The organism is Halomonas sp. PA16-9, assembly GCF_009728585.1.
GTDB lineage: Bacteria > Pseudomonadota > Gammaproteobacteria > Pseudomonadales > Halomonadaceae > Vreelandella > Vreelandella titanicae.
The window spans coordinates 115,344-173,014 of the sequence record NZ_CP040452.1 but is presented as its reverse complement, the minus strand read 5'-3'; the positions used below and the strand labels follow the sequence as shown (position 1 = coordinate 173,014).

The following is a 57,671-nucleotide window of genomic DNA, read 5'->3' as shown; positions in this document are numbered from 1 at the left end:
GCTACGCGAGAAGCCACCCGCGCAAACGTCGTATCGTGCATGCGTACGCCGTAGCTCAGCACAACGGCCAAGCCCACGGCGATTAGCGCAGCCACTGTTGCCAACCCCAGACTGTTCCAGGCGTAGCCAATAAAGCGCGAGCCCCAGAGCGAATCGCCCCCTTGCAGGGCTAGATTGAGCAGAATGCCGCTGGGCAGTAAAAAACCCACCAGCACCGGCACCAAGCAGGCTAGTGTCGCCGCAGCAGCGCGCCAGCCGTGCAGCGCGTACTCGGGCAACTGCTGATAGCGATTGGTGGTGTGGAAGTAGCGGCGCTTACCCCGTGACCAGCGCTCCAGCAGCACTAGCACATCACGAAGGTGAGCAGGCACGCCGCCAGCTGTGCTGCCGCTACCTGTTCACCCATGCCAAACCAGGTGCGGTAGATGCCGGTGGTAAAGGTATCCACGCCGAAAGAACTGAACCGCCCCAAACTCGTTAAGTGTTTCCATCAGCACCAGCGATACCCCACCCACCAGTGCCGGGCGTGCCAACGGTACGGCGATACTGGCAAACAGTTTCCAGGGGCCGCGGCCAAGAGTGCGGCCCACATCCAGCACGCAGACCGACTGCTCTAAAAACGAGGCGCGGGCCAGCAGGTAGACATAGGGGTAAAGCACCAGGGTAATCACCGTCGCGGCGCCACCAAGGGAGCGAATATTGGGAAAGTAGTAGTCGCCATACTCCCAGCCAAATGTCTCGCGTAGCAGGCTTTGTAACGGCCCGGCAAATTGGAGAAAGTCGGTGTAAGCGTAGGCGATAACGTAGGTGGGTACTGCTAACGGCAGCAGTAGCGCCCACTCGAATAGTCGCTTGCCGGGAAAGCGGCACATGACCACCAGCCAGGCCGTCCCGGTACCGATGATAAGCGTGCCGAGTCCTACGGTCACAACGAGCCAGAAGGTGTTGTTCAAATAGCGGCCAAGTACGGTGCTGGCCAAGTGTTGCCAAACGCCATCGGTGGGCATTGCGATATGGGCAAACACCACCAGCACAGGCAGCGCCACGACGAATGCCACTGCTATCAGGGCAATCGACCAGGGGCTAGCGCGACGGCTAAGTGAAGAGGAGAAGGCGAATAGCCCGCGATAGCCGGATCTGAACAAACGAACACTCCTTGCAGCAGCGTAAAGTGGCGCAGCGCACTTAATGCGAAATAGTGACGGGCGTGAATAGTAGCACTGGCGCTGCGCTGCTGCAGCTTTGCAGGCGGGTAGGTGGTGCAAAAAAGCCCGCCGAAGCGGGCCATAATGGTTGGACGTTAAGCTTTAAGTTCAGAGGGCCTAGTAACCGCCCAACAGCATTCTAGGCAGGCCGGTAATCAACCATGGGAAGAACGCCATTAGCGTACAAGCCAGCAGAATCAAGGCGACGAAAGGCACGACCGCTTTGTACAGATCGACGATTTCGACCCCAGGTGGTGCCACGCCTTTTAAGTAGAACAGCGCATAGCCAAAGGGCGGGGTCAGGAACGATGTCTGCAGTACTACCGCCACCATCACCACGAACCAGAGCATATCCACGCCCATGGTTTCGACGATGGGCAGCATGATCGGGAAGCTCAGTAGTACGATGCCGGTCCAATCCAGGAACATGCCCAGGATAAATACCAGGAACAGCATCAGGATCAGTGCCCCAATGGTGCCGCCAGGCATTGCCAGCACAAGGTCGCTAATCACGGTCATGCCGCCACCACGCGAGAACACACCGGTAAAGGCCGTGGCACCGACGAGTACCAGCATGACCATGGTGGTGGTCTTGCCCGCCTCTATCATCGTCCAGAAGCAGGTGCTGATTTTGCGGTCGCCGAAGATCATAAACAGGATAAAGGCGATAAAGACGCCGATAGCGGATGCTTCAGTGGCGGTGGCGACGCCGGTAAATAACGCGCCCAGCACGCCCAGGATCAACGACATGGGGGGAAGCACATACTTCGCCAGCATGATCAGCAGTTGTTTAGTGCTGACTTCGGCGCGTTTTCGGCTGGTACCTTAGGGCCATAGTGCGGTTTGATGTAGCAGATGATCAGTACGTAGAGTGCATACATGACCCCAAGTAGCAGGCCGGGAATCAGCGCGCCTGCAAACAGTGCGCCCACGGAAACCGGTGAGTAGCTGGCCATCAGAATGAGCATGATGCTGGGCGGAATCAAGATGCCTAAGCAACCGCTGGCCATAATAACGCCTGCGCTCAGCTCTTTGTTGTAGCCATACTTGAGCATCGGCACCAGGGCAATCATGCCCATTACCGCAATTGAAGCGCCAACAATACCGGTGGTAGCCGCTAGCAGCACCGACACAATGACCACGGTAAGCGCCAAGCCACCGCGCAGGTTGGCCAGCAATAGGCGCATGGCGTCAAACATCTTCTCAGTAACACCGGAATCGTTTAAGAACCTCGCCATCAATATGAATAGCGGTATCGCGACCAGGACATAGTTATCCATGGCGTTACCGAAAATATTGTTGATCAGGGTGCCGAGAATGCGCTCGCCGGGGCCAAGAAAGGCACCGATAACGGCTACACCGCCTAGCACAAACGCCAACGGGTGGCCCATAAACAGCCCCACCATCAGGCCGCCAAACATCACCAGCGTGAGTACTTCAGGACTTAGGTTCATGCTGATGCCTCCTCACGAAGCTGCATGATGGCACGCAGCACAATGGCAATTGCCTGCAGCAGAATCAGGATAGCGGCCACCACAATCACCCCTTTGATCGGGTAGACCGGGATTGAGACCATGCCATAGGTGGTTTCACCGCGGCTCCAGGCGCGTTCAAAGAAGCTCCAGCCCAGGGTGATCAGCATCCAGATAAAGGGGACAAAGAAAATCAGGTAACCAAGCAATTCCAGCACCGCTTGCTTTTTGCGCGACAGCAGACGTTTTAATATATCGACTTCCACGTGGGCATGATGTTTGAGCCCATAGGCCGCCATTAGCATAAAGTGGGCGCCAAACAGCATTTTGGTCACGTCAAATGCCCAGTCGCTAGGGCGCCCAAACAGAAAGCGTGACGCAATATCGTAAAGAACAATCAGGGTAATGATGGCAATCAATGGAGCGATGACACGCCCAAAAGCTTCATTGATGGCATCGATCGCCTTGGCAATCGCATTCATGGAAGATCTCCGCGGTCAGCACAAAAAAACCGCCCTGGCAAACACCAAGGCGGCACAGAAGCGCCTTACAGGCAGGCTTCGATCTCTTCCAGTGAGGGCAGGTTATCCATCACGCGACTCATGTTGAAAGGAGCGGAAACATCGCGCCAGGTTGCGTAGTGCTCAAGGTAGGCAATCATCGACTGGTAGACCTTGGCGTGGTCAGCAGATTCGCAAGCACCGCGCAGAATCACTTCGTTGGTGACTTCCTGAATGCGCGCCAAATCTTCTTCAGAGAACTGATTGATCGTGACGCCTGCGTCGAAACTTCTGTGTGGCTTCGGTCGACTGGCGCTCAGACCAGGCCAGTGACCATGCCATGGTGGCATCCGCCGCAATACGCAGAGTCTCTTGGGTCTCTTCTGAGAGGGCGTCCCAGGCGTCTTTATTGATCATTACGCCAAATACGCTGGCAGACTGGTGCCAACCGGGGTTGCCCAGTAGTCCGCCACTTCGGCAAAACCGGCATTGAAATCAACGCCAGGGGTGGAGAATTCACCCGCATCGATAACGCCGCGTTCAATGGCTTGGTAGACTTCACCACCCGCCAGAGTGACTTGCGAGCCGCCCAGCTCTTCGAGTACGCGGCCCTGGTCGCGGCCCGAAAGGCGCAGACGCTTGCCTTCCAGGTCGGCAATGCTTTCAATCGGGTGCGGCCCATAAAGCCCGACTCATTGTTGGTAATGCCGTAAGGCAGATAAACCATGTTGAACTGGCCGTAGATCTCTTCGTACAGCTCGCGGCCGCCCCACTGCTGAATCCAGTTAAGGTAATCAACGCCATTAAACAGGCTGGTGGTCGTGGCCAGTGGTGAAAAAGCGGGGTTCAAGCCGGCCCAATAGCCCGGCCAGTCGCCTGCGGCTTCAATGCTGCCCGTTTCGGTGGCGTCAAATACTTCTGTGCCGGGCATCAGCGTACCGCCGGCACGGAAATTGATCTGTAGCTCTTCTCCCGCCAATTGATTGACCAGTTCCACCCAGTGCTGGTCAATCTTGATCAGGTCAAGGTTTTCCGGCCAGGTGCTGGTCATTGTCCACTCTTCTTGTGCTTGGGCGGTGTCGTTAAGGCAGCGAAGGCAATACCAGCGGCAAGGCCGGTGAGGGCAAATTTGTTCATTGTTTTCATGATGTATTTCCTGGTTTGGCGCGTGGCGTTATTAGTGTTGGGTACCTGGATGCAGGAAAGTGCAGCGCTGCTGGGTTACGTTTACGTAAACATGGGTTTTAGCGCTGCAGAGCTAAATTAGCACAACAACCCCGCTGCAGTGCAATATCAATAATGTAAGAGATTTCAGCCGTTGGTTTTTATGGGAAAACCCTATTGGTTTAATTAAAACAAATAGTTATGTTGTTTTTTAAGCGTCGAGATGAGTAGTTGCGTCTCTCAAGAACGTTGAAAGGAGTTAAATTGTTCAACCAAAGTTGTAGCATAAGCGCTCCATAAGAGGCTCAGCGGCACACTTACACACTTAATAGGGTAACGTGATGGGAAGCAGTCGCGCTGGAGCAGGAAATCATTTGTTAAATATCCATGTGCTAGAGAATAAACCGCAAGCGCGGATGGTGGCGGCGTTGGTTCATCATGCGCAGCGTTTGGCCCGCCGCCGCTGGCGCCAGCTTGTGTGGCTAAGCGGCGATGCCGAGCAGTGCCAATCCCTTGCGCAGGCTTTATGGCAAGCCCACCCCTGGAGTGCGCCGTTATGGGTGGGGGGCGAACACCTGTCGCCACGCAAGGCGCGCACGCGCCTGGGCGCAGAACACCAGTTGGTAGTGCTCGACACCCACCGCACCGGGTTTGATCCCGAAGCCTTGGGGGCGCTGGCGGGAACGCTCACCGCCGGTGGTTTGCTGGTATTGCTCACCCCGCAGCCGTGGGGAGAGTCACCGGATCCAGATTACGCACGTTTTGCTGATCATCCCTGGCGCTGGTTAGAGCTGAGCTGCCACTACCTGGCGCGCTTAGCGCGCCAGTTGCAGGCCTCGTCTCAGGTAGTGCGCTGGCGCGCTGACCAGACGCTGTATCTACCTCGACTGCCTGTGCGCAAAGCAGATGAAGCCGCAAGTGGCGATAGCGACTGCCTGACTTCAGACCAAGCCTACGCAGTGACACAGCTGGTTGGCTTAAAGCGCCGCCGCCCGTTGGTAATAACCGCTGATCGTGGGCGCGGCAAAAGCGCCGCGCTGGGCATTGCCTGTGCTCGGCTGCTGACCCACAAAGCCCAACGAGTAGTGCTCACTGCGCCGCGGCTGAGTGCGGTGGAGAGCGTGTTCGAGCGGGTAGCGGAACTCTGCCCGGATGGCCGTCGTGTCGCTACCGGCCACTTTGTATTGGCCGAGGGCAGCGAGCTGATGTTTTTACCCCCGGATGTGCTCACCGAGCAGGTTAAAGCTCAGCAGCAGGGCGGTGATGGCAGTTATCTAATGGTCGATGAGGCGGCGGCGATTCCCGCTGCACTGTTGGGCCAGTGGCTCGCGGTCTTTCCGCGTATTGCTTTTGCCACCACGGTGCACGGCTATGAGGGGTCGGGAAGAGGCTTCGCCTTGCGCTTTCGCGCGACCCTTGATCGCCTGACGCCCCAGTGGAAAGCGCTAACGCTTAACGCACCGATCCGCTGGCGCAGCGGCGACCCGTTGGAAGCTCTGGTCAATCAACTGCTGTTGTTAAAAGCACCGCTGCCCAGCGCTCAGACGGATGGCAGCGCAGTGGCAACCAAGGTGATTGATCGAGCTCGCCTCGCCCATCAAGACGCTATGTTGGAGAAGCTGTTTGGGCTGCTGGTACAGTCGCACTACCGCACCTCTCCCAATGACCTGCGCCAACTGCTTGACAGCCCGGTTGCTCAGCTACGCATGATTGAGCAGGCAGGTGAACCTCAAGCGGTGTTGGTCACCCGTGAAGAGGGCGGCTTTGAGGCCACTCTTGCCGACCGGGTCGCCCGCGGTGAACGACGTCCCCAGGGGCATTTGTTGGCGCAATCGTTGGCAACCCATGCCGGTAGCCGTGAGGCATTGACTGCCCGCTGGCGTCGAGTGGTACGTATCGCTACCCACCCCGAGCGGCGACGCCAAGGCTTGGGGCAAGCGTTACTAGGCGAGGATATGGACGCTGCCAAGCAGCAAGGTGCTGCACTTTATGGCGCGACCTTCGGCGCTGAAGCGTCACTGCTGCGCTTTTGGCTGGCGCTGGGTTTTACGCCGGTACGCTTAGGGATTACTCGGGAGACATCCACCGGGGAGTTCGCTGTTATGGTGGCCAAAGCGTTGAATTCAGAGGGCGAGGCGGTGCTTGCTGATCTTAGTGAGCGCTTCCAGACGGCGCTCCCAGCTCTGCTGGCTTTTGAACTCAAGGCGCTACCCGCAGCAGTGCTCGTAGTGCTGCTCGCTCAAATGCCAAGCATGCCACTGAGTGACCGCGAGTGGCAGGATATCGAGGACGTAGCGACCGCCCATCGCGACCCCGCTCTTGCCCGCTCGGCTCTGCAAGCCTTGGCCCGCGTAGCCAGCCACCGCGCTTTAACTGAGACACAACAGCAGGCACATCAACAATTATCTGCCTGGGCGTTCCAAAATATCGCTCTGGCGGATGCTCATAACGACGCAGTGAAATCCCTGCGCCTCGCTGTCAACAGCCTCATTGAGGTAAAGTAGATCGGTTACCGATAACGAAGAGTCTTTATGAACGCACATCTTGACGCGCTTGAGCCCTCCTTGGTTTGGCGCCACTTTCGAACGCTTTGTAATACGCCGCGCCCCTCTGGGCATGAGGCGGCACTCGTCGCTACCCTCGAAAGCTGGGCCGATGCCCAAGGCCTCGCCCACGACCGGATACCTTCGGTAATTTACGCCTGCTTAAGCCAGCCTCTCCCGGCTGCGAACAGGCGCCCGGCGTGGTACTCCAGGGCCACCTGGACATGGTGGCCCAGGCCAACAGCGATCATGCTCACGACTTTACCCGCGACCCGATCAGTACCTATGTGGCCGACGGCTGGCTGCACGCCGATGGCACCACTTTGGGCGCAGACAACGGATTGTGGCGTGGCGGCGATTCTCGCCGTGCTGGAAGACCCTGATTTACGCCACGGGCCGTTGGAAGCGCTATTCACCTTGGAAGAAGAGACCTCCATGGGCGGCGCTCTGAACCTGGCTGAAAATTGGCTCGAAGGTTCGCTGCTACTCAACCTGGATAGCGAAGATCGGGGGCAGGTCTATATTGGCTGTGCGGGCGGGGCCGACGTTGAAGTCGATGCCCAACTGCCCAGTGCCGCCGCTGGCGACCACGAACGGGTGATCGAAATCGTCTTGACCGGCCTGAAGGGTGGCCACTCCGGCGCGGATATCCATAAGCCGCTGGGTAACGCCAACCGGTTGTTGGTTAGAGTGCTGCGCTCCCTTGAGGCGTTTGATGCGCGCTTGATTAGCTACCAAGGCGGCACCTTGCGCAATGCGATTCCCCGGGAAGCCTTTGCCCAGGTGGCACTGCCCGCCGATGAAGTGGATGCGGCCATGGTGTCTATCGCCGGGCTGGAAACGATTCTGTTAAGAGAGTTAGGCAGTGGCGACAGCGGCCTTAAAATTAGCGCCCAACGTCTGACTGAGATACCCGACGCGGAGCCGCTAACCTTGGACGCCAGCGTTATGCTGCTGGCCGCACTTCACGCGGCCCCCTGCGGTGTCGAGCGAATGAGTGCGGACGTACCAGGCGTAGTGGAAACCTCTAATAACCTGGGCGTGCTAAGCCTGGAGAATGGGCGGTTACATCTCTGCTCACTGGTACGCTCACTGCACGACAGTGCTGTGGTGGCCATGGCGGATCGCTTTCAAGCGCTGTTTGGATTGATTGGCGCACGGGTAAAAGTTGAGAACAGCTACCCAGGCTGGGCGCCTAATCCGAATGGCGAGCTATTGGCGACTTTTAAAGCCCGCCATGCGGCGCTGCTGGGCCGCGAGCCGGAGGTGAAGGTCATTCACGCGGGGCTCGAGTGCGGCATTCTTGGCGGCAAATACCCGCATTTGGATATGATCTCTTTTGGCCCGCTGATTCGCGGCGCCCATTCGCCGGATGAGCGGGTAGAGATCGCCTCTGTGGAGGAGTTTTGGTCAATGCTGCGGGCGCTGATTGAAGATCTTGCCGATCAGCGCTAGTTCTCCTACGCGAATACAAAAACGGCACCTAGATGAACTGACCCCATAAACTTGGACAGTGAAAAACTAAGCAGCCAAGGCCTGATTTCGGTACTGCACCGGACTCAGGCCTTTTAATTTGGTCTTAATCCGCTCGTGATTGTAGTAATGGATATAGTGCCGAATGCCCGCCTGTAATTGCTCAATGGTGTCAAAGCGGTTCAGGTAAAAATATTCTGACTTCAGCGTACCAAAGAAGCTCTCCATTGCGGCATTATCCAGGCAATTGCCTTTACGTGACATGCTCTGAATCACGCCATGCTCGCTGAGCTTACGCCGGTAAGCTGACATCTGATATTGCCAGCCTTGATCAGAATGCAGTAAAGGCGCGTCTTGGTCGGCCAACTTAGCCAAGGCTTTCTTGAGCATCCCCCTACCAGCGAGTACTGCGGCTGTTTCTGCATTGAGTAGGACACGATTTCCCCGTTGTAGAGATCCATCACAGGCGACAAGTACAGCTTTTCGCCTCGGATATTAAACTCCGTGACGTCGGTTACCCACTTTTGGTTGGGTCGTTCAGCATGAAACTGGCGGGCAAGAAGATTGGGAACACTGGCCTGTTGTCCACGATAGGAGCGGTATTTCTTCGGGCGTACCAGCGACTTCAAGCCTAGATGCTGCATTAGGCGCTGGACTGTCTTATGGTTGACCTGCTCGCCCGACTGACGCAACGCTGCTGTGATTCGGCGATAACCGTAGCGGCCTTTGTGATGCTCGTAGAGGACGTGAATGCGTCGCTTCAGACCAGCATGCCGATCTTCCAACTGCTGAGCCCTTGCCTGATAATAGAACGTACTACGCGACAATTCTGCTACTTTTAGCAGCACCGCCAAAGGGTGGCCTTGCTTCAGCTCAAGGACTATCTGCGCTTTTTCTGCGCGGCTTGTTCTTTTGCCTGACGCAAGGCCCTCAACTTTTTTAGGTAGGCCACCTCAGCACGCAAGTACTCATTCTCTTGGAGCAGCTGCTCCAGCGAGCTCTTATCCGTCAGTGGAAGTGGGGGCTTTGGGGGCTCTGTTGTAGGCATCTTCGTCGGACGTCCTCGGGCTTTAGGCTCCAACGCTTGGAAGCCTCCTTCATGATACTGGCTTTCCCACTGCCGTACGACGCTCGTACCACCTCGAATATCGAACAGAGTCGTCGCTTGTAAGGCTGATAGCTCCTCTTGCCTCATCTGTTGCAACACCGCTAATTTGAACTCAGCGCTGTAGTGGGTGAACTTTTTCTGCAAGCCACTTAGACCATGCTGTTCAAAGTGTTTAACCCAACGCCTGACGGTTGTAGGGCCAAGACCGTACTGTCTGGCCAGACTCTTGTAACCCTGCTGTCCTTCTGCGTAGCGTTGCACTACTAGTAACTTGAACGCTTCATTATGTTTCGTCATGAAAAACACCCCAATCGTTGGATGAGCGTCCAACTTTTGGGGTGCAGTTCACGACGGTGCCGTTCTTACATCAAAAGATGACGCTTACTTGCTTAAATAGGCGTTGAGCATCCAGATGGTTTTTTCCTGCTCGCGAATGTAGTCACCGGCTTGCGCCGCGGTACCTTCATCGTCGGCGTCAGAGGCAAGCGCCAGCAGCTCACGCTGCAGCTCAATGATCGTTTGGTACCCTTTGAGCACGCCTTTGACGCAGGTGGTGCCATCGTGAACGTCTTTATCTTCCTGAATGCGCGACAGCGTTACGTAGTCGCTGTAGGCGTGTACCGGCTTGTGACCCAGGGTCAGGATGCGCTCGGCAACCTCGTCCACTTTGGTCAGCAGGTCGGTGTAGAACTCTTCAAACTTGGCGTGCAGCTCGAAAAAGTCGCTACCGCGAACATTCCAGTGGTAGCCGCGTACGTTCATATAGAAAATTTGGTAGTTGGCCAGCAGGTGGTTGAGCTTTTCGGCGAGTTGACTAGCGCTACCTTCGTGTAGGCCAATGCTGTTGGTGTCAGTCATATCCTGCTTCCTCTTTATGCCGCAGTGTTTATGCCACAGTAGGCGGCGGTTGATGCGTGCTTTCAGAATAGGGTGTAACTGTAGCGATGCAAAACAAGTTTTTTGCATCGCTGCCATAGAACTTTGGCATTAGATCTTTGAAATTAGCGCTTTGCCATTGGTGCTTCGACATTAAGCCACTTTCGTTACCCTTTGCTGATTTAATAGATGCTGGCGGCGAGAGCTTTTTTCAAGGTCTACATACATTTCAAGGTCTGTGTACCCACAGCCGAAGCAGGCTTTCACAGCGCACTTCCAGTAGCTCAGCGGTGCGCGCTAGTGCGTCAGCTAACGCCATGGGGCCATCGGCTAACGCGAAAGCGGCGGTGACGCCTTCATCAAAACAGGCTTGCCAACCATCGCCTAGGCTGCCCGCCAGCACGATGACGGGTTTGTGGAGACGTTTGGCGGCACGGGAAACGCCAATGGGCGTTTTTCCCGCCAGGCTCTGCCCATCCAAACGGCCTTCGCCGGTAATCACCAGGTCGGCACGGGCCAACAGCGAAGCCATGTCGGCCTGCTGCATAATCATCTCAATGCCGGGCTTTAGTGTGGCATTTAAAAAAGCCTTGGCCGCAAACCCCATGCCGCCCGCGGCCCCTGCACCCGGTAGCGTTCGATAATCATCGCCTAATGCATGAGCGCTGATATCGGCGAAGTGACCAAGCGCACGATCCAACTGCTCGACCTCTTCAGGTGATGCACCTTTTTGCGGGCCAAATACCGCGCTGGCACCACGTTCGCCTAGCAGCGGGTTGTCCACATCAACGGCGGCTTCCAGGCTAAACTTGGCTAACCGCGGGTCTAGTCCATCGAGTTCTAAGCTAGCCAATTGGTTAAGCGCGCGCCGCCGGGGGGAAGCGGTTCGCCGCTCTGATCTAAAAAGCGCGCGCCCAGTGCCTGCAGCATACCGGCGCCGCCGTCATTGGTGGCGCTGCCGCCAAGCAGCAACAGCGCTTTTTCTGCGCCTTGATCCAGTGCCGCCAGCAGTAGTTCACCCACCCCAAAGGTAGAGGTGTGTAGCGCATTACGCTCGTCGGCCGCTAAGTGCTGTAATCCGCTGGCTTCAGCCAGCTCAATAAACGCGGTACGCTGGTCGCTCAGCCATCCCCAGGCTGCTTGACGAGGGCGACCCAGGGCATCTTGAACGTTTAGTTGGCGCCGCTCGGCACCAGTAGCAGCGATGAGTGCGTCTAGACTGCCTTCGCCGCCGTCCGCTAAAGGGCAGACTTGAACATGCGCCTCAGGTGCAGCGCGCTGCACGCCCCGCGCCATGGCAGTTGCGGCGTCTTGGGCGCTTAGTGCATCTTTGAAGCTGTCGGGGCAAAGCAAAACATTCATTAGCACGATCTCCGCAAAACGGTGTCTTCAATACGGTGTCTTCATTACCCTACAATGTCAGTTAAGTATGACCACCTTTGGCGAGCTTAGCGCGCTAGCCTGCGCCAAACCAGCGGCCTCGCCCATTTAGAGGGACTAATATGAAGTCGATACCCATAAGCTTAACCTGTCTGCTGGTACTTGCTGGCTGCCAAGTGGTTCCTGACCGTCTGCCCAAGCGGAACCAGCGCCAGCGGCTTCGTGCTATTTCCCCGCCATCCATGAGCAGGCGCTGGAAACCAGCGTTGAGGTGCTCACCGAGTGGGGGTTTACCCTGAACTCTACCGATACTTCCCTGGGCTTGATCAGCGCCAGCCGCGAACGGCCACTGCACGGCTATTATGATCCTTACGATGATGCCTACAGCTATGGGCGTGGAATGCGCCTGTTTGGTGGTGTGGGCATAGGGCACGGTGGTTCCGGTGTCGGTTTTGGCATCGGGGGGATTGGTTATGGCGGTGGCGTGGGCCAGCAGCCGGTGGAGGTGGAGCGTGTGTCGCTACTGGTGGATGACGCGCATATACGTATATCCCGAGATATTCGCCGCTTCGATCACTGGGGTGATCTGCGTGAATCCTACAGTGCCAGCAACGACGATTTCTGTCAGCGCTTTCAAACCAGTTTTACGCAAACCGCCCCTGCGACCGGGAGGCCGTTATGAAAATGCGCCACTGGTTGTTAATCGGGCTACTGGGGGGATTGGTTGGCTGCGCGACGACAACGCCTTTGGAACCCCGTGAACTGGTTTACGCTACCTCTTCAGAGGAAACCTTCCGCGAAGCCGTGGAATTGATGGTGGAGCAGGGCTATGTGGTACGCCATGCGGATCTGTCGTTGGGGCGTGCCGAGGCATCCCTTGCCGCTGGCCGGAGTATCGCCTGCAACTGCAGGTAAGCGAAGAGGGCAGGGGCAGCCGCGTACGTGTTTCGGCGCTGAAGGGAAGTCAGCCCTTGCCGCCCTATTTGCTCGACCCTTGGCTTGTCGCCTTGCAACATAAAATTAGGTGTCGCGCCATGAAGTGGGCGGGTACCGCAGTAGCCGTTTGCTTGGGTATGAGTAGCTTTGTGGTCAGCCCCGATGCCCGTGCCCACCCTCACGGCTGGATCGACCTGAGTGTGCGGGTCATCACCGATGATCAAGGCATGGTGAGTGGCCTGCATCAAACCTGGCGGATGGATCCCTTCTACAGCCTGGTCGTTTTTGAAGAACTACAGCAGGTGGAAAAACGCCAGTCTAGAGGAGGGGCTGGATCAGCTTGGCAAAGAGATTCGCGATAATCTCGCCGCGCAGCACTATTTAACCGAAGTGAGTATTAATGGTGAACGCCAGGCGTTGGGTGAGGTAAGCGAATATACCGCCATGGAGCGGGATGGGCGGCTTACCTTTATGTTTATCCTGCCGCTGGAAGCGCCCCAACCGCTGACAGATGCCATGCTTAGCTACCAAGTGTTTGACCCCACCTACTACATCGAAGTGGTGCACGAGGAGGAGGGTGGCCAGCCACGGGATGATGCACTGATACTTCACGGTGAGCCTGTCTGTGAGTTGTCTATTCTCCCCGCTGATCCCGACCCTGAGTTGGTGATGCAAGCGGCGCTGCTCGATAAAGATGAGAGTGGTGAGCCCGGCTTGGGGCGCTATTTTGCCGAAACCGGCCAAGTTGATTGTCGCTAGGCGCTGTTCGAAAAACAGGCAGAGCCGTGCTATTTTATGGTCTTGTTACTTTATAACAACTTTTTCGGTGGAGCGGTTAAATGTTTTTAACACGGCCCTTTACACGTCAATTAGGGTTAATGCTGGGTCTTCTGCTAGCCGCAGCAGTGCTCATCGTTTGGCAAGGCGGGTTTCAGAGCGTGAGCTATCAGCTACTTGGTTGGCAGCGTGATCTGCACCGTTCGCTAACGCTGGCGATTACCGAACTGTCGCGCACCCCCACCATGGCGACCTGGGTGAGCCTGCTAGGCATTAGCTTCGCTTATGGCGTCTTTCATGCCGCCGGGCCGGGGCACGGTAAAGCCGTCTTGGCGACCTACTTAGCCTCCCACGGCGGTGCGGTAAAGCGCGCCTTGGGGCTCTCTTTTGCTGCCTCCTTACTGCAAGGCGTGACCGCCATTGCGCTGGTCGTTGTGCTGGTTTACGGCCTAGGCTGGATAACCCGGCAGGCCATGGGTAGCGTTGCCTGGGTAGAGCAGGCTAGTTTTCTGCTGGTGGCGGCGTTAGGGGCGTGGCTATGCTGGCGGGCCGTCAAGCAGTTGCGGCGAGCCTATCAGCCGGAGCGAGCGGCTCATTCGCACAGCCCAGGCCATGAACATAATCAAGACCATGAACATAATCCAAACCACGAACATAGCCATGGTCATGACCACAGCCACTGTTGCGGTGGTGCTCACCATATTGAACCGCATCAGGCGTTAGATTGGCGTACGGCGATGATGACGGTCGGCGCCATTGGTATGCGCCCCTGTAGTGGGGCGGTATTAATGCTGGGGGCAGCCAGCTTGCTGGGTCAGTTTGAGGTGGGGGTAGCATCGGTAGTGGCCATGTCGATCGGCACTGGGATAACCGTATCAGCGCTTGCCCTGGCGAGCATTTTTGCCCGTGGCTGGGCGCAGCGGCGCTTATCCAAGCAGCAGTACAGCCAGCGCAGCGTACAAAAAGCCACCGGCTGGGTGGCCTTGGCCGGTGGTGCGCTGATAGTAGTAATAGGGATTTCGCTTAGTGTTGCGGGCGTCGCACAGCCTGCCAGTGGGCCGCTCCTCAATGAGCCACCTGCTCGTCAAGGCCACCCATTAACGGGGTAAAAGTCGTCTATATATCAAGCCCGTCGATAAGTGCCAGTAACTGATCCCGTAACTGCGCCTGGCCATCCAGGTCGTAGGGTTCGGGGCTGCCATTGCCCCATACCGGTGCCGGCCAGGTCGCATCGCTGTGCCGTCTAAGCACAACGTGTACATGCAGTTGGCTAACCACATTGCCTAGCGAGGCAATATTGATTTTGTCCCCCTCAAGCGCTGTTTTCATTGCTTCACCTAGCTGAGTGGCTTCCCGCCACAGCTGCTGCTGGTCGTCAGCAGGAAGCTCAAATACTTCGCTAATAGAGGCGTGGCGCGGTACTAGAATCACCCAGGGATAGCGTGCGTCATTCATTAATAGCACGCGGCTTAGCGGAAGGTCTGCGATGGGGAAGGTGTCGGCGGCAAGGCGTTCATCCAGCTCGAATTTGATCAAAGGATAGGCTCCGGGCAAGGGTTTAGGTAATTGCTAGTATAGTCGCCTCGAAGCGACGTAGGGAAAGCGAGCGCGATTGCCAAAACGCTGTTACCCTGAAAAAACTCCCAAGAGGCAAATGACGTTGCCAGTGGAGTTTCCCGATGTTGAATGACTCGTTAAGGAGAACGGAAAATGAAAAAATTATTGGCCATGAGCTTTATGCTGCTGATGACAGCGGGTGTTCTAACGTTGTAACACCATCTCTGGCGCTGGTCAGGATGTGCAAGAGGGCGGTAAAGCCGTCCAAGATGCCGCTGAATAATTAAGTAAGACTGTGTTTTAAAGCAAGTGGTATCCTACGGGCTAGGCTAACGCCCGGCCCGTTGGTTTTTATAACCGGTTTCCATGCCCCTATTTTTGGAGATTCAAGGATGAAACCCCGTATTACTCTGGCTAAGTTCGCTGCTGTTAGCGCTTGTGCACTGTTGTTAACGGCCTGCGTTAGTTCCCAAATGCCGATTTCCCCTGCCAACGACGACGTAGACGCAGCGCCACCGCCGCCAACGGTAGCGCCGAACGGTTCCAGTGGTGAGCAGGCTGCCAGCTGTGATCTAGACGCTATCCAATCCGCTATCGGTGAGCCCTTCGACGAGGCTAACGTTGCGCAGTTACAAAGCGATAGCGGCGCTCGGCAAGTACGCGTGCTGCGCCCTGGTAGTATGGCCACCATGGATCACCGTCCGGATCGCTTAAATATCCATCTTGATGATCAAGACGGCATTGAAGCGCTGCGCTGCGGCTAACGGTAGCCGAGCACAGCTCGTTTTCAGGCTAACCTAAAATCAGCACGACGCAGGCGGCGGTCAATGCCCCCATGGTGATATTGAACGCCCGCCACGCGGCCTCCGTTTTGATCCACTGCCCAATCGCCGTGCCAAAGGCGGCCCACAAAGCGATGCACGGTAGTCCCACTAGTTCAGCAAAGCCCGCCAGCACTAGCGCGTTGACTATCGGCTGACCGCTTTCGGGCAGAAAACCGCCATCAGCGCCAGCCCCATTACCCACGCTTTAGGATTGGCAAACTGAAACGCCGCTGCCTGCCAAAATGTAAAGGGTACGCTATGGGTCTGCGCCTTAAGATTGGGCGGCGGGGCGCTGGCAATTTTCCAAGCCAAATAGAGCAAATACGCGCTGCCTATCCAGCGCAGTGCCGTTTGAATCGCCGGGTAGCGTTCAAACAGCACGCCCAAGCCCAGTGCTATACCTGCAAACAACAAAAAGCAGCCGCCTAAAATCCCCCACATATGCGGCAGCGTACGCCTAAAGCCGAAGTTAGCGCCAGAGGCGGTAAGCATAACGTTGTTCGGCCCTGGGGTAAGCGTCATCGACATCATATAGAGCGCGGCCGGACCGAGGATTACCCATTCGCTATTCATTTATTGTATCCATACAATTTGGTGATAAGGATTGTTTTGTTGCCGCTTTTGCTAGCATAATGGGGTTTAAATTGACGTCAAAGGTTTTATTGTCACCATGACAATGTGGGTGCCTTCGCTAGCTGAATTTTCTGGTTCACGTTACCGCGCTATTGCCAGTGCCATTGAAGCCGCTATCCAGGCGGGAACACTACTGCCAGGGGAGCGATTGCCGCCCCAGCGCCGCTTGGCGGATGCGCTAGGTGTGACCATTGGCACGGTAACCCGGGGGTACGCTGAGGCTGAACGCAATGGCTGGGTGTCGGCACGGGTGGGTAGCGGCACCTATGTGAAGAGCCAAGACCAAAACAATGCTTTTAGCCTGACGTTTCCCGCTGACGAAACGGCCGGTGTGATCGATTTAAGCCTTAGCCTGCCACCGCCCCACCCGTTGCGGCAGACGCTGTTGAGCGAAGCGCTGGTCGCTTTAAGTCAATCCGGGGCAGCATTAGCACGTGGTGTTACTTACCAACAGGCCCAGGGGCGTCATGAGCATCGTGAAGTACTCGCTCGCTGGTTAAATACTTTGGGTATGCCGCTGATGGCCGATGAGCTGCTCATTACCCAGGGTGGGCAGCATGGCCTTAGTTTGGCGCTCAGCACCTTGCTAAGGCCGGGCGAGCTGTTGGCCGCTGATGCCTTGACCTATCCCGGTGCCATCAGCGCTGCGCAGCAGGGGCATCTAAAGTTGGTAGGCATTGGTCAAGACAGTGAAGGGATGCGCATGGATCTGCTTGAGGCGCAGTGTGCCCGGCAGCCACCTAGAGCGATTTATCTAACGCCGGAACAGAACAACCCCACCGGCGCGTGTTTAAGCGAATCGCGCCGCGAGCGACTGGTAACGTTGGCACGGCGCTACGATATCTGGCTGATTGAAGATGGCGTGCAGTATCTACCCGCTGAGCAGCGCGGTACACCCCTTTACAGGCTTGCGCCGGAGCGCACGCTGTTTGTGTTTAGTACCGCTAAAGTGCTGGCGGGTGGGCTACGAATTGGCGTACTGCGTGCGCCTAAAAGCTTGCACGAGCGGTTAGCGACAGGCCTTCGCGCTCAGAGTTGGATGGTGCCACCGCTAATGGTCGATGTGGTTTGCCATTGGATTAATCAGCCCGCGGCGGAAAAATTACTTACCTGGCAAACTCAGGAGCTCGCGGAGCGTCAGCAGTTGGCTGCCGAATGGCTAAAAGATTTTTCCTTAAGCGGGCGTTCGCACAGCAGCAATGTATGGCTTGCGCTGCCAGAGGGGAGCCGGGCCGTAGAGCTGTGTGAACGGCTACTGCAGCGGGGCGTTAAGGTCAGCAGCGCAGAGCCCTTTTGTGTCGGGAGCACGCCAGCGCCCCAAGCGATTCGGCTATGTGTTGGGGCCGCGGCGGATCGCAGTGAACTGATTCAGGCATTGAGTATCGTCGCCGCCTGTTTAACCGAGCGCCCATTAGCCCCTGTCACTTTGTGAATTACTCGTAGCGGTCTTTCCAGCCCTGGTGGCGCACCTGGTCTTTAAGCATTTCGAGGACGTCGTACAGCACCTGCTCGGTGACCCGATTGCTGCCTTCGTCAACCGTCAGCCAGGTGTCGAAGCCGCTGTCGGCGGTGCGCTCCACTAACTGCCTAAACTCATCCGAATGAATGCCTAGCAGCAGCTCATCGACTAGCCGTTGAGCAACGCCGCTGAGTGATGCTTCCATCGCGCTGGTGGCCTGCTGCCCCATGGGTAGGCGATTAAGGCGCTGAATCTCGGGGCTTTCCCGTAGCGTGCGGCTAACTAAATCACTGATTGCCGCCATAATGGATTGGCGGTTGTGCTGGTAGGCTTTGCCGATAGTGCTCTCCAGCCGCTGAGCGATCTCATGAATCAGCTGAGCTTTGCGGGGCATGATCACACGTTCAATCACGCGCTCGGTCAGCGAATCGCTGGCGCGTATCTGCTGCTGTACATTGCCCAATAGACGCAGGGCGATGCGGTCGGAAAGCTCCTCAAGCAGAATGTCGTAATACTTGGCCACAAATTGATAGATGTACCAGTGGGTAACATCAATAAGGCCGAGGCGATGCAGCCGATTGATTAACGATACAACGCGTAAAATACGCAGTAGTCGGAAGCCCGCGAGGGGAATGCAGCCCAGCACATCGTACCAGTGCACGAAGGGGTAGAAAAACCAGCGGTGGTAGCGCCGCTCGGCAATCGCGATTGACCAGCCCAGCAGTACGTCGGCGATAAAAAAGCTGACAAATACCAGGTCGATGGTGATAAAACGGCTATGAATCACGTCATCGTAGAAGGTGTGAAAACCGGGGGCGAGGTTGGCGATGCCCTGGTTAATAGGGTCAAGCAGAAACAGCGAATCAAACAGCAGTAGCGATAGATTAATCACCACTAGCGTCAGGATAAAAAAATCCCAACCAATATGGGCGTATTCAACCGCTTTAGGCAGGTGTGGATAGCGTTCCCTGGCGGGCATACGAACTCCTTGTCGTTGGGTCTTTAATGGGCCTGGGACTGGTAATGCTGCTGGGTCAGCAGTTCCTCTTTTTCTGCCTGTTTGCGTAATTTTTTGCGCAGTGCCGCCTTTTCAAAACGCAGTTCCTGGAGCGGTGTGGCCAACTTGAGCGGCGGTACGCTAGCGGGTTTACCATCAGCGTCCACTGCTACCATGGTGAGGTAGCAACTGTTGGTATGACGGATCAGCTTATTACGAATATCTTCAGCCACGACCTTGATGCCCACTTCCATCGACGAGCGACCAACATGATTAACGCTGGCCAGAAAGGTGACCAGCTCACCGACATGAATCGGCTGCTTAAACAACACCTGATCCACTGACAGCGTCACGACATAGTGGCCCGAATAGCGGCTGGCGCAAGCAAAAGCGACTTCATCGAGCTTTTTAAGAATTGCACCACCATGGACTTTGCCGCTGAAATTCGCCATATCGGGCGTCATCAATACGGTCATGGAGAGTTCATGCTGCCCAGGCAGGGCAGCGTTAGCGCTGATTTCGGCGTCTGTCATTCGGTGCTCCTGCTCCTACGTGAGACCAATAACGGCTGCCCGTTACTCATATGCTGGGCAAACGGAGCGACGGGCAGTCATTGGCGGTTGTTTAAAACCATACCAGACCGACGGAAATAATAATGCCGGTGATAAAAAGCTGAATCAGGCAGAAGCCCATAATATCTTTCGCCTTTAGGCCCGCAATGGCGAGCACCGGGAGTGCCCAGAAGGGCTGTAGCAGGTTAGTCCAGGCATCGCCCCAAGCCACCGCCATGGCAACCCGCGGAATATCAGCTCCTAAGGCCTGAGCAGCCGGTAGCATCACCGGTGCCTGAACTGCCCACTGGCCGCCGCCGGAAGGGACGAATAGGTTGACAATACCCGCGCTGATAAACGACCAGAACGGCAGTGTATTGGTGGTGGCAAAGGAGACCAGCCACTCGGACATGCTCTCTGCTAGCCCGGACTGCACCATAATGGCCATGATGCCAGCATAAAATGGGAATTGGATGACAATCCCTGCGCCGCCTTTAATAGCTTCGTGCAGGCTATTGAGCAGATTGCGTGGCGTGCGGTGCAACACAATGGCTAGGAACAGAAACATAAAGTTAACGACGTTAAGGTTTAAGCCGCCACCCCTTAGCAGGAAGTGATCAAGCAAGAACAGCAGCCCCGGCACACCGACCAGCAGGGCGAGGGTAAAGCTATTTTCCAGGCGTTCAGCAGGACGAGTAATGCGGCCAACCGGCTCGGGCTCTTCATTCAGAACATTTGGGTCGACATAGACGCTATCCTTCTCATCCGGCAGCATCATGCGGTTTACCAGTGGGATGGCAATAAATAGGCAGGCCACAATAGCGAGGTTGAAGAAGGCGAAAATCGTAGAGCCGGTACCAATCACTCCAATTTGATCGGCGGAAAAATGCCCTTCGGTAGCGATGGTTAGCGGTATTGAGCCTGCCAAACCGCCGTGCCACACCACAAAGCCTGAGTAAGCACTGGCCACTAATAGCCGATAGTCAACGCGGATCAATCGGGCCAGTTCTTTGGCAAATAGCGCGCCGACCACAAGGCCAAACCCCCAGTTAATCCAGCTGGCCGCCAATGAGACCTGCGTCACTAGGATGATTGCACCGCCAGGGGATTTAGCAGTACCGGCTATTTTCTGCAGAATGCGTTTTACTGGTGGTGAGCTTGCCAGCATAAAACCGGTGACCAGTACCAGCAGCATTTGCATAGAGAACGTCAGCAAGCCCCAGAAGCCATCGCCCCAGAAGCGTAGTACTGCCAGCGGTGTTTGCCGCTCAATGGCGATTGCGGCGGCCGAGGCAATTAACGTCAGCAATAGTACGAAAATATACGGGTCGGGGAGATAGCGCTCCACCAGCTTTACCGCCGGTTTTGAGATCATTTTAAGCATGGGATGCTCTCTTTATTCATTATTAGGAAGTGGCTAAGCAAGGTCTTGGAAGTGTAACGGCATAGCTAATATACGGGTGAGTACGGAAATTTTCACGTTGAAGCTGCCCGCTTAATCTTACGTTAGCGTAGTCGAGGTTAATTGCGCCTGTTTTAACGATAATGGTTTAACCGGTAGGGGCGATGGTAGTGAAAATAGTAGTAGGCGATCAGCACCGCCGAGCGCACCAGCGTGAACAGCATAAACGCCAGCCAGAGCCCATGATTGCCCAATCCCTGGGTTAACCACCAAATGGGCAGATAGGCGGCTAGGCCAATAAAGATACTGTTACGCATTTCACGTACCGCAGTGGTGCCAATAAACACCCCATCAAGGAGGTAGCTCCATACCGCAATCAGCGGCATGACGACCATCCAGGGCAAGTACTGCGCCGCAGTTGCACGCACCTCTTCAAGGCCAGTGAGCAGCGCAATAAGCGCATTGCCACCCAGCGCGAACAGCAGGGCGGCAGCGCCAGCCGTCCATAATGAAAATCGCGCGGCGGCGCGCACAGTGGCGGCAAATTCCTGCCAATCCTGACGGCCATAGGCGCGCCCAATCAGTGATTCGGCAGCGTGGGCAAAGCCGTCCAGGGCGTAGCTGGTGAGCATGATAAATTGTAGCAGCACAGCGTTGGCAGCAAGCACTGTGTCGCCTTGACGAGCACCCTGGGCGGTAAAGAACGCCATGGCAAACAGCAGGCCGAGAGTGCGCACAAATAGGTTGGCGTTGACGTTAAACAGGGCTGTGTAAGCTGCGAGTGCCAGCAGACGCTCGCGCAAAAAATGGCCATCCAGTCGGGTTAGCTGGCGTAGCACCAGGTAGCTGCCAAACGCTAGGGCACTGTAGTCAGCGATTACGCTCGCCCAGGCCACGCCGTTGCTGGTCATCCCCAGGCCTACTACAAACCATAAATCCAGCACGATATTAACGCTGTTGGTGAGCAGCAAAATCATCAGCGTGACGCGGGAGTTCTGTTGGCCCAAAAACCAGCCCAGAATGGCGTAGTTGGCGAGCACCGCCGGTGCAGACCAGAGGCGTATATGGGCGTATTCTCGCGCTAAATCAGTCGCTACCTCACTACCATCTAACAGCCATAAACCGAGCGTAATCAGCGGCGAGGCAAACACAATCAGCAGGCTACCAATCACCAGCGCCATGATCAGCGACTGCCCCAGCAGGTTGCGCACGTCTGTATCGCTCTCGCGCCCCATGGCTTGGGCGACTAGCCCCGTAGTACCCATGCGCAAAAAGCCAAACCCCCAATAGAGGAAGCTAAACAGTGTGGCGCCGAGGGTAACGCCGGCTAAGTAGCGGGAGTCGGGCAAGTGCCCGACCACAGCGGTATCCACCAACCCGAGCAGCGGGACGGTGATATTGGAGAGGATGATTGGCCAAGCAAGGGCCCAAATCCGCATTCGGCTTAGGCGGCAGTGATGATGCGGTACTTCTTCATCAACTGTTCTTGGCTTTCGTGGCGTTCAGGGTCAAGCGGAATGCAGTCCACCGGGCAGACCTGTTGGCATTGAGGTTCGTCATAGTGACCGACGCATTCGGTGCATAGGTTAGGGTCGATGACGTAGATCTCCTCACCGGGGGAGATCGCATCATTGGGGCACTCGGGTTCGCAGACGTCGCAGTTAATGCACTCGTCGGTAATCATCAGGGCCATGGGCATACCTCGCAGATGGCATTAACACCCAGGTAGCGTATAGATACCTGAGTGTTTTACTCAACAATGGCGTTGGCTAGCTAGTGTAGTGGTTACGCAGCGCTTCGGCGACCTGAGGATGCACCAGGGGGGAAATATCGCCGCCAAGCTTGGCAATTTCGCGCACGATGGTTGAAGAGATATACGAATTTTGTACCGCGGGGGTTAAAAACACGCTCTCCAGCTCCGGGTTTTGTGCGCGGTTCATATTGGCCAACTGCAGCTCGTACTCAAAGTCAGAGACCGCGCGCAGGCCGCGCAGAATGATTGTCGCACCCTGTTCGTGCATCATGGTTGTGAGCAGGGTCGAGAAGCCGATCACCTCAACGTTGGGCAGCGGCGCGCAGACCGCTTTCACTAAGCTCATGCGCGTTTCCAAGTCGAGGTGGGGGCTTTTGCCAGGGCTTGCCGCCACCGCGATGACCACTTTGTCGAACATCCGTGCGCCGCGCTCGATCAGGTCAAAATGGCCATTGGTGATAGGGTCGAAGGTGCCGGGGTAGACGGCGATATTCAGTTTGCGCGTGGTCATTCCTCGCTCTCCTCGTCCAGGCAGCCAAACGGGTTATCGCTGGTTAAGGAGACGGCGTGGTCGTAACCGGGGATATGAATCCGGTCAGCGTGAATATCCAGCTCTGGGCCCTCCAGCACCGCTTCACCAAACTGATAGCGTGGAGCGTAGTGGCCACGGTCTGCCTGGGCCAAGTAGGCCGCTGCTGCTTCGCGGGTGGTTTCGCGACGGGTTTTCCAGGCGTTCACCGCCGCCGCGCCGTGGCGCTGCGTCAGCAGGCGTTCGGTCACCGCAGGTGAAAGCACCACGCCGGTGGCGTTGTTGCCGCCGAAGCCCTTGGCGTTAATAAAAGCAGCGTCCGCGCGAAAAGTTTGTGCCGTTTGAGAAAAGCGCAGCCGCTCAGCATAGACATCGTCAGCCACCGTATCCAGCGTGGGAATGCCCGGCAGCAAGTCGTGGGCAAAACTACCCAGTGCGCTCGCCAACTGGTCGCCCGCCGCGGAGCCTTGTGAGTGGCCAATAAAGGCTTTAATCGCCACTACGGGCCAGTCGCTAATGCCGTTGGCGCGGGCAATTTCGTCGAACACATGGGATTCGGTAATGCGGTTTTTGGGTGTGCTGGTGCCGTGAGCGTGCAAAAAGCTGCGCTCTTTAAGGGATTTTTCGCCCAGCATATCGCGCACCAACGCAGTCGCTTTGCCGAGGGTGATGTAGTTGCCGATGCCCGGCGCCGAAATCGAGCGCTTGTAACCATCGGCATTAACGAACACATCAGGCACCGCACCGAGAATATCCGCGCCGACTTCCAACGCTAGGGCATCGTCCATCAGTAGCACGAACTGGCTGGCTTCCGCCATGGTAAAGCCACAGTTGCGCGCAAACGGACGGCAGGCGCGCTGATAATCGCTGTCGGTGAGCAGCTCCAGAGCATCCAGGGCTTTCAGACCAGCGTCGTCAGCTAGCGCACCCATGGCCCGGAAACCCTCGATGATTTCCGGGGTGATGGGTGCGTCTGCAGTACCCACCATCACCACACGACGGCGTCCGGCGCGAATGTCATCAATACCCAGGCGCAGGTTATAGAGAAAGCTGGCACAGGCGCCTAACGCTGCGCCTGTGCCACCTACGCTACCCAGTACATAGGCATTCAAAAAGTCGGCGGGCATCTGACCATAGCCCAGAGGCATCTGCTTGGAGGTGGCGCGTTGACCACTCACCAGGCTTTTCAGTAAGCCGCCCCAGCCTTGATCGTCTAGCTGTCCAATGGAGTTCCCGGCGTACACGGCAATATGATCCGGATTTAACTGTTGGCGCAGCGTCTCCCAAGAGAGACCGCTGGCGCCCAGGCAGTCGCTGGCACCAAATACCGCCAGCGATAGCCCGCGGGGGTGGTGCACGCTGCGGTAGAGGTTTGCGGGGTTAAAGCCGCTGGGTAGCTGGGCCGCCGCGCGTACCTTGGGTAACTGCGCGTCGGGAAGCAGTACCTCTAACACCCCTGCAGGTACGCTCACCTCTACCTCGCGGACATCAATGTCGCGCACCTGCCAATCCTCCGGCAGGTGTTCGGGTAACTGGCGGCGGCGCAGGGTAAAGCGTAGCGGCTCGGCCAACTGCATGCTGGCTTGCCGGTTTGACGGCATGCCAGGGTCGAGAAAGCGAGGGTCTTCGTTGCGTCGGATCAGGGTGTGGTTCAGCACCTGATCGCGCAGCGACTGCGCTGGGGCCTCTACGGGCTGACCTTGACTATCGTGCCACCCCTCTTCGGAGTGCTCGACTAGACGCATAAGCGCGGCCAAGCCTTCCAGTGTCTGGCGTTGCTGGTCAGCAGGAAGGGCATCAAGCACGGTGCGGCGGAAGGCCTGATGGCCAGAGGTTCTGCCAGCGGGATTGATGCCGCCCATGCCGACAATCACCGGTAAGTGTGACAAGCCGGGTTCCTCGTGGTGCGGTGGTGGTAATAACAATTATCGGCAAAAGTACTCGGTATATGATGCCTAGTACCATGCGCTTAATAAGTACGCTAAGAAGCACGTTATGCGTGATCATAGCACCGGCTGAGCAACGGCGTCATGCCGCAAGCGTTCGAGACTGATAGAATCACGCTTTTCAGCCGAGTAATGGCATGCAGCATACTTCTCGACCAGTGGTTTCTAATCAGCCAGGCCCACATCAGGATCTCGCCCGACGAGTGAGCCGAGCGTTAACGCATCCGCTACGTAAACCAATCGCCGAACACACGCAGCGCAGTTTCGCCCTGGCGGCAGAGTGGTTCGTGGGCCGTCAGGCACCGTTGATACTAGATTCGGGCTGTGGCGTGGGGATATCGACCCGCCAACTGGCGGTGCAGTTCCCTGCCCATGCGGTAATCGGCGTGGATCGCAGCGAGGATCGTTTGGGGCGCGACCACGGCCAGTTGCCTGACAATGCGCTGCTGGTAAGAGCGGATCTGGTCGACTTTTGGCGCTTGGCCTATCAGGCTGGCTGGGCGCCAGAGTATCACTTTCTCCTTTATCCGAACCCTTATCCCAAGGCGGGGCACCTAAAAATGCGCTGGCATGGCCATGCGGTTTTACCCACACTGTTGGCGCTTGGCGGGTATCTTGAGTTGCGCTCCAACTGGTCCCTCTACGTTGAAGAGTTTGCTTTGGCAGTGGCACAGGTAACCGGCAAACAGGCAGCGGTGACTGAAATTGCGCCTAAAGGGGACTATTTAACCCCTTTCGAAGCTAAGTATGCTCAGAGTGGCCAGGTTCTGTGGCGTTTATGCGTTGAGTTGGAGCGAACATGACGTTTGTCTATTTGGTGTTGGCGATTGTGGCCGAAGTGATCGCCACGAGCGCCTTAAAAGCCTCCATGGGCTTCACGCGCCCGCTACCCAGCGTGGTGGTGGTAGTGGGTTACGGGTTAGCTTTTTATTTGCTCAGCCTGGTGCTGCGCACGCTGCCGGTAGGGGTTGCCTATGCGATTTGGGCAGGCCTGGGTATTGTGCTGGTCACCTTGGTTGGCATAGTGGTATTCGGTGAAAAGCCTGATTTGCCGGCGGTGATAGGAATTAGTTTGATAGTAGCAGGCGTGGTCATGCTGCAAATGTTTTCAAAAATGAATGTGCATTGAGGAGCTGTAATGGGGTGTTTTTTTGCTGTTAAGCGCATGCAGCGCTGGTCGCTGGTGACAGGTGTAGCCACATTGGCGCTGTGTGCCAGCACCAGTCTGTTCGCCGATTTCAATCGCCTGGGCCAACTGCAGAGCAAAGGCTTTTCGATTAGCGCGGAAGCACGCCTTTTGGATGCCGATGCAGGCGCTAATGCGTTGTTGGGCAGCATCACCCCGGATCGACAGCTGTCGCCCGCTTCGGTCACTAAAGCCTACTTGTCGGCGGCGGCGCTAAACCGTTTTGGCCCCCAGCACCGCTTTACCAGCCAACTGGTCAGCTCCGCTAGCATTGAAAATGGGGTGTTACGCGGTGACTTGGTGTTTGAGGGCGGCGGGGACCCGGGCCTAACCACTGAGAACCTTTGGCGCTTGGTGCAGCGTTTGCACTTAGCCGGGGTGCGTGAGGTAGAGGGGGCGCTGGTGGTCAGCCAGTGGCGCTTTGGGTCAGTGGACTGTATTACCACGGATCGCTGTAATGCCCTGACTCGGGTTGCCAATGCCTATAGCGCGCCGCTCTCCTCAGCTGGCGTTAACTTTGGTAGCTGGTGCGTTAATGTCGCACCAGCGACGAACGCGGGTGAGCCCGCCCAAGTGGGGCTATGCGATAGCCAGACGTCGCTGATCACCATTGATAACCAAGTAATCACCCGCCCCGCCAATAGCGGTACTGAGATTAGCGCTGAACGAATTACCGATGAGCGTGGCGACGTGATGCGCTTGACGGGGCAGATCTCCACCAATGCCACTGCACGCGATGTCTACCGTGGCGCAGGGGATGCCGCCGAAACAACCGCGCAAGTCCTAATGGGCATGTTGAACCAGGCGGGTATACAGGTGCGCGAAGCGTGGCGCGTTAGCTCGTCTCAGCCGCCTAGCAGCGCCCAGCGTCTGGCGGCGGTGGACAGCCAGCCACTGCAAGAGCTATTGCTGCGCATCATGAACTACTCCAATAACTATATGGCCGATGTGCTGGCGCTGGATCTCGTCGAGACACCCCAGGCACAGCTACGCCAGGCGGGCCAGGCGATTGAAACTTACGCCCACAGCCTGCCCGGGCACGGGCCGTTAACATTGTATAGTGGTAGCGGACTGACCACTGAAAACCGCACATCGGCCCAGGGCGTTAACGTAATGCTGGAGGACATGTTTCGTCAAAGTAGCCTGTTTCCCAGCTTTGTGGCGGCCTTTCAGTCACCCGCTAACGGGGTAATGCGCTTCATTCGGCGAGGTTCCTCCACGTTTCAAAACAATGTCATGATCAAAACCGGCACGCTTAACCAACCTTTTGCAGTACGCGCCGCGGCGGGCTATTTTCGCACTGCGCAAGGGCGCTGGGGGGTGTTTAGTGTCATGGTCAATGGTAACGGCAGTACGCCTTATTTAAGCTGGACTGAAGTGCTGGATCCGTTGTCACAGGATCTAGAAGCAATGATGTTAGCGAATTGAACAAACTCTACGCTCACAAGGTGAGGCGATCTGCATGAAACCTGGGCATACCGGTTTAACACATTTGGTTCACTCCACACGCTATTCGTGGAAAGGCCTGAAAGCGGCGTTCAGAAACGAGGCGGCTTTCCGTCAAGAGGTCGGCATTACGGTAGTACTGCTGCCGCTTGCCTGGTGGATCGGTGAAGGACCTATCAGTTGGCTACTGCTAGTGGGTAGTCTGTTTTTTGTACTGATAGTGGAGCTGCTTAATAGTGCGATTGAGAACGTGGTGGATCGGATTGGTACCGAGCACCATGAGCTTTCAGGGCGGGCCAAGGATATTGGTTCGGCGGCGGTGATGCTGTCGCTGATCATGGCCGGGCTTACCTGGGGGCTATTGGGCTGGGAAAAATTCTTTAGCTAAGCAGGTAATTGAAAGCGAACGTTTTTGACGCGCTGTCAGCGAGGTAGTTATGCAAGTGAACGACGATTTCTTACCGTTGTCGACGCTGCCAGCGTCGTTACATACCGCCACCCAATCCGCCTGGAAGCGGCTACGCGAGGCGCTTGCTCAAGCTGATAATGTCGCCGAGATGACCAAGCAGGAATTGCCTTCCAGTAATTGGCAAGGGCTTTCGGAACAGCGTCGCGAGGCGCTTGCTAAAGTATTGACCATCTCGACCTTCGCGCTGGATACCTTGGTTCGCTACCCCCAGTGGTTGGCCGAGTTGGATATTGCCGGTGAGTTGGACGTAAACCCAGGTCGAGATGAGCTGGCTAGCTGGCTGAGTGAGTCACTTGAGAGTGCCGAAGACGAAGAGGCGATGCAGCGGGTAATCCGCCGTTTTCGTCGCAAGCGTATGCTGGGGATTATCTGGCGTGACCTTAACCGTGCCTCTGGCCATAGCATGTGGAGTACCGCCACGGCGGTGTCTGAGCTTGCCGAAATATGCTTGGAAGCGGCATTAACCTGGCTTGAACGTTTTTACGCGCCGCGTTGGGGCTTACCTGCCCCACGTAAAGACGGCACGCCCCAGCGTCTGGTGATTCTGGGTATGGGCAAACTAGGTGCTGGGGAGCTGAACCTCTCTTCCGATATCGATCTGATCTTTGCCTTCCCTGAAAAAGGTGAGACGCAAGGTGGGCGCAAACCGTTAGAGCACCAGGAATACTTTACCAAGCTGGGGCAAAAGCTGATTGCCGCCCTGGATGCCATGACCGCCGATGGCTTCGCCTTCCGTGTCGATATGCGCTTGCGGCCTTTGGGCGACGGCGGGCCGCTGGTGGGCTGTTTTGCCATGCTCTCTAGCTACTACCAGGATCAAGGCCGCGAATGGGAGCGTTACGCCATGCTCAAGGCGCGCCCGGTCGCGGGGGATCTGGACGCGGGCGATGAGCTGTTGGCCGGGCTGCGCCCCTTTGTGTATCGCAAATACCTGGATTTTGGCGCCATTGAGTCGCTGCGTGAACTGAAAGCGATGATCAACCGCGAAGTGAAGCGCAAAGGCATGCAGAGCAATATCAAACTTGGCTCCGGCGGCATTCGTGAGGTTGAGTTCGTCGTGCAGGCGTTCCAACTGATTCGCGGCGGCCGCGATACGGAGCTGCAGGTGACATCGCTAAAAACGGCGCTCAATCGTTTGCCCGAGCTGGGCCTGTTGCCGCAGGAAGTGGTCGATGAGCTGCTGCCTGATTATGCTTTTCTGCGCGATGTCGAACACGCTCTCCAAGCACTGGAAGACCGTCAGACACAGACCTTGCCCAGCGATGATGCTGATCGTGAACGGGTAGCCTTCGCCATGGGGCATGAAGATTGGCCGGGGTTGATAGCCCAGCTTGACGAAGTGCGCGAGCGGGTGCGCCAACACTTTGATGCCGTGATTGCCGACCCCGAAGAGGATGTCGATGAGGCCAACGATGATAGCCAGCTTGGCTTGGCTCAGTGGCGGCTTATTTGGCGCGGCGAGTTAGAAGTGCAGGAGGCCAGCGCGTACCTGGCCGAGGCGGGTTTTAACGAGCCAGAAAAAGCCTTGAAGCGGCTGCATAGCCTTTATCATTCTCGGCAAGTGCAAAGCATGCAGCGGATTGGCTTCGAGCGCTTGGATGCGTTAATGCCGCTGCTGTTGGATGCGGTGGCGGGCAATGAAGCACCGGATACCGCGCTTGAACGGGTACAGCCGCTGATTGAGGCCGTACTGCGGCGTACAGCTTACCTTGCGCTGCTGCGCGAAAACCCCCAGGCGCTCGAACACCTGATGCGCTTGTGCGCCGCGAGCCCTGGATAGCTGAACAGCTGTCGCGTTATCCCATTCTGCTCGACGAGCTGCTGACGCCAGAAACGCTGTATACCCCCGCCGATAAAGCGCGCCTTGCCGATGAGCTGCGCCAAACGCTGAATCGTTTGCCAGAGGATGATGAAGAGGCCCAGCTAGAGGCATTGCGCGTTTTTAAACACGCTCAAACCCTGCACGTAGCGGCGTCGGATATCGTGGGTACTCGGCATCTAATGAAAGTAAGCGATTACTTAACCTATATCGCCGAAGTCATTCTCGATGCCGTGTTGGCGATGGCGTGGAAGCATATTACCCGCAAGCACGGTGTTCCTGAGGGGCTGAATGCCGGGAAGCGGCTTTTCTGATCGTTGGTTACGGCAAACTGGGCGGCATTGAGCTGGGCTACAGCTCCGATTTATCTTGTTTTCCTTCACGATAGCGTGGTCAGGCACAACTGATGGTCCACGACCCATTGATACGCCAGTGTTTTTTACCCGTCTGGGACAACGTATTATTCACCTGCTCACGCGGTAACGCCCACGGTACGCTGTATGAAGTGGATATGCGCCTGCGGCCTTCGGGTAATTCAGGACTATTGGTGACATCGCTTAAAGCCTTTGCCGAGTATCAGCGTCAGAATGCCTGGACCTGGGAGCACCAGGCATTGGTGCGCGCCCGGGTGGTGGCGGGTAGCGATTCGCTGGCCGAGAAATTCAGTCAGTTACGGGGCGATATTCTAGGTGGTGAGCGAGATAAAGCTGCACTGCGCGAAGAGGTGGTCAAAATGCGTCAGAAAATGCGCGACCATCTGGGCAGTAAAACCACCAGCAATACCTTTAACGTCAAACACGATGCGGGCGGTATGGTGGATATCGAGTTTCTCTGCCAATACGCGGTGTTAGCGCTTGCTCACCAAACGCCTGCGTTACTTACCTACAGCGATAATATCCGCATTCTAGAGAGCCTGACCGAGAGTGGGCACTTACCAGCTGAAGAGGCAGAGCGTCTTCGCGAGGCTTATCTGGCTTATCGCAGCGCTACGCACCGAGCGGCGCTCACCGGTCAGAAAGCACTCAGCGATGGTGAGGAATTCCGTGCGCATCGCGATATCGTCACCGCGCTCTGGCAGCGCTTTCTTGAACCTTCCACCGCCGATAACCGCTAGTCAGACGGTAACCAGGACGCAACAGTGATAACAAGGAATAGGGCTGGGCGGCCCGTATGATTGGACATATTCTGGCCACGCTATTGCCAGTATTTTTAATCGCTGGCTGTGGCGCAGCCTATGGGCGCTACCGTACACCGGATATTCGCAGTCTCAATACCCTCAACATGGAGCTGTTCGTTCCGCTATTGGTGTTCGCCGTGCTGGCTGACCGGCAAGCGCCGTTAGCTGAGTACGCCTGGCTGGCCACGGCAGCGATAGCAGTAGTGCTGGGGTCGGGGCTTGTACTTTGGCCGCTGGCAAAGTGGCTAAAGCTGGATAGCAAGATCTTCCTTCCGCCGATGATGTTCAACAATGCGGGCAATATGGGCGTGCCGCTGCTGGTGTTGGCATTTGGTGCTGAGGCGCTTCCTGCGGCGGTGGTGGTGTTTATCGTTGAAATGCTGCTGCACTTTTCGGTGGGGCTTTACATGCTTAACCCGCGCACTTCGCTCTGGCGAATGCTGCGCATGCCAATTGTACTCGCGAGTCTGGCGGGTTTAGCGGTGAATATCAGTGGCCTGCCGCTGCCTGGCTGGCTACTGGAGGCGATGCATATGCTAGGCGGGGTATGTATTCCGCTAATGCTGTTTGCGTTAGGGGTGCGGCTCTTGGAGATCGACTTTAGCGATTGGCGTACGGGGATACTGGGGGCGGTGCTGTGTCCGCTTTCCGGGTTAGTAATTGCTTTGCCGTTGATGTGGCTACTGCCACTAAATGCGCTTCAGGCGGCGGTGCTGCTGGTATTTGCGGCACTGCCGCCTGCGGTGTTGAATTACTTGGTCGCAGAGCAGTATAAGCTGGCGCCACAAAAAGTGGCTTCGCTGGTGCTGATTGGTAACCTGGGCAGTCTGGTCGTTATGCCGCTGACCTTGGCCGCGGCATTTACCTGGGTTTACGCGCCGCTGTAACAAAGTATACGGCACTAGGTGGCGCGAAAAAGTGACTAACGGGTTAATTAACGATCATCTTTAACTTCATAGCTGCCTTCCAAGACATCCTGATGACCAGGACGGTTTTGCGCAGACGTATGCGGGGAAGCATGTCCGTGAGAATGCCCTTGAGAATATCCCCCACCTATATCCTGTGCCTGCTGGGCGCGCATCTGCTCCATACGCTTTTTCATTTTATGGCGCATAAACGGCATCATTGCCCAGCCAATCAGCAAGAAAAACAGGCCGAGTACCACGCCGACTATCATTAACGCGCCAAACGCCAGCCACGTGAGCAGCAGCTTCAAGCTGCCCGCCACTCCGGTGGGTTGAGTTTGCGCAGCACGGGCGCGCCATTGATTAGCCGCTTGCCATGCAGCGTTGCGTTGGTCGCGATTCATCTGTGGCATGAGAGCCTCCATCGGTTATTCGCACCCATTGGAACACAGTAGCTCTAGCAAGTTCACTGCTTGGCCACAGTGCGATTAGATTTTTCAACTGTTACCATTAAGCTGTACAAGGCAGGTTTAGTTGTACAAGCATGCGCTTAATACGCAGTGCTTACCTAAACAGAGCTCATTTAACAGGACGGTTATATGGCTAATCATGGAGGCAAGTCGGTATTCATCGCATCGGTGGTGATTATTTTTGGCTTGGTAGTTGTTGGGGCGTCATTTCCTGAAGGATTTGCCAACGTTGCAGAGGGCGCACTGACTACTGTTACCGGGCTATTCGGGTGGTTTTATCTATTTTCGGTTTTTGGTTTTGTCATTTTTCTGTTTGGTCTGGCGCTAAGCAAGTATGGCAAGGTGCGCTTAGGCCCCCAGGACAGTCGACCCAACTATACATTCTTTTCGTGGATCAGCATGCTGCTGGCCGCAGGCTTTGGTGTCGGACTGGTCTTCTATGGCATGGCGGAACCCATGTTTCACTTCATTGAGCCGCCCTATGGCGACAGAACCGCCGAAACCGAAGCGGCCGCCCGCTACGCTATTCAATACAGCTACTTTAACTGGGGGATACACCAGTGGGCAGCTTTCTCGATTGTCGGTTTGATCATTGCCTATTTTCAGTTCCGCAAAGGGCAGGCAGGATTGGTGTCGTCCGTACTGTCATCGATAACGGCTAAGAATCCTAAAATTCGTCCCTACGCTTCCTGGCTGGATGTATTTGCCGTGGTCGCCACCGTAATGGGGGTGGCTACCTCGTTAGGGTTAGGCGTGCTGCAGATGAATGGCGGTTTAAACGCTGTGTTTGGCCTGCCGGAGAACGGTTTCTGGCAGTTTGTGATTCTTTTCGTGATGTTCTGCGCCTATATGGCTTCCACCTGGTCGGGTTTGGATAAAGGCATTAAACGCCTCTCTAACCTTAATATGATTTTATGTATCGGGTTGATGCTGTATGTGCTGTTCACTGGCCCCACCGTGGCGATATTAGAGACCATCACGGTGGGGATTGGTGATTATCTGCAGAATTTTATCGGCATGAGCCTGCGCATTTCTCCCTATGGTGACAATGAGTGGGCAAGCAACTGGACGATTTTCTATTGGGCCTGGGTGATTGCCTGGTCGCCGTTTGTAGGTACCTTTATTGCCCGGGTATCAAGGGGTCGTACCATCAAAGAGTATGTGTTTGGGGTGCTGTTCGTACCGCCGCTGCTGGCCTGTTTATGGATTGGCGTATTCGGTGGCGCGGCGCTGCACATGGAGTTGAACGGTACCGATATCGGTCTTGCTGCCGCAACCCAGGATAATATAACCGTCGCACTGTTTGAGATGTTTGAGTTGATGCCCTTTACCGGCGTGCTGTCGGTCGTGCGATGCTGCTGATCTTTATTTTCCTGGTCACCTCCGCTGACTCGGCCTCGTATATCGTGGCGCAAATGACCGATAATGGTTCGATCAATCCGCCGCTCTATAAGCGCGTCATTTGGGGTGTGCTGATCGCCGCTATTTGCCTGACGTTAATTGCCTCAGGTGGCTTAACGGGGCTGCAATCGGCTTCGGTGCTGTCGGCACTGCCGTTCACCTTTATCTTGTATATGATGGTGTTCGTATTAGTTCAGGAACTACGCGCCGACCGCAAGGCGATGCTAACGCAGCTTTATCGCCGCCATGGCGAAACGCCGGTGGTGCGGACGCCTTTGAAGCCGAGCTGTTAGGTGAAGAAGAGCGCTTGCGCCGTGCACCGAGTGTGGTCAATCGGCGCATTAATAGTTAGCATCAGTCATCAGCACTAATAAAAAGTAACCAAGCCTTCGATTGCGGGGCAAGGTAGTTGGGGAGCAGCGACACATGAAGCGAAAATGCTGATGGCGCGGCAAGGGCGCCATGGAGCGACACGACGGCAGGCTAAAGGAGTTGCTTTCGATCGCTGGCTAGATAGGGTAGTCACAGTAGCGGTGCTAACGGCGATGATCATTGGTCTGGCTGCTGTGGCCGCTCACTGGCTGCTTTAAAGTACCAGCTCTGTGCAATATGTGTGCTTAACGCCCGGCTTTATGCCGGGCGTTTGCGTGTTTCGACCCGGTTTCGGCCCAGCCGTTTGGCGTGGTAAAGGTGCTGGTCGGCACGCTCAATCAGCGCTTCAGCACTAATTGATAAGCCGGGCGACATGCTGGCAACACCCATGCTAACGGTAAGCTCTGAATGGGTGCTTGAAAAAGCATGAGGAATGGCCAGTGACAGCACTGCTTCGCGCAAGCAGTTGGCAACGCCCACAGCGTCGTCATGATCCTGACCTGGCAGTACACAGACAAATTCTTCGCCGCCGTAGCGGGCGAGTAAATCCCTGGCGGGGGCAATGCACTGATTGAGCGCTTTTGCTACGGCGCGCAGGGTGTCGTCGCCCATGGCGTGCCCATAATGATCGTTAAATTCCTTAAAGTTATCGATATCGATAAAAATCACCGATAGCGGCTGCTGGGTTTGCTGCGCCAAGTGCCAGTGTTGTTGATAAAACTCATCGAAGTGGCGTCGGTTCGCCACGCCCGTCAAGCCATCCATATTAGAGAGATGATGGAGCTGGTCGCGCTGCTCCAAGCCTTGCTGAAACGCGTTTAACAAATGATCCAAACTATCCACCAGATGCCCTAACTCATCATGCTGATGTCCTCGCAACATTGGCTTGGGCCACTGGCCGGGACGATTGGGATCGGTTTGGGCAATAGCTGCGTGTACCTTGAGCAATGGGCGAGTAATAAATAGATGAAAAAAAGCGATCACCACTAGGCTTAAAATAAACGCCTCTAAAATACTCACCCCGACCACCGTGTAAATACGCGCGAGGAACTGCTGGGTTAAGTAGCTTTCTGCCAGCATCAGCTCAATCTCGCCGACGACCGATTCCGGCATGTCGCTGCCCATGTAGTAGGCGAGGTCGGTTTGGTGGTGCAGTATATCGCCAAATAAATATTGGCTGAGCCAAGTCGAATCAGCCTGTTTTGGCCTCTCAAATTCAGCCAGAGCGCGCCCAAAATCGTCACGAATCGACACCCATGCGACCTCGTCAGCATTAAATAGCCCATAGGCGATTTGGTGGGCGAGGTCGGGGTTAAGCTGGAAAGCGGCCTCTGCTGCGGCGCCGTTAACGACCGCCAACTGTTGAGTAATGCGTTGCTCGGTTTCCTGGCGCATATTGGTAGCGTGGCTGAGAAGTTCAATACTTCCTGCTACACCACTAATCAGCATAGCAATGAGCAGGGTGAGTAGCGCTTGCTTAGTGGTCAGGCTGCCTTTTTTAGGCGCGACGCCAGTGGTCAACATAGGAAAGCGAGGGCGGGGACTTATCACTGGCTCTCCCCTGCAGGGCATCCAGCTGGGCTTGCAGTCGCTCCAGCAGTGCTTTCGAAACGTTGAGGTGGCAGGCGAGATAAAGCGGTGCGCGATAAAAAGTAAATAAATGCGCTAGCGCGATGTCCTGTTCATGTGCCATAAATTCACCGGTTGCTTTGCCTGTCACAATCACATCTAGTAGCCCCGCCTTTAAACGCGCGATATTTTCTCGCTCCGAAGAGCAAGTAGCACATTAATGCCGCTAGCGGCGACGTAATCGCCTACCGCATCTTCTCTAAAACTGCCCACTCGCCAAGCGTTCAGCCCTGAAAGTGAATCAACATTGAGCCCACGCTCGGCTAAACTAAACGCTGCCCATTCATTGACGACCAGCGGCCCTACCCAGTGAAACAGCGCTTCACGCTCACGGGTGCGGGTGGTGGAGTAGACGCAGTGGTTCTCCTTCAAGCGTGCTTCGGTGTAAGCGCGCGCCCAAGGCAGTAGCCGAAAATAAGCCTCTATGTCAGCTTGGCGTAGCGCATCACGTAGCAGTTGCGTCGCACTACCGATTATTTGCCCTTGGTCGTCCGAATAATTGAACGGTGGGTACTCTTCGGTATTGATCGTCAGCGGCATCGCATGAAGTGGCAGGCTGCAGCTACCGATAGCGGTGATCAGGGCAACGCCCATGCGGTATCGCCATCGGCGAGTTAGGTCGTTAGCCATCATCAACTACCTCTCGACTCGTCCCGCTTGCACCCTGTTTAAGGCCTGCTGCATCAACGCTACCAGACGTGGATCCGTGGCTTTGTTGATGGCAAAGTATAGCGAAGATTTGCTGAGGGTGTGTGTGGGGATTAAAATATCTTTAGGATAACCTTCTGACTCCGCTATCCAGCCAGCCACATCCTGACTGTAAGCCCATAGATCAACTCGCCCGCGGGTTAGCATATTGAACGCGCTTCGGTTATCAATAGCGGATACGAGTAGGCGCTCAGGATAGCCAACTTCCAACAGCGCCTGGGCGCCGATATCTTCCCGAATGACCGCTACGGTCAGGCCGCGATCAATCGCTTGAGCCAAAGAATCAACCACAATCGGTGCGTCGCGGTGGGCTAGCAGTACGACCCGGTCTTGAGCAATCGGCCCCACCCAGTGGAAATTGACCTCTCTTGAGGGCGTACGCGTAGTGGAAAATAGCACCGTATTAGGTTGGCTGCGCGCCAGCTCATAGCCGCGAATCCAAGGGTAGTGACGGACGTCATTACGGCTTAATGGTGTTTCTGTCGCCGCAAAAATAGCCTCCAACAAATCAATCGATATCCCGGTTAATTGCTGATTATCGATATAGTTATAGGGCGGGTACTCTTCAGTAATAAAGGTTAATGCCGCCAAGGTGTCGGGCTCATCAGCCTGTCCGCTTGCGACGATTGCCAGCCAGAGGCATAGCGTGGCCATCAACCTGGTTAAGGGTTGTCGGTACACTGGCCGTAGAGATGGCTGGGCTAATCCCATCGCAGTTCTATCCGTATTACTGATCAATCAATCAAACTTAGAGCAACGCTGGTCGGCTGTCATCTCTAATCTGCCAACGCAAGCCGTGGCGCCTTGGCGGTTCTATCTGCTAGCCTTACGGCTTCCCCTGTGAGAGAAAACTAATGCTGCCTGCTAACACTGCTAAGGCGACGGATGGCTACGCATCGCGTCGAGAAATTTTCGGCTGGGCGATGTTTGATTTTGCCAACCAGGCCTACACGCTTTTGATTATTACCGTGGTATTTGGCGAGCTTTTCACCACAGTCATTGTGGGGGATCGGGGCGATAATTTCCGGTTGGCCAACTTTTTGTGGAGCCTGGCCCTGGCGATTAGTTATCTAATGGTGGTGATTACCGCGCCGTTGTGCGGAGCGGTGATGGATTACCGGGCGGAGAAAAAACGCTTTCTGCTGATTAGTTATCTCGCCACCGTGGTCACTACGGGCATGCTCTACTTCGTTGAGCCGGGCTATGTCGTTATCGGCTTGTTATTGATCGTGCTGTCTAACTACGCGTACTCCATGGGGGAGTCATTTATTGCTGCATTTTTACCTGAACTTGGGCCGCCGCAGTCGCTGGGCAAAATTTCTGGCTTTGGCTGGGCGCTCGGCTACATCGGTGGACTGTTTGCGGCAGGTTTTACCCTGGTGGTGCTAGGCGAGGCCAGCGCGGAAAACTTTGAGCGCATACGCTGGGTGGGGCCCTTTGCGGCCGGCTTTTTTCTGATTACCGCTATTCCTACGTTTTTATGGCTAAAAGAGCGAGGCACCCCTCAGCCCCGTGGCGTCTCTTATCGGCATATTGCCCTGAACCGCGTCACCACCACCCTTCACGAGCTGCGCTATTTTAAAGATCTGACGGTATTTTTGATTTCACTGCTGTTCTCGATGGCCGGCGTCTACATCATCATCGCGTTCGCCTTTATTTATGGTGCTCAAGTGATCGGCTGGGATGAAAGCGTACGTAATATCATGTTTATTATTGTCCAAGTGACCGCTGCAGCAGGGGCTCTGGGGTTTGGCTGGATACAGGATCAGCTAGGTGCCAAGCGAACGTACCAAATGACCCTGGCGCTATGGGTGTTGGCGATTATTGCTATCTGGGCAACGCCGGAGATGACGCAGTGGGTAAACGGGCAGTTTGACCTGCAGTGGCAGGCACAGTACGTATTTTTGATAGTCGGCTGCCTGGCGGGGCTTAGCCTGGGTTCCAGCCAATCTGCCAGCAGGGCTCTGGTGGGGCTATTTTCACCCTTGGAGAAATCAGCCGAGTTCTTCGGCTTCTGGGGGCTGGCGAATAAGTTGGCAGGAGTGTTGGGGATCGTCATGCTGGGGGTGTTGCAGACGCTGGTTGGTTGCAAGCGTCTATTCTATTATGTGTTGCCCTGTTCGTTATCGCGATGCTGATTTGCGCCAGGGTCAACGAGCGCCGTGGTCGGGAGGCGGCGCTCGCCTGGGAAGCCAACAGCTATAGCAACACTAATAACGCTAACGAGGCATCCTTACCTCAGTGAGGTGGAGCATGGCAACGCACCTGGCAGGTCAAACAGCGCAACGCGGTGGTATCGTTATGATGCTGCTGTTTTGGGTGCTGTTAATGGCGGTGGGCACTTGGTGGATTCACGGTGGTCTCGAAGAGATGATGCGCCCGAACGCGAATATTGTGCATACGCTACCTGCAGGTGAGCCGGTTACCTTAAACGTAACCGGGCAGGGCACTTTGAAGCGCCGGGACGCATCAACGGCACGCCGGTGACCTTTTTGCTCGATACTGGCGCCACCTATGTCGCCATACCGGTCGATTTGGCTAGCGAGTTAGGCCTAAAACCGGGACGCCGCGCTTGGTTCAATACCGCCAATGGTCGAGTTGAAGGTACTTTAACCGAACTCGATGAGGTTTCTCTGGGCGGTCTAAAAGTGCAGAATGTGCAGGGGTCTATCAGCCCCGGCATGGAGCGTGACACCGTTCTACTCGGCATGAGCTTTTTAAATTTATTGTCGATTGAAATACAGTCGGGTGAGATGGTGTTGAGCCTTCCCGAGCAGTGAGTTCGGCTTGTGAATGTGCCACTGATATGATTGTCTAAATTAATACGAGTGCCAACATGCTAAGGAGTTGCTATGGGCATTGAAGTAGGTGGTTTATTAGGGCTAATTTGGCTCATCATTGTGATCTGGGCCATTGTGAAAGTAGCCAAAAGCGGCGCGGGTGGTCTTGCTAAGCTGATATGGATCCTGGTGCTGCTGTTTTTCCCGTTAGTCGGCTTAATTGCATGGTTTCTGTTTGGGCCCAAAGGGTAGCCGCTGAAAAGCAAAGCTGTTGAAAAGCCCGCCTCGTGCAATTGCGTCAAAATGTGTAGTCGAAAAAAGTAGTTGTAAAAAGTAGCTAAGTAAAAAAGGCAGGCCACTGGTGGTCGCTTTTTAAGTATGCTTTAGCAATAGATATACTTAACCAAACATTACTCAATGGTGTCGTTTTCTTCCCCTGGCGGCGCCTTGTAATGCCCTGGGATTTTTAACTTCTCCCCATTGGGCAGGTCGCGCACTTGGGCTGGAACGTAAACACGCTTAATGACACTTTTCGTTTTGCTACTTCCCATGGCAGGTTCCTCCTGTCAAATTGTCGACAGTTCGCGCCTTAACAGTAGCTTCCGCAGGTGCGAGAATCAAGTATCGGGCCTTGTCTACCGATCAATGCGCATGATTGTAACGACAGAAGCGGGTGTTTTGATAGTTTTGAGTTATCCTGAGTGCCAATCATAGGGCGCCTGCGTTGGTATTGGGTGAGCGGGTGAAAAAATAAACAGCCTAAGCGGAGTGCATAAAGAGGATGGTAGATCATTTGGAACAGCAATTTCAGGCGCTTGAGTCGCAAGAGTCTGTAATGCCTGACTATCCTGATCAAGATCATGTCCTGATCATTGAGGATGACCAGCGTTTAGCCGAGCTGACCCGTGATTACTTGGAAGCGAACGGCTTCCAAGTAACGCTGGAAGCTGACGGTGCGAAAGGGGTCGACCGTATTTTAACCCTACAGCCCGATCTGGTGATTTTAGACTTAATGCTGCCGGGGGAGGACGGCCTGGCGATTTGTCGTCGTGTTAGACCCAATTTTGCCGGCCCGATCATGATGCTGACCGCTCGCACCGATGATCTTGATCAGGTCTTGGGGCTCGAAATGGGCGCCGACGACTACGTGCCGAAGCCGGTTCAACCGCGGGTGCTATTGGCGCGTATGCGCGCGCTGCTGCGCCGTGCCGACGGGCCGGCACCAGACGGCGAAATGCGGCTGCGTTTTGAAAACCTGGAGATCGATAACGCCACTCGTGAAGCCTGGCTTTCAGGCGAGCGAATTGACTTAACCAGCGCTGAGTTTGACCTACTTTGGTTACTGGGCCGTAACGCTGGCCGAGTACTCACCCGCGAAGAGATATTCAGCGACTTACGGGGCATTAAGTACGACGGCCAAGACCGCTCGATTGATGTACGCGTATCGCGCATTCGACCCAAAATTGGCGATGATCCGAATCAGCCTCACCGGATCAAAACCGTGCGCAGCAAAGGTTATCTTTTCGTCAAAGACAGTTGATCATTCAGAGGGATGGCATCATGCGGCGGGTGCTCAGTAACGGCTCGTTTTTACGCTTCTATTTGCTGTTGGGCATCGCGCTATTAGTGGTTTTTGTGATCGCCTTAGCGGGGCGCTCCTTTATCGAACAGGTGCGCCGTGAAGACTATCGTGAGCAGCTCGCCGCGCTGCCTATGTCGTTGATGACGCAACAGCTCGCCGACGCACCGGTTGAACAGCGAAATGCTCTGCTTGAGCATTTTTCGGAACAGCTCGATTTACAGCTGACCCTGCAGCCTATCGGCGATGCGGATTTGGGATTTTTCGAACGGTCGCGCCTGGAGCAGGGCAAAATACTGGTCGCTGAAAGCCCCTGGCTACTGCAACAGCGTTTGCCCGGCGACACCTGGCTGCTGCAAGCACGACTCGATGACTGGAGTGAGCACCAGTGGCATGGCAGCATTGAGTTGCTTGGTGGGTGGCTCGCGGCAGCGCCCGCGGAAGAGCGTGATGGCCGCATTGCCCAATTGCGCCCAGGGAGTTGGCCGTTGCAGCTTTTGCCTTCGTTGCCTGCGGGACTAACGGCGGCGCAGCAGGCTCAGCTGGCCAGGGGCAACGTCATCACCCAACTCGTTTCTGATAAGCTTTCAATTACACTGCTCTATCAGTTGCCAGGCGAGTCACAATGGCTGCAAGCGGGGCCTATTTCCCGCGGCGACACCTTACCGCTGAATTTGCACTTACCCCTTTTGATGGGGCTGATGATCGTTCTCAGCCTGATTATTTATTTGATTATGCGCAGTATCGAAGCCCGCATGGCGCGGCTGGAGCTGGCTGCCACGCGGATTGCCAGTGGCCGCCTGGAAACCCGGGTAAAGGTAGAGAGCGGTGACTTTTTAGGCCGCTTGGGATGGCTTTTAATGGCATGGCCAATCAGGTGCAGAGCCTGCTGCGCGGTCAACAGGAGATGATTCGGGCGGTTTCCCACGAGCTGCGCACCCCGGTCGCGCGTATTCGCTTTGCCGTGCAGATGGTCGAGGATATGACCGACCAACCCGCCATTCGCCGCCAGCTTCAGGGGATCGATGCGGACATTGCCGAGCTCGATGAGTTAGTTGATGAAATTCTCACCTATGCACGACTGGGTGGAGAAACGGTTAATGGCGCTGAGCTTGAAACGGCGCTGGTAGAGTGTCGGGCCATGGCGGAACGGGTGATTGATACGCTGTCGCCGCTGCATAGGGGCTTAGCGTTGGCGCTTGCGCCTGGTCCTGAAATCGAGCTGCTGGCGGAGCCGCGCTATCTTCAGCGTGCGGTGCAGAATTTAGTCGGCAACGCCTGCCGCCATGCCAAGTCCCAGGTGATGATTCACCTCTGGGATGAGCCCAATCTGGTGCGTATTGACGTTGAAGACGACGGCCCCGGCATTCCGCCGGAAGCGCGGGCGGATATTTTCAAGCCGTTTGCCCGTCTGGACGATAGCCGTGCTCGCAGCTCTGGTGGCTACGGGTTAGGGCTTTCGATTGTGCAGAAAATCATGGCCGGGCACGGTGGTAGCGTGACCATCGATACCAGTCCCTCTTTGGGCGGCGCGCGCTTTACGCTGCTGGTTCCGCGTCGCGATCCGCAGGCTTGACCCCGGATAGCACTGCAAAGGAGGTCTCCCGCGCCGTGCGTAAAAAATCCTGCATCCATGGCGCTTCGCGGGTCTCTTCGCGAATCGCCGCATACAGCGTGCTCCATACCCCATGCTCGCCTAGCTTCACCGCGCTAACGTAATCGCGCTCTAAATACTCGGTGAGTGCCCAGTTGGGTAGTGCACACACGCCACGCCCGCTGGCCACCAGCTGCATCATCATAATCGTCAATTCGGCGGTACGAATCTCCTGAGGACGCACGTTCGCCGGTTGCAAAAACTGGGTGAAAATATCCAATCGCGACTGCTCACGGGGTAGGTAATCAACGTTTCCTCAGCCAGTGCCTGGGGCTCTATAAACCCCCGGCCAGCAAAAGGGTGCTGGCGGGCGACGGCCAGTAACCCTTCATAGCGAAACAGCGGGGCGTAGTGAATGCCCTCAAGGGGCTGGGGTCAGCGGTGATCACCAGATCCAGCTGCTCTCGGGCAAGCGCCGGAAGCGGGTCAAAGTGGTGTCCACTGGGAATGTCGATTTCCACTTCCGGCCAGTGATCGCGAAAATAGTCCACTGTGGGCATTAGCCACTGAAAGCAGCTGTGGCACTCAATGGCCATATGCAAACGCCCCTGCTCGGTGCCTGCCAGGCGCGCCAAATCACGCTCCGCCTTGCGTACTTCAGGCAGTACCTGGTCGGCTAGGGCGAGCAGCCGCAGCCCCGCGCGGGTGAATTCCACCGGGCGGGTTTTACGCACAAAAAGCGCGCTGTCCACGCGGCTCTCAAGATCTTTAAGCTGGTGCGAAAGCGCCGATTGGGTCAAATGCACGCGATCGGCAGCATCGACCAGGGAGCCGGTTTCGCGCAGAGCCAGCAGCGTGCGTAGGTGTCGTAACTCAATCATGTAGTGGCTCAATCATCGTGAGTGTTTTCATCTTTACTATTAGAAACTTTAGTTTGATTCATCAAGGCCTGGTGCCCAGACTGTGTGAATTATTTCACGTTGGTAGGGTTCATCATGACAGTTTCTCATATTCTCGGCTATCCCCGCATCGGCGCTCAGCGCGAGCTAAAAAAAGCCACTGAAGCATACTGGAAAGGCGAGTGTACGCGTAGCGAGCTGGAAAACACCGGTCGCGAGCTGCGTTTGCGCCACTGGCAGGCACAGCAGGACGCGGGTTTGGATTTCGTTAGCGTGGGCGATTTCGCATTTTACGACCAAGTGTTGAACGTTTCAGTGGCGCTGGGGGCGGTGCCTGCCCGCTTTAACGCCAATAATGAAGTGGCAGATGGCGATATCGATCTCGACACCACCTTTCGTATGGCCCGCGGTAGAGCCCCCAGCGGTGAGCCCGCCGCAGCCTGTGAAATGACCAAATACTTCGATACCAACTACCACTACCTCGTCCCCGAACTGCACGAAGGGCAAACCTTTACTCTGGCATCCAACCGGCTGTTTGACGAAGTGGATGAAGCGTTACGTGCGGGTTTTACCCCGAAAGTAACGCTGACGGGGCCGCTGACTTGGCTATGGCTTGGCAAAACCAAGGGCGGTGATTTTGACCGCCTGACGCTGCTCGACAGCGCACTCGACGTGTATAGCGAAATATTAGCGCGGCTTGCCACCCAAGGCATTGAGTGGGTGCAACTGGATGAGCCTGCGCTGGTGCAGGATCTGCCGCTGGCATGGCAGCAGGCCTATGAGCGTGCCTATCATCGCCTTCAGTCTGCGCCGCTAAAACTATTGCTAGCCACTTACTTCGGCGGCTTGGGCGATAACCTATCGTTGGCGACCCGTTTGCCCGTGGCAGGGTTGCACATTGATGCCGTGCGCGCCCCCCAGCAGGTGGAAAGCGTGATTGACCGCCTTGGCCCCCATCAGGTGCTATCGGTGGGGTTTGTCGATGGTCGCAATATCTGGCGGGCCGATTTGGCTGCCTTGCGAGAACGCCTGCTGCCGTTGAAAGTGCGCCTGGGGCAGCGGCTTTGGTTGGCACCCAGCTGCTCGCTGCTGCATGTGCCGGTGGATTTGGCCCAGGAGACGGAGCTTGGTGATGAGCTGATCAGCTGGCTGGCTTTCGCGCGGCAGAAACTTGACGAGGTGGTCACCTTGGCGCGCTTGATCGATAACCGCGCCACGCCTGCCGATGAGCAGCGACTGGATCAGGCCACACGGGCGCTGGATGCCCGGCGTGAATCAACGCGTATTCACCAAGCTGAGGTCAGTGAGCGTTTGGCGGCGGTTCGCCCCGCCGATAGCCAGCGCCGGGCGCCTTATGGTGTGCGTTCTGAGGCTCAGCGTCGCGCGCTTAAGCTGCCGCTATTCCCCACCACGACGATTGGTTCTTTCCCGCAAACCGATGCGATTCGTGCCGCCCGGCGTGCTTTTAAGGCCGGTGAATTGGCATTAGCCGACTACGAAGCCCGTATGCAAGTTGAAATTGCCTACGCCGTTGAGCGCCAGCAGGCGCTGGGGATCGATGTGCCAGTGCATGGCGAAGCCGAACGTAACGATATGGTGGAGTACTTTGGCGAGCAGCTGGAAGGCTTTGCGTTTACCCGTTTTGGCTGGGTACAAAGTTACGGTTCACGCTGCGTGAAACCGCCAGTGATCTTCGGTGACGTATCGCGCCCCGCCCCGATGACGGTGCGCTGGAGCGAGTACGCCCAAACCCTGACTGATAAGCCCATGAAGGGCATGTTGACAGGGCCGGTGACGATTTTACAGTGGTCGTTTGTGCGTGATGACCAGCCGCGGGAAACCACCTGCCGCCAGATTGCTTTGGCACTGCGCGATGAGGTGTTGGATCTGGAAAAAGCCGGGATCAAAATTATTCAAATCGATGAGCCAGCGCTACGCGAAGGGTTACCGCTGCGCCAAGATGAGTGGCAATCATACCTTGATTGGGCGGTAGAGAGCTTCCAGCTAAGCGCTGCAGGTGTGGCCAACACCACCCAGATTCATACCCATATGTGCTACTCGGAATTCAACGACATCATTGGCGCGATTGCAGCACTTGATGCCGATGTCATCACCATTGAAACGTCGCGTTCGGATATGCACCTGCTGGATGCCTTCCAGGACTTCGCTTATCCCAATGAAATCGGCCCAGGGGTTTACGATATCCACACCCCCAATATTCCCGAGGTGAGCTGGATGGTCGATTTGATGGAGAAAGCCCTGGAAAAAATCCCCGCCGAACGGCTGTGGGTAAACCCGGACTGCGGCTTAAAAACCCGTGGTTGGGCGGAAGTAGAGCCAGCGCTGGCCAATATGGTGGAAGCAGCTAAGGTGTTACGCCAACGCTATGCGTAAACGGGCAGAGGGCAGAATCCCTCCCGCTGCCCTAAGCAGCGGGGGAGTGCTGACTTTTCGATGCCTAGCTTTTTGATGCATAGGCGTAGAGCAGGGTTTCCTGGGCACTAATGGCATCGCTGTCGCCCGGATTCTGGAGTAGGTAGCTGCCGTCGGTCTGGAGCAGCCAGCTCTGGCAGTTATCCACCAGGTAGGTCTCCAGGTCTTTGCGTACCCGGGTGGCGAGCTTCTTATCCAGCAGCGGGAAGCACGTCTCCACACGGTGGAACATATTGCGCGCCATAAAGTCCGCGCTTGAGCACCAGGTCTCCGACTTGCCATCATTGTGGAAGTGGAACACCCGAGTATGCTCCAGCAGACGACCAATAATCGAGCGCACGCGAATGTTGTCGGAAACGCCCGGTACCCCTGGCTTCAAACAGCACATACCGCGAATAATCAAATCGCACTCTACCCCCGCCTGTGAGGCCCGGTAGAGCGCTTTGATAAGCTTGGGCTCGGTTAACGAGTTGCACTTAATAATGATGTGCCCGCGCTTACCCTTACGCGCTATCTGCGCTTCCCGATCGATCATTGCCACCAACCGTTCATGCAGCGTAAATGGCGCGTGCAACAGCGTGTCGATTTTGCGTGCGCGGCCCATTCCAGACAACTGTTGGAACACTTTATGAACATCGGCACACAACGCTTTGTTGGCAGTCAGCAGGCTGTAGTCGGTATATAGCTTGGCGGTTTTAGAGTGATAGTTACCGGTGCCCAGGTGCGCGTAGTAGCAAAGTTCACCTTTTTCGCGACGCACAATGTGCAGCATTTTGGCGTGGGTTTTGTACGCCATAATGCCGTAGACAACGATTGCCCCCGCTTCTTGCAAGCGTGAAGCCAGCTGTAGGTTGTCGGCCTCATCAAAGCGCGCGCGCAGTTCAATGACCACAGTGACTTCTTTGCCTTGGCTGGCCGCTTCCACCAGTGCGTTAACAATGGCCGAGTCTGCGCCGGTACGGTAAAGGGTCTGCTTCACTGCCAGTACATTTGGATCCCGGGCGGCTTCGCGCAGCAGGTCTTCAATCGGCGTAAACGACTGGAAAGGGTGATGGAGTAGAATGTCGTTCTTGGCGATGGCTTCAAACAGGCTACCCGCTTTGAGCGCTTTGGGAATGCTGGGGGTGAACGGCCGATAGAGTAGTTCGGGGCGATCCACATCCCCCAGTACCGACATCATACGGGTTAAATTAACCGGCCCTTTGACGCGATATAAGTCGTCACTTTCCAGTTCAAACTGGCGCAGCAAAAAGTTGGTCAAGTCATCAGGGCAACTGTCGGCGACTTCCAGGCGCACACCGCTGCCGTAGCGGCGTGCCAGCAGCTCACCGCGCAGCGCAGAGGCGAGATCCGAAACCTCCTCTGGGTCAACGCTCATATCCGCGTTGCGGGTCAGCCGGAATTGATAGCAGCCGCGTACGCTCATACCAGGAAACAGCTCCTCGGCATGGGCATGAATCATCGAAGAGAGGAAAACATATTCCGAGAATCCCTCCTCGCAGAGCTCCTTGGGCAGTGCCATCAGACGCGGTAGCGAGCGCGGCGCGGGAAGAATCGCCATCCCCCCGGCGCGACCAAACGCATCTTTGCCTTCCAACTCAACAATAAAATTGAGGCTTTTATTCACTAAACGCGGGAAAGGGTGCGAGGGGTCGAGGCCGATCGGACTAATGACCGGCATAATTTCATTATCGAAAAACGCCTTAACCCAGGCTTTCTGCTCATCAGTCCACTGATCGCGGCGACGAAAACGCAGCCCATGGGTTTCCAGCGCGGGTAACAAAGTGTCGTTGAGTATCTGATACTGGCGATCAATTTGCGCGTGGGCAAGCTGCGAGATCTCCGCCAACACCGCTTTGGGCAGGCGGCCATCGGCGGCGGTGGTGTCGTCGCCCAGGGCAATTTGATGCTTCAAACCCGCCACTCGAATCTCGAAAAACTCATCCATGTTGGAGGAGAAGATCAGCAGGAACATTAGCCGATTGAGCAGTGGGTGGGCGTCATCTAACGCCTGCTCCAACACGCGGATATTGAACTGTAGATGCGATAGCTCGCGGTTGAAGTAGAGCTGGGTATCGTCGAGGTCGGTTTCAGGCTGTGCTTCACGTGCCTGGACGCCGGTTGGGGTACGGTTAATCCGTAGCGGCGTATCGCCGTCGCTGCTGGTGTGATCGGTAGACGACAGTGGTAAGGAATCTGAAGCTTGCTCGTCCATAGTGGATCTCCCCGCGTTGATAGCTCGAAGGTATCATAGCCTGATACTTGTATATCAGTGCAGTATGCGGGGAGAAGATGACAAAAAGGTGTCACCAGGTTGTCATCTTAGCGTTGCTGAAGTAACCGCGCTGCATCTAGGGCGAAGTAGGTCAGAATGCCATCTGCGCCTGCCCGTTTGAAACACATCAACGACTCCAGTATTACCGGCTCCGCTTCTAACCAGCCGTTGTCGAAGGCCGCGCGGTGCATGGCGTACTCGCCGCTGACTTGGTAGGCGAAGGTGGGTACCTGTAGTTCGCTTTTTACCCGCCGCACGATATCTAGGTAGGGCATGCCGGGCTTGACCATCACCATGTCGGCGCCCTCGGCGATATCCATGGCCACTTCGTGGAGCGCTTCATCGCTGTTAGCGGGATCCATTTGATAGGTGCGCTTGTCCGCTTTGCCCAAGTTAGCAGCCGAACCGACCGCATCGCGAAAAGGCCCGTAGTAGTGCGAGGCGTACTTGGCGCTGTAGGCCATAATACGCACATTATGTAAATGTTCCTGCTCCAACACCTGGCGAATCGCACCAATCCGGCCATCCATCATATCGGAAGGGGCGACCACATCGGCCCCCGCTTCGGCATGGGAGAGCGCCTGCTTGAGCAGGGTATCCACTGTGCGGTCATTCTGGACATAGCCGTGTTCGTCAAGAATGCCGTCTTGACCGTGGCTGGTATAAGGATCCAGCGCCACGTCCGTGATAATGCCTAATTCGGGTAGCGCTTCTTTAAGGGCACGCACGCTGCGCTGAACTAAACCGCTAGCGCTATAGGCCTCTTCAGCAAACTCACTCTTGTGCTCGGAGCCAACCACAGGAAAGAGTGCCAGTGCTGGAATGCCCAGTTCATACGCTTCGCGAGCTTGCTCGATCAGCAGATCAATAGACAGCCGTTCAACGCCGGGCATGGAGGCGACGGCTTCGCGCTGATTGATACCTTCCAACACAAAAACGGGCAGAATCAGGTCGGATGGACTCAGGCTGTTTTCCTGCATCAATCGGCGTGAGAAATCGTCGCGGCGCATACGGCGCATGCGCGTGGCGGGAAAGTGGCGGGCAGTGGGTGTACTCAAGAGGGCTCTCCATTAGAGGTCGTAAAAATCAGTGATCGTGAACATTAAGGATCGCAAATCAACATGCCCGAAGGCCTGGAATCAGTATATCAGCCATGCCCTGCGGCGAAAGCCGTCTTGTGGCGACACGGCAGACTGACTAAAGTGAGCGACAGCTTTGCTGTATTGCGTTCGGCAGACCCTGGGATAAGGAGATAGGCATGACCAAACAGGTGGCAGTGATTTTAGCTGGCTGCGGCGTTTACGATGGCTCGGAAATATATGAGACCACGCTAACCCTGCTGCGCTTGGATCAGTTGGGCATTGGATACCGCTGTTTTGCCCCCGATATTGAGCAGCACCATGTGGTTAACCACCTCACCCAAGAAGTAGTGGAGGGCGAGCAGCGTAACGTGTTGCTGGAGTCCGCTCGCTTGGCGCGAGGGGAGATCAGCCCACTGAGTGAATTAGTGGCTAATGATTTTGACGCAGTGATTGTGCCCGGTGGTTTGGCGTTGCCAAGAACCTTTCGGACTTTGCCAGTGCCAGCGACAATATGCAGGTGTTAGAAGCGCTAAAAGAGGCGCTGACGGGCTTTCACCAAGAGGCCAAGCCGATTGGTTTGATGTGTATTTCCCCCGTACTTGTGCCACGCCTATTGGATGAGGGCATTGCGGTAACGGTGGGCAATGACCCGGCGGTTTCCGGGGCGATAAGCGCCATGGGTGGGCTACACCGCACCTGTAGCGTAGAAGATATCGTGGTGGATTTTGAGCACCGGGTGGTCACCACACCCGCTTATATGCTGGCAACGCGGATCAGCGAAGCCGCAACTGGTATTTTTAAACTGGTGGATCGCATTGCAGAAATGATGGATTAAGCTCGCCACTGTGCTGATACAAAAGCCGCCGCCATTGATCATGGCGGCGGCTTTTAAATATCTGGACGTTGATCCCAGTGCTTAGAGGTCTGCTTCTTGCTCTTCGGCAGTCTCTTTCTCCTCTTTGCGCTTGCGCACCAGGCGACCAAACAACAGCCCGACTTCATAAAGCAGATACATCGGTACCGCCAGTAGGCTCTGTGAAATCACATCCGGGGGCGTTAGCAGCATGCCGACAACAAAGCAGCCTAGTAGGATATACGGGCGCTTTTTAGACAAGCTTTCCACCGACGTAGCGCCAGATAAGATAAGCAAAAAGGTCGCAATAGGAATCTCAAACGCTACACCGAAGGCAAAGAACAGCTTAAGAACGAAGTTCAGATATTGGTTAATGTCGGTCATCACGGCGACGTTTTCCGGCCCGGTTTGGGTGAAAAACTCAAACAGCAGCGGAAAAACAACGTAATAGGCAAACGCCGCGCCGCCGTAGAAAAGCGCAATGCTCGAAACCAGAATCGGAATCGCCAGCGCTTTCTCATTGTCGTAAAGCCCCGGGGCGATAAACGCCCAGGCTTGGTGTAGCACAAACGGAATAGCGATAAATACCGCGACTACCAGAGTGAGCTTGAACGGCGCTAAGAATGGCGAAGCGACTTCCGTAGCGATCATCTGCGAGCCTTCGGGCAGCAGCGCCATCAACGGCTCGGCAACAAAGGTGTAGATATCATTGGCAAAGGAGTAGAGGCCCAAAAAGACCACCAGGATAACGATCACGGCGCGCATTAGCCGTGAGCGCAGCTCGATCAGGTGCTCAATCAGGGGGGCTTGGCTCTGCTCTTCCCGCGGCTCCTTTGAATCGCCAGACATGCTCATTGGTGATTACGATCCTTATTAAGTGCAGCCGACTCAGGGTTAGGCGTTTCAGGTTCGGCCTCGCGGGTGGGCGCAGCCGAGGCAGATGATGACGGAGGTGTTTCTTCACGCACCGTTTCCTCTCGCACCGTTTGCAGGGCGTCATCCAATCGAGAGCTGGCCTGGGCAACGCGCTGCTCAGTGTCACTCTTATCAGTGTCGCTCTGCTGCGCTGGTGCAGCGTCTGACGGGCTATCGGCAATGCTCTCTACGTCCAGCTTCGCTTTCTTCAAGCTGTCATCGAGCTTCTTTTGCTGTTCATTGAGCTTTTGGCGCAGCTCTTCTGCTTCCAGTTGGGCGCTGATTTCACGCTGCATACCGGATACCGTACGCTTGATTTTACCAATCCACATGCCCGTCGTACGGGCGGCGCGGGGCAGCCGCTCCGGGCCAAGCACCAACAGCCCGACGACGCCAATCAGCATCAGTTCAAGAAAGCCGATATCCAGCATGGCTTATTTGCGCTCTTCGTTGCGGTCGTGGGCGGCCTGTTTCTCTTCGGCTTGAACGTCGTAAGTGTTGCCCGGCTCTTCATGGCTCACTTTGGCATGGGGTTGGTCGGCGTCCTCTTTGTCCGACTCTTTATTTTTCTCCTCGTCGTGCATGGCTTTCTTGAAGCCCTTGACCGCCCCGCCTAGGTCGGTGCCCACGTTACGCAGTTTTTTGGTGCCGAAAACCAGAATGATGATGCCCAGCACAATCAGCAACTGCCAAATACTAATACCACCTAACATATGCGTGTCCTCTTGCGAGCAGGTTAACTATCGATTGAGTGCTATCTATTTTAGTGAGTGCTACTATTTTAGCGCTATCTCTTTTACCACTGAGCCAATGAATACGAGCCCTATGGCTAGGAGCAGTACTACAGTACGCGCGTTACCACTATGCGACAGCCCTATGTGGCAACTATGGCTGGCGGGCGGCTTTTTCCTCGTGTCCGGAAATGCCGAAACGCCGTGCCAGTTCGTCTAAAACGGCCTGATGATCCATCCCAGGTGTGACAGCATCACCAGGCTATGAAACCACAGGTCGGCGGTTTCAGAAATCAATGCTTGGCGTTCAGCCTCGCTACCATGCTCGGCATCTTTTGCCGCAAGCACTGTTTCTGTTGCTTCCTCGCCTACCTTTTCGAGTATCTTGTTCAAACCCTTATGATGCAAGGAGGCAACATAAGATTCTTCTGCCGCTGCATGGCGTCGCTGCTTTAGCACCTCATTGAGCGTATCCAGCACATCAGTATGGCTAGTCGAATTGTTAGGCGATAATGCGTTGCTGTCCATGGGAATCCTCGTAAACGTTTAGTGCGTCACTCTATTGCCATACCAGCAGCAGTAGGCCAATGGCGGCGGCCGCTAGTATCGGCCACTCCTGAAGTGCAATCCAACCGCTTAATGGCTGCCACGCCAGTGCCAGCGCCAGCAGAATCAAGCCAAGCCGAAGGCGGTAGAGGCGTTTGCCCTGGCGCGCCATCTGCACCCGCATGTCGTTGATCGATTCGACCTGCTGGTGGCGCTGGCGATGCTCGTGCTCCATACGGCTTAGCGCCTGGTGAGCCAGTACGGGCAGTTCGGGCAACTGGTGCGAAAGCTCCGGCGCCTGGCGCTTCAGCGACTCCCATAAACCGCTGACCCCGGCACGCTCTTTCATCCACTGCTCTAAATAGGGCTTGGCGGTACTCCACAGATCTAGATCCGGATAGAGTTGGCGCCCCAGGCCTTCAATATTGAGCAGCGTTTTCTGCAACAGTACCAGCTGCGGCTGTACTTCCATATTAAAGCGCCGCGCGGTTTGAAACAGCCCCAATAGCACCTGGCCGAAGGAGATATCTTTCAACGGCTTCTCTAAAATGGGCTCACAAACGGTGCGAATCGCCGCTGCGAATTCGTTAGCGCGGGTGTTTTCGCCCACCAGCCGGATTCGATGTGCAGCGCAGCGACTTCATAATAGTCCTGGTGGAAAAACGCCAGTAGGTTACGCGCTAAGTAGTCCTGATCTTCCCGGGTCAGGCTGCCGACGATGCCGCAATCGATGGCAATGTATTGGGGATCTTCGGGGTTGTCACAGTTGACGAAAATATTGCCTGGGTGCATATCCGCGTGAAAGAAGTTGTCACGGAATACCTGAGTAAAGAACAGCTCGACGCCGCGCTCTGCAAGCTTCTTCAAATTAGTGCCACGAGCAATCAGGGTATCTAAATCGGCGACCGGAATACCGCGAATGCGCTCTTGCACCATCACATGGCGGCGGGTGAAGGGCCAGTAGATGGTGGGCACAAACAGCAGCGGTGAGTCTTTGAAGTTGCGCTTGAGCTGCGAGGTGTTGGCGGCCTCTTTGTAGAGATCCAGCTCGTCAAACAGCGTGGCTTCGTAGTCGCGAATGACTTCCACCGGACGCAGGCGACGCGCCTCGGGGATTTTGGAGAATAGCTTGGCGACTTGGTACATCAGCGCCATATCCTGACGCATCACGCGATCAATGCCGGGGCGAATGATTTTCACCACCACGTCTTCACCGCCGTGCAGTCTTGCCGCGTGCACCTGGGCAATCGACGCCGAGGCCAATGGCACTCGGTCAAACTCAGCAAAGGCCTCTTCCAGCGACATTTCCAGCGCTTTCTCGACCCGGTCGGCGGCTTGATCACCGGGAAAGGGCGGCACCTGATCCTGCAGGCGTTTCAGCTCATCGGCGATATCCGCTGGCAGCAGGTCGCGACGGGTCGAGAGCATTTGGCCGAATTTAATAAAAATCGGCCCCAGTGCTTCCAGCGACAAGCGCAGACGTTCGCCCCGCGAGCGCTTGCCAACGGGGATCAAACGTAGCGGAGAAAACCATAGCAGCGCCCGGAGCCACCAGGGCAGCCGCTCTAGCGGCAGCAGTGTGTCAAGCCGGTGGCGGCTGATCACCCAGCTTATCCGCAGCAGACGCAGGCTCATGGGCGCGACTCCTGTGGCGCAAGCTGTAGCTGTTCTAGACGTCGCTGTAAGCGGTTTAGTCGCGCTTCCAGGCGATCGGTCGCCACCTCTAACTCGGTCAGATGCTCGCGCAGTAGGCTACGCTGCTGCCGCCCTGGCAGCAGACGTGCCTCTTCAAAGACATATTCAGAAACATCCTGCATCAGCTCGTCTTTGGCACGCAGCCCCCAGCGGGCAGCGCGGCGCAGTCCCTCGGCCAGGGAGTGGGCGGGCATATCGCCCAGCCAGCGGGCCAGCTCGCTCTCCCAGTCGATGTCCAGGTCGAAGAGCAGGTCTCGAGTGGCTTCAAGCAGATGGATACGCCCGCGCACCGCCAGCTTGCCGTCAAACATAAGGCGTTCAATCGAGGCGCCGCTGATCCACTCGGAAAACGTTTCCGGGGTGAGCTCTACCACTGCGTCTACGTCGGTTTCATCAACGTCATCGCCGCGCATCAGGTCGAGCCCGGCGTGATGGTAGTGAATGACCAGTGCTAAGTGGGGCTGCTCAAGGCGCACCAGTAGACGGCTGCCCGCCAGTGCCGCTAGCCGTTCAGGAGCAGCGGGGTCACGGGAGAGCAGGGCGTTGAGCGTGCGTTCACAACCGGCCAGCAGCAGGGTCGGGGTTACCAGCATGCTGACCTCTTGGTAGATAGCGTCATCGGCCGCAGGGACGTTGTCTGGCTTTTGGACGTCATGCTGTTTTGCAATGTCATAACTTAATGCCGCGGTGCAGCGCACGATACCACCGGTCAGGTTGGTGTACTCAACCCGCTCAAGCCCCGCCTCTTCCATCATGGCTTTAAGCGTTTCCTGATCTGGGTGCATGCGAATCGACTCCGCCAGGTAGCGGTAGCTGTCGCCGTCCCCCGCCACCAGTTCACCCATTTTGGGCAGCAGGCGAAAAGAGTACTCATCGTAGGCCTTGGAGAGCAGCGGGTTGTTGGGTTTGGAGAACTCCAGCACCAAAAGACGGCCACCGGGCTTGAGCACACGGGCCATGGAGCGCAGCGCGGCGTCTTTGTCGGTGACGTTACGTAGGCCAAAGGCAATGGTGATGCAGTCGAAGCTGTTGTCGGGAAACGGCAGACTTTCGGCATTGGCTTGAACATACTCGACGTTGCCGCCTACACCGTTATCCATCAGTTTGTCGCGGCCCACTTTGAGCATGGAGGCGTTGATGTCGGCAAGTACGACTTTGCCCCGGGGGCCAACCAAACGGGAGAACTTAAGCGTTAAATCCCCTGTGCCGCCCGCGATATCCAGCACGTGGTGACCAGGCCGCACCCCTGCGCGTTCAATGGTAAGACGCTTCCAGACTCGGTGGATGCCCATGGACATCAGGTCGTTCATCACATCGTAGCGGGCAGCCACGGAGTGGAAAACATCGGCCACTCGTGAAGCTTTTTCATCAACTGGGACTTCCTGAAAACCAAAGTCAGTGGTGCGTTTTTCTGTGGGGCTCATTGGGCAGTAGCTCCCGAATTCGAGGCGATGGCAAATCGACCTTAGGTCTTTTGACCCTGAGATCGACGCGATTAAAAGTTAACGCCATTGTAGCCTTGTCCACCCTGGCTTGTCTGCCTGGCTTCTTGTATAGGATATGAGTCAGGTAGTCACAGTTGCTTGAATTGAATGCTGGCGGGCTCTCGCGAGGCACCGGCCTCTTTTAAACGCTGCAAGTAGTTGTTCCAGTAGGCTTCTTGGTGGGTCGCGAGGTCATACAGGTAGTTCCAGCTAAACAGCCCGCTGTCATGGCCATCATCGAAGTGCAGTTTCAGTGCATAGTTGCCCGCCTGGGTAATATTTTGCAGGCCGACATCTTTTTTACCCACTTGCAGTACCGCGGTGTCGCCGCCGTGGCCACGCACTTCGGCGGAAGGCGAATAGACGCGTAAAAACTCAACCGGGAGGTGAAAACTCTCCCCATTGGCGTAGCCAAGCTCCAGCTCGCGGGCCTGTTTATGGTAGTGAACCCTAGTGGGGGTGGGCGCATTCATGATGAAACCTCATCGCTAAGTGTCCATGGCTTATGAACATAGCAGCAAGCCCGCAAAGAGCGGGCTTGCTGTTGCTGACGGTACCAATGCAGATAATAACAGCAGACGCAGCTTACAAAATATACCGCGACAGGTCTTCGTCGACCGCCAGTTCGCCAAGCTGAGCATTGACATAGTCGCCGTCAATTACCAGCGGGCTCTCCATATCGCCGCCTCGGAAAGAGGCTTCTTCCAATAGCCGCTCCATCACTGTGTGTAGGCGGCGGGCGCCGATATTTTCAGTGCCTTCGTTGACCTGCCAGGAGATCTGAGCGATGCGCTCGATACCGTCGGGAGTAAACTCTACGTCCAGCCCTTCGGTGGCCAGCAGCGCTTGGTACTGCTTGGTCAGCGAGGCGGAGGGCTCGGTGAGAATGCGCTTAAAGTCGTTGGGCGTTAGCGCGTCAAGCTCAACCCGGATCGGCAAGCGGCCCTGTAGTTCAGGGATCAGATCCGATGGGCGCGACAGGTGGAAAGCACCGGAGGCGATAAACAGGATGTGATCGGTTTTAACCATGCCGTACTTGGTCGAGACGGTGGAACCCTCTATCAGCGGCAGCAGATCTCGTTGGACGCCCTCACGGGAGACTTCGCCACCGCTGGACTGGCCGCTACCCTTGGCGACTTTATCGATCTCATCCAGGAATACGATGCCGTGTTGCTCGACCGAGTAGACCGCGCGGGATTTGATCTCTTCCTCGTTGACCAGCTTGCCCGCTTCTTCATCGCGCAGCAGTACCAGCGCCTCTTTGACTGTTACGCGGCGGTTTTCACGCTTCTGCTGGCCCATGTTGGAGAACATGCTCTGCAGCTGGCTGGTCATCTCTTCCATACCTGGTGGCGTCATGATATCGATGCCTTGGCCCTGGGAAGAGATTTCGATATCGATCTCTTTATCGTCCAACTGCCCTTCGCGAAGCTTCTTGCGGAAGGTCTGGCGGGTGCCGCTGTCTTCCCGCGGCTTGTCTTCCTGGCCACGGGGCGGCGGCAGAAGGGCGTCTAGCACGCGGTCTTCTGCAGCATCTTCGGCGCGGTGGCTAACTTCTTCTTTGGCCTGTTCGCGCACCATCTTGATCGCCGCTTCCATTAAGTCGCGGATAATCGACTCTACATCACGGCCTACATAACCAACTTCAGTAAACTTGGTCGCCTCGACTTTAATAAACGGCGCTTTAGCCAGTTTGGCCAGGCGGCGGGCAATCTCGGTTTTACCCACACCGGTGGGGCCGATCATCAAAATATTTTTAGGAGTGACTTCTGGGCGCAGGTCGTCATCGAGCTGCATACGGCGCCAGCGGTTACGCAAAGCAATTGCCACGGCGCGTTTGGCATCCTGCTGGCCAATAATGTACTGGTCTAGAGCGTGAACAATTTCGCGGGGTGTCATCTGAGTCATATAAGTAACCTTAGTGTGCAGTGAGCGGCGCTTGGGGATCGCGTGAGTTGATTAGCGATCGTCAATCGACAGCTCTTCGAGGGTCACGTGGTGGTTGGTGAATACACAGATATCACCAGCGATCGAAAGCGACTTCTCGGTGATTTCACGCGCCGACAGCTCGGTATTTTCCAGTAGCGCTCGGGCGCTGGCTTGGGCGAAGTTGCCGCCAGAGCCAATGGCAATAATGC

42 protein-coding genes and 18 pseudogenes (2 of these 60 cut by a window edge) are annotated in these 57,671 nt (G+C 56.0%); 25 read left to right on the top strand and 35 right to left on the bottom strand.

From position 1 onward, the window contains the following. From FDY98_RS17260 to dctP, 4 genes and pseudogenes are all read right to left on the bottom strand, one after another. A pseudogene (locus tag FDY98_RS17260) lies at window positions 1–1,145 on the bottom strand (ABC transporter permease) (it extends 539 nt beyond the left edge of the window). Between the two features lie 177 nt (window positions 1,146–1,322). Then, window positions 1,323–2,659 (bottom strand): annotated as a pseudogene (locus FDY98_RS17255) (TRAP transporter large permease). Beyond that, entirely contained in the window at window positions 2,656–3,159 is a 504-nt protein-coding gene (locus FDY98_RS17250) for a TRAP transporter small permease subunit (RefSeq protein ID WP_009288577.1), read from the bottom strand. Before FDY98_RS17250 ends, FDY98_RS17255 begins: the two are co-directional and overlap by 4 nt. Before the next feature lie 65 nt (window positions 3,160–3,224). Next, a pseudogene (dctP, locus tag FDY98_RS17245) lies at window positions 3,225–4,323 on the bottom strand (TRAP transporter substrate-binding protein DctP). 434 nt (window positions 4,324–4,757) lie between these two features. On the opposite strand from dctP, the gene FDY98_RS17240 reads away from it, so the two are divergent. Next, window positions 4,758–6,845: a GNAT family N-acetyltransferase gene (locus FDY98_RS17240; RefSeq protein WP_196518314.1), complete on the top strand. Its 2,088-nt coding sequence runs from the start codon at window positions 4,758–4,760 to the stop codon at window positions 6,843–6,845. Window positions 6,846–6,872: 27 nt separating this feature from the next. Continuing rightward, window positions 6,873–8,339, top strand: a pseudogene (locus tag FDY98_RS17235) (aminoacyl-histidine dipeptidase). A gap of 66 nt (window positions 8,340–8,405) precedes the next feature. Here the strand turns inward: FDY98_RS17235 and FDY98_RS17230 are convergent. The 3 genes and pseudogenes from FDY98_RS17230 to FDY98_RS17220 form a co-directional block, all read right to left on the bottom strand. Next, window positions 8,406–9,762: pseudogene (locus FDY98_RS17230) on the bottom strand (IS3 family transposase). 84 nt (window positions 9,763–9,846) lie between these two features. After that, window positions 9,847–10,323: a Dps family protein gene (locus FDY98_RS17225; protein WP_027958621.1), complete on the bottom strand. Its 477-nt coding sequence runs from the start codon at window positions 10,321–10,323 to the stop codon at window positions 9,847–9,849. A 247-nt stretch (window positions 10,324–10,570) separates the two neighbouring features. Beyond that, window positions 10,571–11,637 (bottom strand): annotated as a pseudogene (locus tag FDY98_RS17220) (glycerate kinase family protein). A gap of 355 nt (window positions 11,638–11,992) precedes the next feature. On the opposite strand from FDY98_RS17220, the gene FDY98_RS17215 reads away from it, so the two are divergent. From FDY98_RS17215 to FDY98_RS17200, 4 genes and pseudogenes are all read left to right on the top strand, one after another. Further along, window positions 11,993–12,403: a hypothetical protein gene (locus tag FDY98_RS17215; RefSeq protein ID WP_155706008.1), complete on the top strand. Its 411-nt coding sequence runs from the start codon at window positions 11,993–11,995 to the stop codon at window positions 12,401–12,403. Then, window positions 12,400–12,636 (top strand): hypothetical protein, encoded by a 237-nt coding sequence (locus FDY98_RS17210; RefSeq protein ID WP_340147013.1) that lies wholly within the window; start codon window positions 12,400–12,402, stop codon window positions 12,634–12,636. Before FDY98_RS17215 ends, FDY98_RS17210 begins: the two co-directional genes overlap by 4 nt. Before the next feature lie 119 nt (window positions 12,637–12,755). Next, window positions 12,756–13,416, top strand: a pseudogene (locus tag FDY98_RS17205) (DUF1007 family protein). Window positions 13,417–13,496: 80 nt separating this feature from the next. Further along, entirely contained in the window at window positions 13,497–14,543 is a 1,047-nt protein-coding gene (locus FDY98_RS17200) for a nickel/cobalt transporter (RefSeq protein ID WP_155706007.1), read from the top strand. A gap of 7 nt (window positions 14,544–14,550) precedes the next feature. Here the strand turns inward: FDY98_RS17200 and FDY98_RS17195 are convergent, their stop codons facing one another. Continuing rightward, a complete protein-coding gene (locus tag FDY98_RS17195; RefSeq protein WP_027958625.1) occupies window positions 14,551–14,970 on the bottom strand; it encodes an HIT domain-containing protein in 420 nt (139 codons plus the stop codon). Between the two features lie 413 nt (window positions 14,971–15,383). On the opposite strand from FDY98_RS17195, the gene FDY98_RS17185 reads away from it, so the two are divergent. Then, the gene (locus tag FDY98_RS17185) at window positions 15,384–15,755 is read left to right on the top strand and encodes an I78 family peptidase inhibitor (RefSeq protein WP_027958627.1); all 372 of its coding nucleotides are present in this window, start codon (window positions 15,384–15,386) and stop codon (window positions 15,753–15,755) included. Window positions 15,756–15,783: 28 nt separating this feature from the next. On the opposite strand, the pseudogene FDY98_RS17180 reads toward FDY98_RS17185, so the two are convergent. Continuing rightward, a pseudogene (locus tag FDY98_RS17180) lies at window positions 15,784–16,388 on the bottom strand (LysE family translocator). Between the two features lie 97 nt (window positions 16,389–16,485). Between FDY98_RS17180 and FDY98_RS17175 the strand changes: the two are divergent. Then, window positions 16,486–17,880 (top strand): aminotransferase-like domain-containing protein, encoded by a 1,395-nt coding sequence (locus FDY98_RS17175; RefSeq protein ID WP_009287462.1) that lies wholly within the window; start codon window positions 16,486–16,488, stop codon window positions 17,878–17,880. A gap of 1 nt (window position 17,881) precedes the next feature. Here the strand turns inward: FDY98_RS17175 and FDY98_RS17170 are convergent, their stop codons facing one another. From FDY98_RS17170 to FDY98_RS17140, 7 genes are all read right to left on the bottom strand, one after another. Continuing rightward, complete coding sequence (locus tag FDY98_RS17170; RefSeq protein WP_009287461.1) at window positions 17,882–18,886, bottom strand: hypothetical protein; 1,005 nt, start codon at window positions 18,884–18,886, stop codon at window positions 17,882–17,884. Between the two features lie 23 nt (window positions 18,887–18,909). Further along, the gene (locus FDY98_RS17165) at window positions 18,910–19,437 is read right to left on the bottom strand and encodes an acyl-CoA thioesterase (protein WP_009287460.1); all 528 of its coding nucleotides are present in this window, start codon (window positions 19,435–19,437) and stop codon (window positions 18,910–18,912) included. A gap of 91 nt (window positions 19,438–19,528) precedes the next feature. Then, window positions 19,529–20,839, bottom strand: a complete 1,311-nt coding sequence (locus tag FDY98_RS17160; RefSeq protein ID WP_027958628.1) for a short-chain fatty acid transporter — start codon at window positions 20,837–20,839, stop codon at window positions 19,529–19,531. Window positions 20,840–20,991: 152 nt separating this feature from the next. Further along, window positions 20,992–22,296, bottom strand: a complete 1,305-nt coding sequence (locus tag FDY98_RS17155; protein ID WP_027958629.1) for an MATE family efflux transporter — start codon at window positions 22,294–22,296, stop codon at window positions 20,992–20,994. Between the two features lie 5 nt (window positions 22,297–22,301). Beyond that, the gene (locus FDY98_RS17150; RefSeq protein ID WP_008957577.1) at window positions 22,302–22,550 is read right to left on the bottom strand and encodes a YfhL family 4Fe-4S dicluster ferredoxin; all 249 of its coding nucleotides are present in this window, start codon (window positions 22,548–22,550) and stop codon (window positions 22,302–22,304) included. Window positions 22,551–22,626: 76 nt separating this feature from the next. Then, window positions 22,627–23,121: a pantetheine-phosphate adenylyltransferase gene (gene coaD, locus FDY98_RS17145; protein ID WP_027958630.1), complete on the bottom strand. Its 495-nt coding sequence runs from the start codon at window positions 23,119–23,121 to the stop codon at window positions 22,627–22,629. Continuing rightward, window positions 23,118–25,001 carry a beta-ketoacyl synthase gene (locus tag FDY98_RS17140; protein ID WP_035538294.1) on the bottom strand — a complete coding sequence of 628 codons (1,884 nt, stop codon included), beginning with the start codon at window positions 24,999–25,001 and terminating at the stop codon, window positions 23,118–23,120. The genes coaD and FDY98_RS17140 overlap by 4 nt, the downstream gene beginning before the upstream one ends. Before the next feature lie 221 nt (window positions 25,002–25,222). Between FDY98_RS17140 and trmB the strand changes: the two genes are divergently transcribed. The 9 genes and pseudogenes from trmB (at window position 25,223) to FDY98_RS17110 (ending at window position 32,069) form a co-directional block, all read left to right on the top strand. Further along, window positions 25,223–25,888 (top strand): tRNA (guanine(46)-N(7))-methyltransferase TrmB, encoded by a 666-nt coding sequence (gene trmB, locus FDY98_RS17135; protein WP_009287456.1) that lies wholly within the window; start codon window positions 25,223–25,225, stop codon window positions 25,886–25,888. Further along, the gene (locus FDY98_RS17130; protein WP_022522081.1) at window positions 25,885–26,214 is read left to right on the top strand and encodes a DMT family transporter; all 330 of its coding nucleotides are present in this window, start codon (window positions 25,885–25,887) and stop codon (window positions 26,212–26,214) included. The genes trmB and FDY98_RS17130 overlap by 4 nt, the downstream gene beginning before the upstream one ends. A gap of 9 nt (window positions 26,215–26,223) precedes the next feature. Beyond that, on the top strand, window positions 26,224–27,699 hold the full coding sequence (dacB, locus tag FDY98_RS17125; protein ID WP_027958632.1) for a D-alanyl-D-alanine carboxypeptidase/D-alanyl-D-alanine endopeptidase: 1,476 nt from the start codon (window positions 26,224–26,226) through the stop codon (window positions 27,697–27,699). Window positions 27,700–27,733: 34 nt separating this feature from the next. Further along, window positions 27,734–28,105 (top strand): diacylglycerol kinase, encoded by a 372-nt coding sequence (locus tag FDY98_RS17120; protein WP_022522083.1) that lies wholly within the window; start codon window positions 27,734–27,736, stop codon window positions 28,103–28,105. A 49-nt stretch (window positions 28,106–28,154) separates the two neighbouring features. After that, window positions 28,155–29,966: a bifunctional [glutamate--ammonia ligase]-adenylyl-L-tyrosine phosphorylase/[glutamate--ammonia-ligase] adenylyltransferase gene (gene glnE / locus FDY98_RS28450; protein WP_340147012.1), complete on the top strand. Its 1,812-nt coding sequence runs from the start codon at window positions 28,155–28,157 to the stop codon at window positions 29,964–29,966. Further along, window positions 29,945–30,319 (top strand): hypothetical protein, encoded by a 375-nt coding sequence (locus FDY98_RS28445; protein ID WP_340147011.1) that lies wholly within the window; start codon window positions 29,945–29,947, stop codon window positions 30,317–30,319. Before glnE ends, FDY98_RS28445 begins: the two co-directional genes overlap by 22 nt. Further along, window positions 30,316–30,612, top strand: a pseudogene (locus tag FDY98_RS28440) (bifunctional [glutamate--ammonia ligase]-adenylyl-L-tyrosine phosphorylase/[glutamate--ammonia-ligase] adenylyltransferase); the annotation flags it as partial. The gene FDY98_RS28445 and the pseudogene FDY98_RS28440, both read left to right, overlap by 4 nt. Before the next feature lie 126 nt (window positions 30,613–30,738). After that, window positions 30,739–31,119 (top strand): hypothetical protein, encoded by a 381-nt coding sequence (locus FDY98_RS28435; RefSeq protein WP_340147107.1) that lies wholly within the window; start codon window positions 30,739–30,741, stop codon window positions 31,117–31,119. 56 nt (window positions 31,120–31,175) lie between these two features. Next, window positions 31,176–32,069, top strand: coding sequence for an AEC family transporter (locus tag FDY98_RS17110; RefSeq protein WP_009287454.1), 894 nt, complete (start codon window positions 31,176–31,178; stop codon window positions 32,067–32,069). Window positions 32,070–32,116: 47 nt separating this feature from the next. On the opposite strand, the gene FDY98_RS17105 is transcribed toward FDY98_RS17110, so the two are convergent. Continuing rightward, entirely contained in the window at window positions 32,117–32,500 is a 384-nt protein-coding gene (locus FDY98_RS17105) for a hypothetical protein (protein WP_022522085.1), read from the bottom strand. A gap of 186 nt (window positions 32,501–32,686) precedes the next feature. On the opposite strand from FDY98_RS17105, the pseudogene FDY98_RS17100 reads away from it, so the two are divergent. After that, window positions 32,687–34,310 (top strand): annotated as a pseudogene (locus FDY98_RS17100) (BCCT family transporter). Between the two features lie 278 nt (window positions 34,311–34,588). Here the strand turns inward: FDY98_RS17100 and FDY98_RS17090 are convergent. From FDY98_RS17090 to FDY98_RS17080, 4 genes are read right to left on the bottom strand one after another with little or no spacing between them, the layout of a single operon-like run. Then, window positions 34,589–35,881 (bottom strand): GGDEF domain-containing protein, encoded by a 1,293-nt coding sequence (locus FDY98_RS17090; protein WP_027958633.1) that lies wholly within the window; start codon window positions 35,879–35,881, stop codon window positions 34,589–34,591. Further along, window positions 35,829–36,023, bottom strand: coding sequence for a hypothetical protein (locus tag FDY98_RS28430; protein WP_340147010.1), 195 nt, complete (start codon window positions 36,021–36,023; stop codon window positions 35,829–35,831). The genes FDY98_RS17090 and FDY98_RS28430 overlap by 53 nt, the downstream gene beginning before the upstream one ends. Window positions 36,024–36,073: 50 nt before the next feature. Then, complete coding sequence (locus FDY98_RS17085; protein ID WP_340147009.1) at window positions 36,074–36,592, bottom strand: substrate-binding periplasmic protein; 519 nt, start codon at window positions 36,590–36,592, stop codon at window positions 36,074–36,076. A 3-nt stretch (window positions 36,593–36,595) separates the two neighbouring features. Further along, window positions 36,596–37,321: a substrate-binding periplasmic protein gene (locus tag FDY98_RS17080; RefSeq protein ID WP_231500653.1), complete on the bottom strand. Its 726-nt coding sequence runs from the start codon at window positions 37,319–37,321 to the stop codon at window positions 36,596–36,598. A gap of 200 nt (window positions 37,322–37,521) precedes the next feature. Between FDY98_RS17080 and FDY98_RS17075 the strand changes: the two are divergent. The 3 genes and pseudogenes from FDY98_RS17075 (at window position 37,522) to FDY98_RS17065 (ending at window position 39,699) form a co-directional block, all read left to right on the top strand. Next, a pseudogene (locus FDY98_RS17075) lies at window positions 37,522–38,912 on the top strand (MFS transporter). A gap of 8 nt (window positions 38,913–38,920) precedes the next feature. Next, window positions 38,921–39,447 (top strand): annotated as a pseudogene (locus FDY98_RS17070) (retropepsin-like aspartic protease family protein). Window positions 39,448–39,519: 72 nt separating this feature from the next. Further along, the gene (locus FDY98_RS17065; protein WP_022522092.1) at window positions 39,520–39,699 is read left to right on the top strand and encodes a PLDc N-terminal domain-containing protein; all 180 of its coding nucleotides are present in this window, start codon (window positions 39,520–39,522) and stop codon (window positions 39,697–39,699) included. A 158-nt stretch (window positions 39,700–39,857) separates the two neighbouring features. Here FDY98_RS17065 and FDY98_RS26315 read toward each other — a convergent pair whose 3' ends face one another. After that, window positions 39,858–39,998, bottom strand: coding sequence for a hypothetical protein (locus FDY98_RS26315; protein WP_162836279.1), 141 nt, complete (start codon window positions 39,996–39,998; stop codon window positions 39,858–39,860). A gap of 230 nt (window positions 39,999–40,228) precedes the next feature. Between FDY98_RS26315 and FDY98_RS17060 the strand changes: the two genes are divergently transcribed. Both FDY98_RS17060 and FDY98_RS17055 read left to right on the top strand, forming a co-directional pair. Further along, entirely contained in the window at window positions 40,229–40,987 is a 759-nt protein-coding gene (locus FDY98_RS17060; RefSeq protein ID WP_007113866.1) for a response regulator, read from the top strand. Window positions 40,988–41,007: 20 nt separating this feature from the next. After that, a pseudogene (locus tag FDY98_RS17055) lies at window positions 41,008–42,602 on the top strand (ATP-binding protein). Here the strand turns inward: FDY98_RS17055 and FDY98_RS17050 are convergent. Further along, window positions 42,565–43,501, bottom strand: a pseudogene (locus FDY98_RS17050) (LysR family transcriptional regulator). The pseudogenes FDY98_RS17055 and FDY98_RS17050 sit on opposite strands and share 38 nt — an antisense overlap. A gap of 114 nt (window positions 43,502–43,615) precedes the next feature. On the opposite strand from FDY98_RS17050, the gene metE reads away from it, so the two are divergent. Next, window positions 43,616–45,913, top strand: coding sequence for a 5-methyltetrahydropteroyltriglutamate--homocysteine S-methyltransferase (gene metE / locus FDY98_RS17045; RefSeq protein WP_027958638.1), 2,298 nt, complete (start codon window positions 43,616–43,618; stop codon window positions 45,911–45,913). A gap of 64 nt (window positions 45,914–45,977) precedes the next feature. On the opposite strand, the gene ppk1 is transcribed toward metE, so the two are convergent. After that, window positions 45,978–48,167, bottom strand: coding sequence for a polyphosphate kinase 1 (gene ppk1, locus FDY98_RS17040; protein WP_027958639.1), 2,190 nt, complete (start codon window positions 48,165–48,167; stop codon window positions 45,978–45,980). Window positions 48,168–48,274: 107 nt separating this feature from the next. Next, window positions 48,275–49,285 carry a porphobilinogen synthase gene (gene hemB / locus FDY98_RS17035; protein ID WP_022522097.1) on the bottom strand — a complete coding sequence of 337 codons (1,011 nt, stop codon included), beginning with the start codon at window positions 49,283–49,285 and terminating at the stop codon, window positions 48,275–48,277. A gap of 200 nt (window positions 49,286–49,485) precedes the next feature. Between hemB and elbB the strand changes: the two are divergent. After that, window positions 49,486–50,144, top strand: a pseudogene (elbB, locus tag FDY98_RS17030) (isoprenoid biosynthesis glyoxalase ElbB). A gap of 81 nt (window positions 50,145–50,225) precedes the next feature. Here the strand turns inward: elbB and tatC are convergent. From tatC to hslV, 10 genes and pseudogenes are all read right to left on the bottom strand, one after another. Continuing rightward, entirely contained in the window at window positions 50,226–51,017 is a 792-nt protein-coding gene (gene tatC / locus FDY98_RS17025) for a twin-arginine translocase subunit TatC (protein WP_009287443.1), read from the bottom strand. After that, window positions 51,014–51,508, bottom strand: a complete 495-nt coding sequence (gene tatB, locus FDY98_RS17020; protein ID WP_027958640.1) for a Sec-independent protein translocase protein TatB — start codon at window positions 51,506–51,508, stop codon at window positions 51,014–51,016. The genes tatC and tatB overlap by 4 nt, the downstream gene beginning before the upstream one ends. A 3-nt stretch (window positions 51,509–51,511) precedes the next feature. Further along, a complete protein-coding gene (gene tatA, locus FDY98_RS17015; protein WP_027958641.1) occupies window positions 51,512–51,790 on the bottom strand; it encodes a Sec-independent protein translocase subunit TatA in 279 nt (92 codons plus the stop codon). A gap of 172 nt (window positions 51,791–51,962) precedes the next feature. After that, window positions 51,963–52,336, bottom strand: a pseudogene (locus tag FDY98_RS17010) (phosphoribosyl-ATP diphosphatase). A gap of 31 nt (window positions 52,337–52,367) precedes the next feature. Beyond that, window positions 52,368–53,989: pseudogene (gene ubiB, locus FDY98_RS17005) on the bottom strand (ubiquinone biosynthesis regulatory protein kinase UbiB). Then, window positions 53,986–54,642, bottom strand: coding sequence for a ubiquinone biosynthesis accessory factor UbiJ (locus tag FDY98_RS17000; protein WP_027958644.1), 657 nt, complete (start codon window positions 54,640–54,642; stop codon window positions 53,986–53,988). Before FDY98_RS17000 ends, ubiB begins: the two are co-directional and overlap by 4 nt. A 76-nt stretch (window positions 54,643–54,718) precedes the next feature. After that, window positions 54,719–55,473 (bottom strand): annotated as a pseudogene (gene ubiE, locus FDY98_RS16995) (bifunctional demethylmenaquinone methyltransferase/2-methoxy-6-polyprenyl-1,4-benzoquinol methylase UbiE). A 149-nt stretch (window positions 55,474–55,622) separates the two neighbouring features. After that, window positions 55,623–56,006: a gamma-butyrobetaine hydroxylase-like domain-containing protein gene (locus FDY98_RS16990; protein WP_027958645.1), complete on the bottom strand. Its 384-nt coding sequence runs from the start codon at window positions 56,004–56,006 to the stop codon at window positions 55,623–55,625. A gap of 112 nt (window positions 56,007–56,118) precedes the next feature. Then, window positions 56,119–57,441, bottom strand: a complete 1,323-nt coding sequence (hslU, locus tag FDY98_RS16985; RefSeq protein ID WP_009287441.1) for an ATP-dependent protease ATPase subunit HslU — start codon at window positions 57,439–57,441, stop codon at window positions 56,119–56,121. 51 nt (window positions 57,442–57,492) lie between these two features. Then, window positions 57,493–57,671 carry the 3' portion of an ATP-dependent protease subunit HslV gene (gene hslV / locus FDY98_RS16980; RefSeq protein ID WP_007113850.1) on the bottom strand. Its footprint extends 355 nt past the window's final position, so 179 of the gene's 534 nt are visible here — the last part of the coding sequence; the start codon falls outside the window, past its right edge; it ends in the stop codon at window positions 57,493–57,495.

Bases quoted from the DNA above. Each gene is read 5' to 3' on its own strand.
- FDY98_RS17250 (WP_009288577.1), bottom strand. From the start codon at position 3,159: ATGAATGCGATTGCCAAGGCGATCGATGCCATCAATGAAGCTTTTGGG.
- FDY98_RS17240 (WP_196518314.1), top strand. From the start codon at position 4,758: ATGGTGGCGGCGTTGGTTCATCATGCGCAGCGTTTGGCCCGCCGCCGC.
- FDY98_RS17225 (WP_027958621.1), bottom strand. From the start codon at position 10,323: ATGACTGACACCAACAGCATTGGCCTACACGAAGGTAGCGCTAGTCAA.
- FDY98_RS17210 (WP_340147013.1), top strand. From the start codon at position 12,400: ATGAAAATGCGCCACTGGTTGTTAATCGGGCTACTGGGGGGATTGGTT.
- FDY98_RS17200 (WP_155706007.1), top strand. From the start codon at position 13,497: ATGTTTTTAACACGGCCCTTTACACGTCAATTAGGGTTAATGCTGGGT.
- FDY98_RS17185 (WP_027958627.1), top strand. From the start codon at position 15,384: ATGAAACCCCGTATTACTCTGGCTAAGTTCGCTGCTGTTAGCGCTTGT.
- FDY98_RS17175 (WP_009287462.1), top strand. From the start codon at position 16,486: ATGACAATGTGGGTGCCTTCGCTAGCTGAATTTTCTGGTTCACGTTAC.
- FDY98_RS17170 (WP_009287461.1), bottom strand. From the start codon at position 18,886: ATGCCCGCCAGGGAACGCTATCCACACCTGCCTAAAGCGGTTGAATAC.
- FDY98_RS17165 (WP_009287460.1), bottom strand. From the start codon at position 19,437: ATGACAGACGCCGAAATCAGCGCTAACGCTGCCCTGCCTGGGCAGCAT.
- FDY98_RS17160 (WP_027958628.1), bottom strand. From the start codon at position 20,839: ATGCTTAAAATGATCTCAAAACCGGCGGTAAAGCTGGTGGAGCGCTAT.
- FDY98_RS17155 (WP_027958629.1), bottom strand. From the start codon at position 22,296: ATGCGGATTTGGGCCCTTGCTTGGCCAATCATCCTCTCCAATATCACC.
- FDY98_RS17150 (WP_008957577.1), bottom strand. From the start codon at position 22,550: ATGGCCCTGATGATTACCGACGAGTGCATTAACTGCGACGTCTGCGAA.
- coaD (WP_027958630.1), bottom strand. From the start codon at position 23,121: ATGACCACGCGCAAACTGAATATCGCCGTCTACCCCGGCACCTTCGAC.
- FDY98_RS17140 (WP_035538294.1), bottom strand. From the start codon at position 25,001: ATGGGCGGCATCAATCCCGCTGGCAGAACCTCTGGCCATCAGGCCTTC.
- trmB (WP_009287456.1), top strand. From the start codon at position 25,223: ATGCAGCATACTTCTCGACCAGTGGTTTCTAATCAGCCAGGCCCACAT.
- FDY98_RS17130 (WP_022522081.1), top strand. From the start codon at position 25,885: ATGACGTTTGTCTATTTGGTGTTGGCGATTGTGGCCGAAGTGATCGCC.
- dacB (WP_027958632.1), top strand. From the start codon at position 26,224: ATGGGGTGTTTTTTTGCTGTTAAGCGCATGCAGCGCTGGTCGCTGGTG.
- FDY98_RS17120 (WP_022522083.1), top strand. From the start codon at position 27,734: ATGAAACCTGGGCATACCGGTTTAACACATTTGGTTCACTCCACACGC.
- glnE (WP_340147012.1), top strand. From the start codon at position 28,155: ATGCAAGTGAACGACGATTTCTTACCGTTGTCGACGCTGCCAGCGTCG.
- FDY98_RS28435 (WP_340147107.1), top strand. From the start codon at position 30,739: ATGCGTCAGAAAATGCGCGACCATCTGGGCAGTAAAACCACCAGCAAT.
- FDY98_RS17110 (WP_009287454.1), top strand. From the start codon at position 31,176: ATGATTGGACATATTCTGGCCACGCTATTGCCAGTATTTTTAATCGCT.
- FDY98_RS17105 (WP_022522085.1), bottom strand. From the start codon at position 32,500: ATGCCACAGATGAATCGCGACCAACGCAACGCTGCATGGCAAGCGGCT.
- FDY98_RS28430 (WP_340147010.1), bottom strand. From the start codon at position 36,023: ATGGCACATGAACAGGACATCGCGCTAGCGCATTTATTTACTTTTTAT.
- FDY98_RS17085 (WP_340147009.1), bottom strand. From the start codon at position 36,592: ATGATGGCTAACGACCTAACTCGCCGATGGCGATACCGCATGGGCGTT.
- FDY98_RS17080 (WP_231500653.1), bottom strand. From the start codon at position 37,321: ATGGCCACGCTATGCCTCTGGCTGGCAATCGTCGCAAGCGGACAGGCT.
- FDY98_RS17065 (WP_022522092.1), top strand. From the start codon at position 39,520: ATGGGCATTGAAGTAGGTGGTTTATTAGGGCTAATTTGGCTCATCATT.
- FDY98_RS26315 (WP_162836279.1), bottom strand. From the start codon at position 39,998: ATGGGAAGTAGCAAAACGAAAAGTGTCATTAAGCGTGTTTACGTTCCA.
- FDY98_RS17060 (WP_007113866.1), top strand. From the start codon at position 40,229: ATGGTAGATCATTTGGAACAGCAATTTCAGGCGCTTGAGTCGCAAGAG.
- metE (WP_027958638.1), top strand. From the start codon at position 43,616: ATGACAGTTTCTCATATTCTCGGCTATCCCCGCATCGGCGCTCAGCGC.
- ppk1 (WP_027958639.1), bottom strand. From the start codon at position 48,167: ATGGACGAGCAAGCTTCAGATTCCTTACCACTGTCGTCTACCGATCAC.
- tatC (WP_009287443.1), bottom strand. From the start codon at position 51,017: ATGAGCATGTCTGGCGATTCAAAGGAGCCGCGGGAAGAGCAGAGCCAA.
- tatB (WP_027958640.1), bottom strand. From the start codon at position 51,508: ATGCTGGATATCGGCTTTCTTGAACTGATGCTGATTGGCGTCGTCGGG.
- tatA (WP_027958641.1), bottom strand. From the start codon at position 51,790: ATGTTAGGTGGTATTAGTATTTGGCAGTTGCTGATTGTGCTGGGCATC.
- FDY98_RS17000 (WP_027958644.1), bottom strand. From the start codon at position 54,642: ATGCTGGTAACCCCGACCCTGCTGCTGGCCGGTTGTGAACGCACGCTC.
- FDY98_RS16990 (WP_027958645.1), bottom strand. From the start codon at position 56,006: ATGAATGCGCCCACCCCCACTAGGGTTCACTACCATAAACAGGCCCGC.
- hslU (WP_009287441.1), bottom strand. From the start codon at position 57,441: ATGACTCAGATGACACCCCGCGAAATTGTTCACGCTCTAGACCAGTAC.